Source organism: Bradyrhizobium hipponense (assembly GCF_008123965.1).
GTDB lineage: Bacteria > Pseudomonadota > Alphaproteobacteria > Rhizobiales > Xanthobacteraceae > Bradyrhizobium > Bradyrhizobium hipponense.
The window spans coordinates 55654-104737 of record NZ_VSTH01000142.1 but is presented as its reverse complement, the minus strand read 5'-3'; the positions used below and the strand labels follow the sequence as shown (position 1 = coordinate 104737).

Annotated in this window: 54 protein-coding genes, 1 tRNA gene and 2 pseudogenes (1 of these 57 cut by a window edge); 20 read left to right on the top strand and 37 right to left on the bottom strand. The window is 63.9% G+C overall.

The genetic code is table 11. The annotated features are described in order from the left end of the window. From FXV83_RS43605 to sdhC, 9 genes and pseudogenes are all read right to left on the bottom strand, one after another. Positions 1 to 237: pseudogene (locus tag FXV83_RS43605) on the bottom strand (OmpA family protein); the annotation flags it as partial. 145 nt (positions 238 to 382) lie between these two features. Continuing rightward, a pseudogene (locus FXV83_RS34310) lies at positions 383 to 663 on the bottom strand (hypothetical protein). An 85-nt stretch (positions 664 to 748) separates the two neighbouring features. Beyond that, positions 749 to 1135 (bottom strand): VOC family protein, encoded by a 387-nt coding sequence (locus FXV83_RS34305; protein ID WP_148743977.1) that lies wholly within the window; start codon positions 1133 to 1135, stop codon positions 749 to 751. A 21-nt stretch (positions 1136 to 1156) separates the two neighbouring features. Next, entirely contained in the window at positions 1157 to 1981 is an 825-nt protein-coding gene (locus FXV83_RS34300) for an FkbM family methyltransferase (protein WP_187436361.1), read from the bottom strand. Between the two features lie 62 nt (positions 1982 to 2043). Further along, positions 2044 to 4197 carry a hybrid sensor histidine kinase/response regulator gene (locus FXV83_RS34295; RefSeq protein WP_148743975.1) on the bottom strand — a complete coding sequence of 718 codons (2154 nt, stop codon included), beginning with the start codon at positions 4195 to 4197 and terminating at the stop codon, positions 2044 to 2046. 191 nt (positions 4198 to 4388) lie between these two features. Continuing rightward, positions 4389 to 5171, bottom strand: coding sequence for a succinate dehydrogenase iron-sulfur subunit (locus FXV83_RS34290; RefSeq protein WP_148743974.1), 783 nt, complete (start codon positions 5169 to 5171; stop codon positions 4389 to 4391). A gap of 42 nt (positions 5172 to 5213) precedes the next feature. Continuing rightward, positions 5214 to 7049, bottom strand: coding sequence for a succinate dehydrogenase flavoprotein subunit (gene sdhA / locus FXV83_RS34285; protein WP_148743973.1), 1836 nt, complete (start codon positions 7047 to 7049; stop codon positions 5214 to 5216). 2 nt (positions 7050 to 7051) lie between these two features. Further along, entirely contained in the window at positions 7052 to 7468 is a 417-nt protein-coding gene (sdhD, locus tag FXV83_RS34280; RefSeq protein ID WP_148743972.1) for a succinate dehydrogenase, hydrophobic membrane anchor protein, read from the bottom strand. Then, on the bottom strand, positions 7465 to 7863 hold the full coding sequence (gene sdhC, locus FXV83_RS34275) for a succinate dehydrogenase, cytochrome b556 subunit (protein WP_148743971.1): 399 nt from the start codon (positions 7861 to 7863) through the stop codon (positions 7465 to 7467). The genes sdhD and sdhC overlap by 4 nt, the downstream gene beginning before the upstream one ends. A 489-nt stretch (positions 7864 to 8352) precedes the next feature. On the opposite strand from sdhC, the gene FXV83_RS34270 reads away from it, so the two are divergent. Then, entirely contained in the window at positions 8353 to 9213 is an 861-nt protein-coding gene (locus FXV83_RS34270) for a sulfite exporter TauE/SafE family protein (RefSeq protein ID WP_148743970.1), read from the top strand. Here FXV83_RS34270 and FXV83_RS34265 read toward each other — a convergent pair. Together FXV83_RS34265 and FXV83_RS34260 are read right to left on the bottom strand one after the other, a co-directional pair. After that, the gene (locus FXV83_RS34265) at positions 9210 to 9719 is read right to left on the bottom strand and encodes a hypothetical protein (protein WP_148743969.1); all 510 of its coding nucleotides are present in this window, start codon (positions 9717 to 9719) and stop codon (positions 9210 to 9212) included. The two genes, FXV83_RS34270 and FXV83_RS34265, sit on opposite strands and share 4 nt — an antisense overlap. Positions 9720 to 9748: 29 nt before the next feature. Then, on the bottom strand, positions 9749 to 11278 hold the full coding sequence (locus FXV83_RS34260) for a malonate--CoA ligase (protein ID WP_148743968.1): 1530 nt from the start codon (positions 11276 to 11278) through the stop codon (positions 9749 to 9751). 88 nt (positions 11279 to 11366) lie between these two features. Here FXV83_RS34260 and FXV83_RS34255 point away from each other — a divergent pair, with 88 nt between their 5' ends. The 4 genes from FXV83_RS34255 (at position 11367) to FXV83_RS34240 (ending at position 14688) form a co-directional block, all read left to right on the top strand. After that, positions 11367 to 12128, top strand: a complete 762-nt coding sequence (locus tag FXV83_RS34255; RefSeq protein WP_148743967.1) for an SDR family oxidoreductase — start codon at positions 11367 to 11369, stop codon at positions 12126 to 12128. Positions 12129 to 12523: 395 nt separating this feature from the next. Next, the gene (locus tag FXV83_RS34250) at positions 12524 to 13078 is read left to right on the top strand and encodes a fasciclin domain-containing protein (protein ID WP_148743966.1); all 555 of its coding nucleotides are present in this window, start codon (positions 12524 to 12526) and stop codon (positions 13076 to 13078) included. 185 nt (positions 13079 to 13263) lie between these two features. Continuing rightward, positions 13264 to 13893 carry a cytochrome b/b6 domain-containing protein gene (locus tag FXV83_RS34245; protein ID WP_148743965.1) on the top strand — a complete coding sequence of 210 codons (630 nt, stop codon included), beginning with the start codon at positions 13264 to 13266 and terminating at the stop codon, positions 13891 to 13893. Between the two features lie 12 nt (positions 13894 to 13905). After that, positions 13906 to 14688: a molybdopterin-binding protein gene (locus FXV83_RS34240; RefSeq protein WP_148743964.1), complete on the top strand. Its 783-nt coding sequence runs from the start codon at positions 13906 to 13908 to the stop codon at positions 14686 to 14688. 94 nt (positions 14689 to 14782) lie between these two features. Here the strand turns inward: FXV83_RS34240 and FXV83_RS34235 are convergent, their stop codons facing one another. After that, positions 14783 to 16000 carry a YbfB/YjiJ family MFS transporter gene (locus FXV83_RS34235; RefSeq protein WP_148743963.1) on the bottom strand — a complete coding sequence of 406 codons (1218 nt, stop codon included), beginning with the start codon at positions 15998 to 16000 and terminating at the stop codon, positions 14783 to 14785. A 327-nt stretch (positions 16001 to 16327) separates the two neighbouring features. Between FXV83_RS34235 and leuB the strand changes: the two genes are divergently transcribed. Then, on the top strand, positions 16328 to 17440 hold the full coding sequence (gene leuB, locus FXV83_RS34230; protein ID WP_148743962.1) for a 3-isopropylmalate dehydrogenase: 1113 nt from the start codon (positions 16328 to 16330) through the stop codon (positions 17438 to 17440). A 175-nt stretch (positions 17441 to 17615) separates the two neighbouring features. Here the strand turns inward: leuB and FXV83_RS34225 are convergent, their stop codons facing one another. Together FXV83_RS34225 and FXV83_RS34220 are read right to left on the bottom strand one after the other, a co-directional pair. Further along, positions 17616 to 18011: a hypothetical protein gene (locus tag FXV83_RS34225; protein WP_148743961.1), complete on the bottom strand. Its 396-nt coding sequence runs from the start codon at positions 18009 to 18011 to the stop codon at positions 17616 to 17618. Positions 18012 to 18192: 181 nt separating this feature from the next. Further along, positions 18193 to 18993 carry a hypothetical protein gene (locus tag FXV83_RS34220; protein ID WP_148743960.1) on the bottom strand — a complete coding sequence of 267 codons (801 nt, stop codon included), beginning with the start codon at positions 18991 to 18993 and terminating at the stop codon, positions 18193 to 18195. A 116-nt stretch (positions 18994 to 19109) separates the two neighbouring features. Here FXV83_RS34220 and FXV83_RS34215 point away from each other — a divergent pair, with 116 nt between their 5' ends. Further along, complete coding sequence (locus FXV83_RS34215; RefSeq protein WP_148743959.1) at positions 19110 to 20144, top strand: aspartate-semialdehyde dehydrogenase; 1035 nt, start codon at positions 19110 to 19112, stop codon at positions 20142 to 20144. A 101-nt stretch (positions 20145 to 20245) separates the two neighbouring features. Here the strand turns inward: FXV83_RS34215 and FXV83_RS34210 are convergent, their stop codons facing one another. Continuing rightward, on the bottom strand, positions 20246 to 20890 hold the full coding sequence (locus tag FXV83_RS34210; RefSeq protein WP_148743958.1) for a carbonic anhydrase: 645 nt from the start codon (positions 20888 to 20890) through the stop codon (positions 20246 to 20248). 171 nt (positions 20891 to 21061) lie between these two features. Between FXV83_RS34210 and FXV83_RS34205 the strand changes: the two genes are divergently transcribed. Both FXV83_RS34205 and FXV83_RS34200 read left to right on the top strand, forming a co-directional pair. Then, positions 21062 to 21943 (top strand): HpcH/HpaI aldolase/citrate lyase family protein, encoded by an 882-nt coding sequence (locus FXV83_RS34205; protein WP_148743957.1) that lies wholly within the window; start codon positions 21062 to 21064, stop codon positions 21941 to 21943. 31 nt (positions 21944 to 21974) lie between these two features. Then, a complete protein-coding gene (locus tag FXV83_RS34200; protein ID WP_148743956.1) occupies positions 21975 to 22325 on the top strand; it encodes a VOC family protein in 351 nt (116 codons plus the stop codon). A gap of 50 nt (positions 22326 to 22375) precedes the next feature. Here FXV83_RS34200 and FXV83_RS34195 read toward each other — a convergent pair whose 3' ends face one another. The 4 genes from FXV83_RS34195 to FXV83_RS34180 form a co-directional block, all read right to left on the bottom strand. Continuing rightward, positions 22376 to 22795: a hypothetical protein gene (locus FXV83_RS34195; protein WP_148743982.1), complete on the bottom strand. Its 420-nt coding sequence runs from the start codon at positions 22793 to 22795 to the stop codon at positions 22376 to 22378. Between the two features lie 115 nt (positions 22796 to 22910). Next, the gene (locus FXV83_RS34190) at positions 22911 to 23696 is read right to left on the bottom strand and encodes a glycosyltransferase family 32 protein (RefSeq protein ID WP_148743955.1); all 786 of its coding nucleotides are present in this window, start codon (positions 23694 to 23696) and stop codon (positions 22911 to 22913) included. Positions 23697 to 23832: 136 nt separating this feature from the next. Further along, positions 23833 to 24438, bottom strand: a complete 606-nt coding sequence (leuD, locus tag FXV83_RS34185; protein WP_148743954.1) for a 3-isopropylmalate dehydratase small subunit — start codon at positions 24436 to 24438, stop codon at positions 23833 to 23835. A gap of 90 nt (positions 24439 to 24528) precedes the next feature. Then, positions 24529 to 24930, bottom strand: a complete 402-nt coding sequence (locus tag FXV83_RS34180; protein ID WP_148743953.1) for a metallopeptidase family protein — start codon at positions 24928 to 24930, stop codon at positions 24529 to 24531. 160 nt (positions 24931 to 25090) lie between these two features. Between FXV83_RS34180 and FXV83_RS34175 the strand changes: the two genes are divergently transcribed. Further along, a complete protein-coding gene (locus FXV83_RS34175; RefSeq protein WP_187436364.1) occupies positions 25091 to 25366 on the top strand; it encodes a hypothetical protein in 276 nt (91 codons plus the stop codon). A 176-nt stretch (positions 25367 to 25542) separates the two neighbouring features. Then, on the top strand, positions 25543 to 26091 hold the full coding sequence (locus FXV83_RS34170) for a hypothetical protein (protein WP_148743951.1): 549 nt from the start codon (positions 25543 to 25545) through the stop codon (positions 26089 to 26091). 159 nt (positions 26092 to 26250) lie between these two features. On the opposite strand, the gene FXV83_RS34165 is transcribed toward FXV83_RS34170, so the two are convergent. From FXV83_RS34165 to ffh, 7 genes are all read right to left on the bottom strand, one after another. Continuing rightward, a complete protein-coding gene (locus FXV83_RS34165) occupies positions 26251 to 26460 on the bottom strand; it encodes a hypothetical protein (protein WP_148743950.1) in 210 nt (69 codons plus the stop codon). A gap of 94 nt (positions 26461 to 26554) precedes the next feature. Continuing rightward, complete coding sequence (gene leuC / locus FXV83_RS34160) at positions 26555 to 27961, bottom strand: 3-isopropylmalate dehydratase large subunit (protein ID WP_148743949.1); 1407 nt, start codon at positions 27959 to 27961, stop codon at positions 26555 to 26557. Between the two features lie 321 nt (positions 27962 to 28282). Continuing rightward, positions 28283 to 28666, bottom strand: a complete 384-nt coding sequence (gene rplS / locus FXV83_RS34155; RefSeq protein ID WP_148743948.1) for a 50S ribosomal protein L19 — start codon at positions 28664 to 28666, stop codon at positions 28283 to 28285. A 108-nt stretch (positions 28667 to 28774) separates the two neighbouring features. Beyond that, positions 28775 to 29530 (bottom strand): tRNA (guanosine(37)-N1)-methyltransferase TrmD, encoded by a 756-nt coding sequence (gene trmD, locus FXV83_RS34150; protein WP_148743947.1) that lies wholly within the window; start codon positions 29528 to 29530, stop codon positions 28775 to 28777. Between the two features lie 126 nt (positions 29531 to 29656). Beyond that, on the bottom strand, positions 29657 to 30202 hold the full coding sequence (rimM, locus tag FXV83_RS34145; protein WP_148743946.1) for a ribosome maturation factor RimM: 546 nt from the start codon (positions 30200 to 30202) through the stop codon (positions 29657 to 29659). 9 nt (positions 30203 to 30211) lie between these two features. Beyond that, a complete protein-coding gene (gene rpsP, locus FXV83_RS34140) occupies positions 30212 to 30544 on the bottom strand; it encodes a 30S ribosomal protein S16 (RefSeq protein WP_143842481.1) in 333 nt (110 codons plus the stop codon). A 132-nt stretch (positions 30545 to 30676) separates the two neighbouring features. Further along, entirely contained in the window at positions 30677 to 32230 is a 1554-nt protein-coding gene (ffh, locus tag FXV83_RS34135) for a signal recognition particle protein (protein WP_148743945.1), read from the bottom strand. A gap of 435 nt (positions 32231 to 32665) precedes the next feature. Here ffh and FXV83_RS34130 point away from each other — a divergent pair, with 435 nt between their 5' ends. Continuing rightward, complete coding sequence (locus tag FXV83_RS34130) at positions 32666 to 33730, top strand: MBL fold metallo-hydrolase (RefSeq protein WP_187436359.1); 1065 nt, start codon at positions 32666 to 32668, stop codon at positions 33728 to 33730. A gap of 208 nt (positions 33731 to 33938) precedes the next feature. Here FXV83_RS34130 and FXV83_RS34125 read toward each other — a convergent pair whose 3' ends face one another. Continuing rightward, the gene (locus FXV83_RS34125) at positions 33939 to 34655 is read right to left on the bottom strand and encodes an SIMPL domain-containing protein (protein ID WP_187436358.1); all 717 of its coding nucleotides are present in this window, start codon (positions 34653 to 34655) and stop codon (positions 33939 to 33941) included. Positions 34656 to 34660: 5 nt separating this feature from the next. Beyond that, complete coding sequence (locus FXV83_RS34120) at positions 34661 to 35404, bottom strand: GyrI-like domain-containing protein (RefSeq protein WP_148743942.1); 744 nt, start codon at positions 35402 to 35404, stop codon at positions 34661 to 34663. A 221-nt stretch (positions 35405 to 35625) separates the two neighbouring features. On the opposite strand from FXV83_RS34120, the gene dapF reads away from it, so the two are divergent. Further along, positions 35626 to 36501, top strand: a complete 876-nt coding sequence (gene dapF, locus FXV83_RS34115) for a diaminopimelate epimerase (RefSeq protein ID WP_148743941.1) — start codon at positions 35626 to 35628, stop codon at positions 36499 to 36501. Further along, complete coding sequence (mtaB, locus tag FXV83_RS34110; protein WP_148743940.1) at positions 36501 to 37808, top strand: tRNA (N(6)-L-threonylcarbamoyladenosine(37)-C(2))-methylthiotransferase MtaB; 1308 nt, start codon at positions 36501 to 36503, stop codon at positions 37806 to 37808. Before dapF ends, mtaB begins: the two co-directional genes overlap by 1 nt. A 114-nt stretch (positions 37809 to 37922) precedes the next feature. On the opposite strand, the gene FXV83_RS34105 is transcribed toward mtaB, so the two are convergent. Then, positions 37923 to 39032: a DUF2336 domain-containing protein gene (locus FXV83_RS34105; protein ID WP_148743939.1), complete on the bottom strand. Its 1110-nt coding sequence runs from the start codon at positions 39030 to 39032 to the stop codon at positions 37923 to 37925. 104 nt (positions 39033 to 39136) lie between these two features. Further along, positions 39137 to 39838, bottom strand: coding sequence for an RluA family pseudouridine synthase (locus tag FXV83_RS34100; protein ID WP_187436363.1), 702 nt, complete (start codon positions 39836 to 39838; stop codon positions 39137 to 39139). Between the two features lie 60 nt (positions 39839 to 39898). Between FXV83_RS34100 and ftsY the strand changes: the two genes are divergently transcribed. The 3 genes from ftsY (at position 39899) to FXV83_RS34085 (ending at position 42904) form a co-directional block, all read left to right on the top strand. Next, positions 39899 to 40843 (top strand): signal recognition particle-docking protein FtsY, encoded by a 945-nt coding sequence (gene ftsY / locus FXV83_RS34095; protein WP_148743938.1) that lies wholly within the window; start codon positions 39899 to 39901, stop codon positions 40841 to 40843. Positions 40844 to 40970: 127 nt separating this feature from the next. Beyond that, complete coding sequence (locus tag FXV83_RS34090; RefSeq protein WP_148743937.1) at positions 40971 to 41573, top strand: septation protein A; 603 nt, start codon at positions 40971 to 40973, stop codon at positions 41571 to 41573. A gap of 83 nt (positions 41574 to 41656) precedes the next feature. Beyond that, positions 41657 to 42904, top strand: a complete 1248-nt coding sequence (locus FXV83_RS34085; protein WP_148743936.1) for a flavin monoamine oxidase family protein — start codon at positions 41657 to 41659, stop codon at positions 42902 to 42904. 126 nt (positions 42905 to 43030) lie between these two features. Here the strand turns inward: FXV83_RS34085 and FXV83_RS34080 are convergent, their stop codons facing one another. After that, positions 43031 to 43438, bottom strand: coding sequence for a thiol-disulfide oxidoreductase DCC family protein (locus tag FXV83_RS34080; protein WP_148743935.1), 408 nt, complete (start codon positions 43436 to 43438; stop codon positions 43031 to 43033). Positions 43439 to 43570: 132 nt separating this feature from the next. Beyond that, positions 43571 to 44461 (bottom strand): dienelactone hydrolase family protein, encoded by an 891-nt coding sequence (locus FXV83_RS34070; protein WP_148743980.1) that lies wholly within the window; start codon positions 44459 to 44461, stop codon positions 43571 to 43573. Positions 44462 to 44750: 289 nt separating this feature from the next. Here FXV83_RS34070 and FXV83_RS34065 point away from each other — a divergent pair, with 289 nt between their 5' ends. Both FXV83_RS34065 and ppa read left to right on the top strand, forming a co-directional pair. Then, positions 44751 to 45260 carry a GNAT family N-acetyltransferase gene (locus tag FXV83_RS34065; protein WP_148743934.1) on the top strand — a complete coding sequence of 170 codons (510 nt, stop codon included), beginning with the start codon at positions 44751 to 44753 and terminating at the stop codon, positions 45258 to 45260. A 178-nt stretch (positions 45261 to 45438) separates the two neighbouring features. Then, entirely contained in the window at positions 45439 to 45975 is a 537-nt protein-coding gene (gene ppa / locus FXV83_RS34060; RefSeq protein WP_148743933.1) for an inorganic diphosphatase, read from the top strand. Between the two features lie 188 nt (positions 45976 to 46163). On the opposite strand, the gene folD is transcribed toward ppa, so the two are convergent. Genes folD through FXV83_RS34045 form a run of 3 tightly spaced genes read right to left on the bottom strand, consistent with a single transcriptional unit; the run spans position 46164 to position 47708 of the window. Continuing rightward, positions 46164 to 47048, bottom strand: a complete 885-nt coding sequence (folD, locus tag FXV83_RS34055) for a bifunctional methylenetetrahydrofolate dehydrogenase/methenyltetrahydrofolate cyclohydrolase FolD (protein WP_148743932.1) — start codon at positions 47046 to 47048, stop codon at positions 46164 to 46166. Between the two features lie 9 nt (positions 47049 to 47057). After that, positions 47058 to 47402 (bottom strand): DUF167 domain-containing protein, encoded by a 345-nt coding sequence (locus FXV83_RS34050; RefSeq protein ID WP_148743931.1) that lies wholly within the window; start codon positions 47400 to 47402, stop codon positions 47058 to 47060. A 15-nt stretch (positions 47403 to 47417) separates the two neighbouring features. Next, positions 47418 to 47708 (bottom strand): YggT family protein, encoded by a 291-nt coding sequence (locus FXV83_RS34045; protein WP_007598721.1) that lies wholly within the window; start codon positions 47706 to 47708, stop codon positions 47418 to 47420. A gap of 190 nt (positions 47709 to 47898) precedes the next feature. Between FXV83_RS34045 and FXV83_RS34040 the strand changes: the two genes are divergently transcribed. Further along, a tRNA-Ala gene (locus tag FXV83_RS34040) sits at positions 47899 to 47974 on the top strand. Between the two features lie 147 nt (positions 47975 to 48121). Here the strand turns inward: FXV83_RS34040 and FXV83_RS34035 are convergent. After that, positions 48122 to 48925 carry a glutamine amidotransferase gene (locus FXV83_RS34035; RefSeq protein ID WP_148743930.1) on the bottom strand — a complete coding sequence of 268 codons (804 nt, stop codon included), beginning with the start codon at positions 48923 to 48925 and terminating at the stop codon, positions 48122 to 48124. Between the two features lie 142 nt (positions 48926 to 49067). Further along, positions 49068 to 49084: the 3' portion of an SDR family NAD(P)-dependent oxidoreductase gene (locus tag FXV83_RS34030; protein WP_148743929.1), read on the bottom strand. It continues 763 nt past the right edge of the window; 17 of the gene's 780 nt are visible here — the last part of the coding sequence; its start codon lies off the right edge, out of view; the stop codon is at positions 49068 to 49070.

Sequence of the window (49084 nt, the reverse complement as noted above, 5' to 3'; positions counted from 1 at the left end):
CGGGTGGGGCGGTGCAGCTGCGGGCGGGGGTGCGGCCGGGCGCGCAGGTGCCGCAGGCGGTGCGGCCGCTGGCGGTCCCTTCGGAGGCTGCTTCGGTTTTCCGTCAGGGCCCGTCTCTTGCGGCTGGGCCTGCGCAACCACGAGCGGCGGCGCGCCTTGCGCATGCGATGCGGAGCTTGCGAATTGCATCGCGGTGAGAGCCGTCGTGGCAAGCAGCACGAAACGAAGGTTGGTCATGATGGTGAACTTCCCCGGAAGGTTCTTTGACAAGGTCTGGTGATGAACGGATACGCGTTAGGCCGGATTGTGGCGGGTGAAGAAGACACGGCCCGATTTATTTCTGCACGCAAATCACGACACGACATCGATGTTCATTGCGCATTCAGACGCAGGTTGCAATCGCCTCACATCTGCCGGTCGGGAAGTGAGCTGCGGATGGATCCGCATCGGTTGCAGGGTTTGGTGTGTGTGTGGCCCGTTCGGTCCGCGCGACGGAATCTCCTCAGGCACGCGGCCGGGCAATTCGTCCGGACGTGCAGGCTCGCCGGGCTCACGCACCGGCGGCACAATGTCGGGCTGCGGATTGCCGGGCGGAATTCCCGGTGGCGGTTCGGTGGGCGTCCCCGGTGTCGCCGGTGGAATCTCGGGCGGTTCGATCGGCATCGGCATCATCGAGGTCAGTTGTGCGAACCACAACAACGATGATGCCGGGCAAATGTTCCGCGCGTCCCGGTTTGGTAAAACCGTCCTATTCGGGCGCGTGGCTGACCGCTTCAATGTTGTGGCCGTCGGGATCGAGCACGAAGGCACCATAATAGTTCGGATGATAGTGCGCGCGAATGCCCGGCGCGCCGTTGTCACGTCCGCCGGCCGCCATTGCCGCCTTGTAGAACGCGTCGACCGTAGCGCGGTCCTTTGCCAGGATCGCGACATGCACCGGCTTGTTCAGCCCGCCTTCGCCGCCGATCCAGAAATCCGGCTTGCCGTCGGCGCCAAAGCCTGCTGCCGGATCGTGGCCGATCTGCTCCTGCGTCACCTCCATGATCAGGCTGTAGCCGAGCGGCGCAAGCGCCTTCGTGTAGAACGCTCTGGCGCGCTCGTAGTCGGAGACCGGGAAGCCCATGTGATCGATCATCGCAACCTCCATCGTTCGCAGTCAGCGGAAAAGAAACGTATTGCTCCGTGTCTTGCGCGCGATCGCAAAACCGCGCGCGACCATGTCGGCGATACAATCCTCGCGCCATTCGTTTTGTGACAGATGCTCGATCACGACCGCACGAGGCCACAATGAGGGCGGTGCATCGCGGAAGAAGCCGATCAACACCCGGTCTTCAAAACCTTCGACGTCGATCTTGAGCGTATCGATTCGCGAAACGCCGGCTTCGTCGAGAATGCGCATCAGGCGCAACGACGGGACCCTGATGGCGCCAGCGCTCGCTGCGCCGGTCACGACGTGAGTGGCGCCGAGATTGCCGCCACCGGCTTCGATCATCAGCTCGCCGTCAGCATCGCCGGCTGCGGCCTGCACCAGGCGAACCTGCGGCGTGCGGGATGCCACTTGGTTGAAGGAGAGCCTTGCAAAGGTCACGGGATGCGGCTCGATCGCGACCACCTTGCCCTGCGGTCCGACATGGCCGGCCATCACCAGCGCGAAAGTACCGACATTGGCGCCGACGTCGATGAACACGCCGCCTGTCGGCGTATGCTGGCGCAGGAAATCGAGCTCGTCGAGATTGTAGTCGGGATTGAACAGCGCGCCGCGCTCGGTGGCGCTGCCCTGATGATAGAAGCGGAACGAGGCGCCTTGATACTGCACGTCGAGCGGACCGCCGCGCATCAAGTTGACCAGACGCGACAGCCATGGACGAAACGCGCCGCGCTTCAGCCCCGATTGTGCTGCGAGGCGGATGATCGCGGCCTGCGCCGCATTCGGAGCAAACGCGCCGAATGGCGCGGTCGAAGGAGCGGTGTCGGGCGTCAAGCAGGCGGTCCTCATTACAAACGGCGCATGCATAGCCGGTTTTGCAGGCTTGCACCACGGCACTATTCGGCGGCACCGTCTCGCACTCTGCGCAGCCGCGCAGCCCGGTGAAGCACGCGCGATAGTTCGTCGATCGCGTAGGGCTTTTGCACGACATCGAGACCGAGGCTGCCGTTCTGGGACAGCGCCTCGCTGTAACCCGTAGTCAGCACCATCGGCACGCCGATGCCGCGATCGCGGATCGCCTGCGCGAGATCAAGGCCGGTCATCCCCGGCATCACGATGTCCGAAAACACGACATCGAAACGATCAGTGTCCACGACCAGCTCCGCAAGCGCATCGGTGGCATTGTCGACCAGCGTGATGCTGTAACCGAGCTCGGTGAGGCCGTCGGCGGCGAAATTGCCGAGCTCGATATTGTCCTCGACCACCAGGACCGACATGCCGCTGCCCGCGACCGCCGGCGCCGTATTCGGCGCCAACCGCTGCGGCAGCAGGTCCGGCGCAGCGCGCGGCAGATAAAGCGAGAAGGTGCTGCCCTGCCCGACCTCGCTCTCGACCGTCACCTCGCCGCCGGATTGCCGGGCAAAGCCGAATACCTGCGACAGGCCGAGACCGGTGCCGTGGCCGACCTGCTTGGTGGTGAAGAATGGCTCGAAGACGCGCCCGATCCGGCCTGCGGGAATGCCGACGCCGGTATCGCTGACGGCGACGCTGACGAAACCAAGCTTGCTCAAGTTCTGGCTGCCGGTGAGCTGTGCCAGCGTGTCCGGAACGGCCGTCGCCGCCTGTACTGCGAAGGTGATCCTGCCCTTGCCCTGCATGGCATCGCGCGCATTGGTCGCCATGTTGATCAGCGCCGTCTCGAACTGGCCGGCATCGGCATTGACGAGGCAGGGCTCCGCCGGCAGCCGCATGACGATCTCGATCGCCGGTCCGAGCAGCGTCGCAAACATGTCGTGCAGCGATTGCAACCGTTCGCCGACGTCGAATGCCGCCGGCTTCAGGGTCTGGCGCCGTGCAAAAGCAAGGAGCTGCGAGGTCAGCTTGGCGGCACGGGCGACCGCATCCGCGATGGCGGTGATGTAGCGCTGCCGCCGCTCCTCGCTCAGCTGCGGCCGGTTCAAGAGGTCGACGGAGGCGCGGATCACGGTCAGAAGGTTGTTGAAGTCGTGCGCGACGCCGCCGGTGAGCTGTCCGAGCGCCTCGAGGCGCTGACTGTGCTTGAGCGCCTCCTCGGCCTCCCGCCGCCGTGCGGCTTCGGCCTGGAGATGCTGGGTGCGCCGGAACGCCAAGGCGAGCAGCAGAAACAGCAGCGCGGTCGCGGGTACGCCGAACACCAGATGCTGGCCCATGGTGACGAACCAGCGTGCGCGGATTGCCGAGGTCTCGAGCCCGGCACTGACATAGATTGGATATTCGGCGATGCGCCGGTAGCCGATGCGCCGCTCGATCCCGTCCGACGGCCAAGCGACGGTGATCAGGCCGTGCTCGGGATTGGCTGCGATGTTGCGGCCGACCGGTCCGCCGGGATCGAGCCGGAGGTTGCCGTCGAGCCGCGGGAAATGCGCCAGCACTTCGCCGTCGGCGCGTCCCATCGCGAAGAAGCTGCCGGCAGCGGAGCCGATCCTGGCGTAGAAGCTCTCGAAATATTCGGGCAGGACGGAGGCCTGGATCACGCCGATGAAGCTGCCGTCGTCGGAATCGCGGCGGCGGCTCATGCCGAAGAACCGCGCGCCTTGATAGGGCGGGCGGGGTGTCAGCAAGGCGCCGATGAATGTGCCGATGCTCTGGTCGATATGGGCGTAGAAGTAATCTCGGTCCGCAAAGCTCAGCTCGGGCGGCGGCGAGACGAGGCTGTTGACCAGCGACTTTCCGCCCGCGTCGAAAATCCAGGCCGATTTGAGCTGCGGCAGCGAATCGGTCAGCCGTTTCAGGCGACGGTGCAGCGACGGTTCGCGCGGGCGGATGATTTCGTCGGGAAGGCCGCGCACGACCTCGTTAAGCTCGGCGAGGCTGCGGTCGATGGTCTCAAACACCTTGAGCGCATGCTCGTGCGCGACATCAAGCGACCGCTCGATCTCGCGGTCGGCGATGTCGTTGGTCGATGTGTAGGAGATCGTGGAGGCGATCGCGAACAAGGCAATCGGCAGCGCCAGGGATGCCGCCATCATCCACTGTAAAAGCCTCAGCGAATTGCGTTGTGCGCCCTGCACGGTCGCTCCGGTCCCTGGACCTGAGCTTAACTGAATTTCCCGCCGGGAAGGAAGCCGCTTATGCGAATAACCTGTAGTTGCGGTATCTAATTTTTGCGCCCGCCACGGGGGCCACGAAAAATTCTAATCAAACTGGCGCCGGTCGTAGAAGGCCCGGCCGTCTCGGCCGGGGATCGGAGCATGAATCAGGTCTAGATCTGCCGCTCGACCATCTTGAGCTTGAGCTCGGCGATGGCTTCGGCCGGGTTGAGGCCCTTCGGGCAGGCCTTTGCGCAGTTCAGGATGGTGTGGCAGCGATAGAGCCGGAACGGATCCTCGAGATTGTCGAGCCGCTCGCCAGTCGCCTCGTCGCGCGAATCGGAGACCCAGCGGTTGGCCTGGAGCAGTGCGGCCGGGCCGAGGTAACGCTCGCTGTTCCACCAATAGCTCGGGCACGAGGTCGAGCAGCAGGCGCAGAGGATGCACTCGTAGAGACCGTCGAGCTTTTCGCGGTCCTCATGGCTCTGGCGCCATTCCTTCTGCGGCGTCGGCGAGGTCGTCTTCAGCCACGGCTCGATCGAGGCGTATTGCGCATAGAAATTGGTCAGATCGGGCACGAGATCCTTCACCACCGGCTGGTGCGGCAGCGGATTGATCTTCACTGCCCCGTCCTTGACGTCGTGCATCGAGCGAGTGCAGGCCAGCGTGTTCTGGCCGTCGATGTTCATCGCGCAGGAACCGCAGACGCCTTCGCGGCAGGAGCGACGGAAGGTCAGCGACGGATCGATGTTGTTCTTGATCCAGATCAGGCCGTCCAGCACCATCGGACCGCAATCGTTGGTATCGACATAATAGGTGTCGACGCTCGGATTCTTGCCGTCGTCCGGATTCCAGCGATAGACGCGGAATTCGCGCACCTCTGCCGCGCCCGCGGGCTTCGGCCAGATCTTGCCGCCGGTGATCTTGGAGTTCTTCGGAAGTGCGAATTCAACCATTTCGATAAGGCCTTCGCTGTTCGATCAATACACGCGCGCCGTTTAGTAAACGCGAGCTTTGGGCGGGATGTACTGCACGTCGTTGGTCATGGTGTAGTCGTGAACGGGGCGGTACTCGATCTTGACCTTGCCGGAATCATCCAGCCAGGCCAGCGTGTGCTTCATCCAGTTCTTGTCGTCGCGTTCGGAAAAATCCTCGCGCGCATGGGCGCCGCGGCTCTCGGTGCGGTTGGCCGCCGAGTTCATCGTCACCACCGCCTGCGAGATCAGATTGTCGAACTCCAGCGTCTCGACGAGGTCCGAATTCCACACCAGCGAACGGTCCGAGACGGCGATGTCGCTGATGCCGCTGTGGACCTTCTGGATCAGGTTCTGGCCTTCGTTCAAGATTTCGCCGGTGCGGAACACCGCGCAGTTGGTCTGCATCACGTGTTGCATGCCCTCGCGCAGCTTTGCGGTCGGCGTGCCGCCGGAGGCGTAGCGGTAATGGTCGAGGCGGCCGAGCGCGAGCTCGGCCGAGTTCGCCGGCAGCTCCGGCTGCTTGGCATTGGCGGTGAGCCTCTCAGCGCAGCGCAGCGCAGCCGCACGACCGAACACCACGAGGTCGATCAGCGAGTTGGAGCCGAGGCGGTTGGCGCCGTGCACGGAGACGCAGGCCGCTTCGCCCAGCGCCATCAGGCCGGGGACCACCGCATTGTCGTCGCCGTCCTTCTTGGTCAGCACCTCGCCATGATAGTTCGTGGGGATGCCGCCCATGTTGTAATGCACGGTCGGCACGATCGGGATCGGCTCGCGCGTCACGTCGACATTGGCGAAGATTTTTGCGGATTCGGAGATGCCTGGCAGCCGCTCCGCCAGCACCTTCGGATCGAGGTGGTCGAGATGCAGGAAGATGTGGTCCTTCTTCTTGCCGACGCCGCGGCCTTCGCGGATTTCGATGGTCATCGAGCGTGAAACCACGTCGCGCGAGGCAAGGTCCTTGGCCGACGGCGCGTAGCGCTCCATGAAGCGCTCGCCTTCGGAATTGACGAGATAGCCGCCCTCGCCGCGCGCGCCTTCAGTAACCAGGCAGCCCGCTCCGTAAATGCCGGTCGGGTGGAACTGCACGAATTCCATGTCCTGGAGCGGCAGGCCGGCGCGCAGCACCATGCCGCCGCCATCGCCGGTGCAGGTGTGCGCTGAGGTGCAGGAGGCATAGGCGCGGCCATAGCCGCCGGTCGCCAGAATCGTGGTCTGGGCGCGAAAGCGATGCAGCGTGCCGTCGTCGAGCTTGAGCGCGATGACGCCGCGGCAGGCGCCCTGGTCGTCCATGATCAGGTCGATGGCGAAGAATTCGATGAAGAACTCGGCCGCGTGACGCAGCGACTGACCGTACATCGTGTGCAGCATGGCGTGGCCGGTGCGGTCGGCGGCGGCGCAGGTGCGCTGCGCCTGGCCCTTGCCGTAATCCAAGGTCATGCCGCCGAACGGACGCTGGTAGATCTTGCCGTCCTCGGTGCGCGAGAACGGCACGCCCCAGTGCTCGAGCTCGTAGACCGCTTCGGGCGCGTTGCGCACCATGTATTCGATGGCGTCCTGATCTCCCAGCCAGTCCGACCCCTTCACGGTGTCGTACATGTGCCAGCGCCAGTCGTCCTTGTGCATGTTGCCGAGCGAGGCGGAGATGCCGCCTTGCGCTGCGACCGTGTGCGATCGGGTCGGAAACACCTTGGTGATGCAGGCGGTGCGCAGGCCCGCTTCGCTGCAGCCGACCACGGCGCGCAGACCCGCGCCACCGGCGCCGACCACGACGACGTCATAGGTGTGGTCTTCGATCGGGTAGGCTTTTCCGCTGGTGGCGGGAGCGCCGTCGCCCTTGCCATTCGTCGTGGCAGCCATGGTTACACTCCGGACGAAAGTTTCAGGATCGCGTAGGTCGAGGCGAGCGCCACGGCGGACGAGAAGAAGTTGTTGAGCATGATCGACACGAGCTTCAGCTTCTCGTTATGGATGTAGTCCTCGATCACCACCTGCATGCCGATCTTCATGTGCCAGGCGCTGGCCAAGATGAAGAGCAGCAGGATCACCGCGACGGGAATGGAGCTCAGAGTCTGCGCAGCGTAGACTTGGTTGCGGCCGAGCAGCATCATGATGATCACCAGCACCGGGATCATCAGCAGCGTCATGGCGACGCCGGTGATGCGCTGGCGCCAGAAATCGGACGTGCCGGAATGCGCGGCGCCGAGATTGCGGACGCGCCCGAGCGGCGTGCGCATCGAGGGACGCTTCGGAGAGCCATGGGATTCATCAAAACTCATCGGCCGCCTCCGTTCGCATAGGCGATGATCCAGATCAGCACCGTCAGCGCGATGCCGCCGATCAGGGCGCCCCAGCTCAGCGCTTCGCGCTCATTGGCCTTGAAGCCGTAGCCGAGATCCCACACGAAATGCCGGATGCCGCTGAGCATATGGTGCATCAAGGCCCAAGTGTAGCCGAACACGATCAGCCGGCCGATGATGCTGCCGGCGAAGGCCTGGACGTGGATATAGGCGGCCGGGCCGGAGGCCGCGGCAACCAGCCACCAGACCAGCAGCAGCGTTCCAACATAAAGGGCAATACCGGTGGCGCGATGGACGATAGAAAGAGCCATCGTCAGCGTCCAACGGTACACTTGCATGTGCGGAGAAAGCGGTCGTTCGATCCGTGCGGACATGGGCTTTGATGCTTTATTGCGGCCCAGCATGGGGCGCGTGGGGATCGCGAGAGATGGGCTCTATTTACGGAGTCGATTTCGCCTGCGCAATCACCAAATCGCCATAGATCGAACCGGGGTTCAGCGCTATGGCGTTGATCAAGCAGGCCCAATCGAGGGCTTGGTATACCAGTCCGACGTCTACCGGAAAGCCAAGATTATCGATTCATTCCTTCGTTGCTGTGGGCGATGGAGCATTGAATTCCCTATTGGAACGGCCCTAAACGGACCATGCCGTCCAAACCGCCCAACACATGGGTAGGCTCATCTTCTTCCCGGCCAGCGCCGACCCCGGCCTCCCCATTCTTGTGGCCGGTCCCGGATATGCGCACCCTGCATTCCACCCCAGCCGGAAGGCACCGGCTGTCGACCGCGGAAATCGGATCGCCTACAGCTCTCTACGAGCCGAGTATCGGAGAAGTTGCGGCCAGTCGCCGGGGCAGGTCTGGGGTGATCGCAGGGCTTGATATTCAGGAAGTCGTGGAGCTCGCGCTGCTGCTGATCGCGGTCGGCGCGCTCTCCGGATTTTTGGCCGGCGTGTTCGGCATTGGCGGCGGCGCAATCCTCGTGCCGGTATTCTACGAATGCTTCCGTATCGCCGGCGTGCCACTGGAGGTGCGCATGCCGCTTTGCGTCGGCACCTCGCTCGCGGTGATCATTCCGACCTCGATCCGCTCGTTCCAGGCGCACTACAAGCGCGGCGCTGTCGACATGGCGATCCTGCGGGTCTGGTGGCTGCCGATCGTGATCGGCGTCATCGCCGGCAGCGTGGTCGCGCGCTACGCGCCGGAGCGGCTGTTCAAGGTCGTCTTCATCTGCGTCGCCTGGTCGGCCGCGGTACGGCTGATTTTCGCACGCGAGAGCTGGAAGCTCGGAGATGATTTGCCGAAAGGTGCCTTGATGCGCGTCTACGGATTCGTTGTCGGCATTTTGTCGACGCTGATGGGCATTGGCGGCGGGCTGTTCTCAAATCTGCTGATGACGTTCTACAGCCGGCCGATCCATCAGGCGGTGGCGACCTCATCCGCGCTCGCGGTGCTGATCTCGATCCCCGGCGCGATCGGCTACGTCTACGCCGGCTGGCCTGCGGCGGCGAGCTATCCGGGCGTCATTGCCCTGCAAGTCCCGTTCGCGCTCGGCTACGTCTCGCTGATCGGCGCGGTCCTGGTAATGCCGATGAGCCTCGTCACCGCGCCGCTCGGCGTCAGGGCCGCACACGCGATGTCGAAGCGGACGCTGGAGGCCGCGTTTGGGTGTTATCTGTTTATCGTGGGTAGCCGGTTTGTGCTGAGCTTGGTGGGCGGGCACTAGTTAATCGGTCCGTCCTTTAAACGCACTTCGCTGTGTCGCCACATCCGAAGATCGCCTATGCCTTCGATACGGTCGGTGTCGGAAAGTATCTTCAATCGTGCCGCGATTACCTCGTCCGTTATGGGCAATCCAGCGTTTTTAGAATGCAGCTCCGCCAGAACCGCTATCGCCGCGGTCTTTTGCCGACGCACCGTCAGGAGCGAGAAAATGATTTCGTCCAGCTGCTGCTCGGTCACTGACGGTGGAAGCTGGACGTCATCCCACGTGAGCTCGCTACTGATCGTCGGCGGCTCCCAATCGGCCTCTGGCGGCTCAAGATCCGGGTGCTGTTCGTAAATCGGCACGAATAGCTTGTCTTCCAAAGCGCCGACGATGGCGTCAAGCCAGTCTCCAAGCTCGATCCGCTCGGCTTTGCCAAGCCCCGCGATGGCCATTCGGGCCTGGTCGAGTGCCGCGCAGGCATCAAGGAGATGATCGTTGATCCGAACAGCCTGATCGAGTTTCATGTGTCCCCACCCCCGGAGCAACCGCGCCCCTACTTCTTCGCGTAAATATCCTTGTACGTATCCCGCAGCACGTTCTTCTGCACCTTGCCCATGGTGTTGCGCGGCAGTTCGTCGACGACGAACACGCGCTTGGGCATCTTGAATTTTGCCAGGCGGCCGTCGAGCGCCTTCAGCACCGAGGCTTCGCTGACTTCCGCGCCCTTGTTGCAGACCAGCACCGCCGTGACGCCCTCGCCGAAATCGGCATGCGGCACGCCGATCACGGCGGACTCGATCACGCCCGGCATCGCATCGATCTCGCTCTCGATTTCCTTCGGATAGACGTTGAAGCCGCCGGAGATGACGAGATCCTTGCCTCGTCCCAAAATGTGGACGTATCCCTTGGCGTCGATTTTGCCGAGATCGCCGGTGATGAAGAAGCCGTCATCACGAAATTCGGCCTTGGTCTTTTCCGGCATGCGCCAGTAGCCCTTGAACACGTTGGGGCCCTTCACCTCGATCATGCCGACCTCATCGCGCGGAAGCTCCTTGCCCGTCTCGGGGTCGGTGACGCGCACGGCGACGCCGGGCAGCGGGAAGCCGACGGCACCGGGCACGCGCTCGCCGTCATAGGGATTCGACGTGTTCATGTTGGTCTCGGTCATGCCGTAGCGCTCGAGCACGGCATGACCGGTGCGCGCCGACCATTCGCGATGGGTCTCGGCCAGCAGCGGCGCCGAGCCCGAGATGAACAGCCGCATGTGCTTGGTCGTCTCGCGCGACAGCGCGGGATTTTGCAAGAGCCGCGTATAGAAGGTCGGCACGCCCATCAGCACCGTGGCGCGCGCCATCAGCTTGATGATCAGATCCGGATCGAGCTTCGGCAGGAAGATCATCGCGGCGCGGGCAAACAGCGTGACGTTGGTCGCCACGAACAGGCCGTGGGTGTGATAGATCGGCAGCGCGTGGATCAGCACGTCCTTGTCGGTGAAGCGCCAGAAGCCGACCAGCGAAAGCGAGTTCGACGCGAGATTGTCGTGGGTGAGCATTGCGCCCTTCGAGCGGCCGGTGGTGCCGGAGGTGTAGAGGATCGCGGCAAGATCGTCGCCAGCGCGCGGCAAGGTGGTGAATTCACTGCTGGCTCTGTCGGCGGCCTCGGTGAGCGAGCCGTTGCCCTCCGGCCCGAGCGTCTCGACTTTTGCTTTCACCTTGGCGGCGATCGGGGCAAGCCCTTCCGCCTTGGAGGGATCGCAGACCACCAGCGACGGCTCGGCATCGCCCATGAAGTAGTCGAGCTCGTTCAGCGTATAGGCCGTATTGAGCGGCAGATAGACCGCGCCGGCGCGCACGGTCGCCAGATACAGCACGATATTGGCGACCGACTTCTCCACCTGCACCGCGACGCGGTCACCCGGCTTCACGCCGCGCGCGATCAGCACGTTCGCCGTTTGCCCGGCCCGCGCGATCAAATCGCCATAGCTAATGCGGGCACCGTCATGCGTCTCGATCGCGAGGCGCGCAGGGTCGTCCAGGCCGTCGAACAGGCGGGAAAACAGGTTGGCGTTGGCAGCTTGGTTCATGCAAGATTTTCCTCGACCGCAAGGTTCGGTCAAAACCGAGGGCTGGATTAGCAAAAACCGCCCCGATGAAGCAACGGAGACAGTTTGCATGACCAAAAACGGGAAACGCGTGGCCTGGGTCACGGGCGGCGGCAGCGGGATCGGGGAAGCCGGCGCCGAGGCGCTCGCGGCCGACGGCTGGACGGTGGTGGTGTCCGGCCGGCGCAAGGATGCCCTGGATTTCGTGGTCGCCAAGATCATCAAGGTTGGCGGAGCGGCCGAGGCCATTGCTTTGGACGTGTCCGTTGCCGCCGAGGCCCAGAAGGTGGCCGATCAGATCGTCGCCAAGCACGGCCGGATCGATCTCCTGGTCAACAATGCCGGCATCAATGTCCCGAAGCGGAGCTGGAAGGACTTGGAACTGGAGGGCTGGGACAGACTGGTCCAGGTCAATCTCAACGGCGTGCTCTACTGCATGCGCGCGGTGCTGCCGACGATGCGCAAGCAGCAGGATGGCGCGATCATCAACGTCTCGTCCTGGGCCGGCCGCCACGTCTCGAAAATGCCGGGCCCGGCCTACACGACGACCAAACACGCAGTGCTGGCGCTGACCCATTCCTTCAACATGGACGAATGCGTCAACGGCTTGCGCGCCTGCTGCCTGATGCCGGGCGAGGTGGCGACGCCGATCCTCAAGCTCCGCCCGGTGGTGCCGAGCGAGGAGGAGCAGTCCAGGATGCTGCAATCCGAAGACCTCGGCCGCACCATCGCGTTCATCGCCAGCATGCCGGCGCGGGTCTGCATCAACGAGCTGTTGATCAGCCCGACGCATAATCGCGGGTTTATTCAAACGCCGTTGAGCAGGGATTGAGGGCATAGCGCACCCACAATTCTTATCTCGTCGTCCTGGACAAGCGCAGCAAAGCGGAGCGCCGATCCAGGACCCATAACCACAGGGAGTAGTTTGGCGACGACTCGGAGTGATCAGCGTCGCGCCGCAACTTCTCCGTGGGGTAATGGGCCCTGGCTTTCGCCTGGCTTTCGCCAGGACGACGGCGGAGAATGCGGCTCGCGCGACCCCACGAACATCGCCCCGCAAAGTTTCACGCATCACAAAGAAGTTTTGTCCGAAACCACTTCGCGAACCCTCCCGTAGTTCGGTCCAACGACGGCGCTGCCGCCTCACCTCAAGCGTCGCAGATGCCGTTGTTGCTCCAACTCGAACGCCGGCAATCGCCGGTCACAATCCAATCGGGAGACTCTTCCATGTCGAAGCGCATTACCTATCTCACTGCTGCAGCCTTCAGCGCGTTGGCCATCACCGCGACCGTCGTCGCGCCCGTTCGCGCCGAGGAAAAGACCGTCATGGTCGGCGGCGCCGCGATGTTCCCCTCGAAGAACATCGTCCAGAACGCCGTCAATTCGAAGGACCACACCACGCTGGTGGCGGCGGTGAAGGCAGCCGGCCTCGTGCCGACGCTGGAAGGCAAAGGCCCGTTCACGGTGTTCGCGCCGACCAACGCCGCCTTCGGCAAGCTGCCGGCCGGCACCGTCGACACCCTGGTCAAGCCCGAGAACAAGGCGACGCTGACCAAGATCCTGACCTACCACGTCGTGCCCGGCAAGCTCGAGGCCTCCGACCTCACCGAAGGCAAGAAGCTGAAGACCGCCGAAGGCGAGGAACTGACGATCAAGAAGATGGACGGCAAGACCTGGATCGTCGACGCCAAGGGCGGCACCTCGATGGTGACAATCAGCAACGTCAACCAGTCGAATGGCGTCATCCATGTGGTGGACACCGTGCTGATGCCGGCGACGTAACACCGCTCAGTCCTGGTTCATCCCTCGGGCAGGAGGCGACGAAACCGCGAGCCCGAGGGCACCCCGGCTCGCTTTTTTTGGAACTGCGATAACCTTCCGGCATCGATTCGATGCCGGAAGGGCGTAACGAAAGCGGAAGCATCGGCGTATATTTGGTGTCAGACCATCCCTAGGACGGAACCGTCATGTCGAGCCTCACAGTCACCGACGAACAGGTCAGGGCTACCCCGGCCAAAGTGATCCAGCCGGCCTGGGTTCGGATCATGCACTGGATCAACGCGCTCGCTATGATCCTGATGATCCTGTCGGGCTGGCAGATCTACAACGCTTCGCCGCTGTTCGATTTCCGCTTCCCCCGCGATATCACGCTCGGCGGCTGGCTGGCTGGCGGCCTGCTCTGGCATTTTGCGGCGATGTGGCTGTTGATGATCAATGGCCTCGCCTATCTCGTCACCGGTTTTGCCACCGGCCGCTTCCGGAAAAAACTGCTGCCGATCACGCCGTCGGGTGTGCTCCACGACGTCAGGGCGGCGCTGACCTTCAAGCTCGGCCATGACGACCTCACCGTCTACAATTACGTGCAGCGCCTGCTCTATGCCGGCATCATCGTGGTCGGCGTGCTGATCGTGCTGTCGGGCCTGGCGATGTGGAAGCCGGTGCAGCTCTATTATCTGGTGATGCTGTTCGGCGACTATCCGACCGCGCGCTACGTCCACTTCTTCTGCATGGCCGCGATCTGCGCCTTCCTCGTTGTCCACGTCGCGCTCGCGCTGCTGGTGCCGAAGAGCCTGCGCGCGATGATCATTGGTCGCTGAGAGGAGGACCAAATGGCAAAGCGCTCATTCCTGATCCCCGGCGTCGACAAGCGGCTGCTGATCAAGGACTCCATCAAGGCGATGCCGGATCTTGCCCGCCGCCGTTTCATCACGGGCGGTGCCAGCCTGGGCGCGCTGACGCTGCTCACCGGCTGTGACGTGATCGACAGCTCGTCCGCCGAGGAGATGCTGAAGTCGGTCTCGAAGTTCAACGACGCCGTGCAGGCGTTCATCTTCAATCCCCACGCGCTGGCGCCGACCTTCCCGGAGAGCGCGATCACAAAGCCATTTCCCTTCAACGCCTATTACGATCTCGACGACGCGCCCGAGGTCGACGGCAAAGACTGGAAGCTCGAGGTGCGCGGCCTCGTCGACAACAAGAAATCGTGGACGCTCGATGAGCTCTATCAATTGCCGCAGGTGACCCAGATCACCCGCCACATCTGCGTCGAGGGCTGGAGCGCGATCGGCAGCTGGACCGGCACGCCGCTCCGCGACTTCCTCAAGCTGATCGGTGCCGACACGCGCGCGAAATATGTCTGGTTCCAGTGCGCCGACAAGGACGGCTACAACTCGCCGCTCGACATGCGCAGCGCGTTGCACCCGCAGACGCAGATGACGTTCAAATACGCGAACGACATCCTGCCGCGCGCCTACGGCTTCCCGATGAAGATCCGCGTGCCGACCAAGCTTGGCTTCAAGAACCCGAAATACGTGGTCTCGATGGAAGTCACCAACGACTACAAGGGCGGTTATTGGGAAGATCAGGGATATAATTCGTTCAGCGGGAGCTGAAGGTCTGTAGGGTGGGCAAAGCGAAGCGTGCCCACCAATGCTGCATCCGCCGTGAAGATCATGGTGGGCACGGCGCTGTGCGCCTTTGCCCACCCTACGGCACCGAGCCCTTCGGCCGCACCCTCCGCTGGCACAACGCGGCCATCGCGCCGAGCGCCAGCAATGCCGCCGACACATTCAGCGCATAACTCAAGCTTCCCAGCACATCCGTGATGGCGCCGACCACGATCGGTCCGAGCGTCTGGCCGATGCCGAAGGAGATCGTCATCGCCGCGATCGCGCTTGGCCATACCTCGTGCGGATAGTTGAAGCGCACGAAAGCGGTGGTCGAGCCAACCACCGCAAAGAAGGCGACGCCGAACACAACCGCGGAGATCGACAGCCACGCCGTCGAATGTCCGAAGATCGGAAGCGACGCGCCGAGCGCGTTGGTGCCGAGGATGATGGCGGTCGCAAGTCCGCCGCGGTCGAGCGCGAGGACGCGGCGCCAGACCCAGGGCGTCACGAAAGCACTCATGCCGATCAGGCTCCAGAATGCGGCCTGCGCTGCGGCACCGCCGCCGCCGTCGCGCACATAGGCGATCATGAAGGTCATGTAGGCGATGTAGCCGGCGCCGAACAGAAAGTAGGCCGCGAGATAGACCAGCACGGGCAGGATTTCGAACGAGGCGTGACCTGCCTCGGTGAACCGCGCCTTGCTCTCGATGCGGACCAGAAACAGGGGGATCGTCATCGCTGCCGAAAGCAGGGCCATGGCCCACCACACGATCCACCACGAGCCCGGCCCGAAATGCGCGAGCGTGTAGGGCGCAATCAGGCCCGAGGCGAGAATGCCGATGCCGGGCCCGGCATAGAACAGGCTGAGCAGGAAATTGGCGCGCTCGGGACGCGACTGCGCGACGGTCGCAGCCAGCGCGCCGCCGGCGACAAAGCCGGCCGCGGCGCCGACGCCGAGCACCAGCCGCGCCAGGCTGAGCGCGAAAAAATTCCCGGTGAGCGCGCAGAGCGCGAGCGCGGCGACGCAGGCTACGGTTCCGCCGCGGATCGCGGCCGACCAGCCCACCAGCCGGATCAGCCGCGACGCCATCAGCGCACCCGCGAGGTAGCCGACGGCGTTGATGGTGTTCATGAAACCGGCCGCCGAGTAGGACCAGCCGAGGTCATCCCGCATGTCCGGCAGCACCAGCGCATAGGCAAAACGGCCGATGCCGAGCCCGACCGTCGCAGCCAGCGACAAGGTCAGGATGAGCCGCGCGGGATGCGCGTCGGGTGGCGGGCGGCGGTCTTGAGCAAGGTAGTCTTGGGTGTGCAAGGGGTACTCCGGCGGCGTGATTGTGGCAGGCCCTGCCCGCCTTGCACAGCGGCGAAGCGGCAATGGTGTCTTGCCAAGCGCGCAACGCCGCTCTAGCACTCCGGCCGGCCGTCATTCCGGGGCGCGCCCCCTAACTCGGGTTTACCCGAGTTAGGTACTTAAGTGAGCCAAGTCGGCAATCGCCGACTTGGATGGGCGAGAGCCCGGAATCCATTCCGCCACTTGTTGCATGGCCTGATGGATTCTCTGATGCGCAATTGCGCATCATAGCTCGCGCGCTTTGCTCGCGCCCCGGAATGACGAGAGAGGATTGAGAAGGATCTGACCATGGCGACCCACAAACTGCTGCTGCTTCCCGGCGACGGTATCGGCCCCGAGGTGATGGGCGAGGTGAAGCGGCTGATCGACTGGCTCAGTTCGGCCGGGATCGCCAAATTCGAGACCGATACCGGCCTGGTCGGCGGCTCCGCCTATGACGCGCACAAGGTGTCGATCTCCGAGGGCGACATGGTCAAGGCCAAGGACGCCGACGCGATCATTTTTGGCGCGGTCGGCGGCCCGAAATGGGATGCGGTACCTTATGACGTCCGTCCCGAAGCCGGCCTGTTGCGGCTGCGCAAGGACCTCGGCCTGTTCGCAAACTTGCGTCCCGCCGTGTGCTATCCGGCGCTCGCGGATGCCTCGAGCCTGAAGCGCGAGGCGATCGAGGGCCTCGACATCGTCATCGTGCGCGAGCTTACCGGCGGCGTCTATTTCGGCGAGCCCAAGACCATCACCGATCTCGGCAACGGCCAGAAGCGCGCTATCGATACCCAGGTCTACGACACCTATGAAATCGAGCGCATCGCCCGCGTCGCCTTCGACCTCGCCAAAAAGCGCCGGAACAAGGTGACGTCGATGGAGAAGCGCAACGTCATGAAATCGGGCGTGCTCTGGAACGAGGTCGTGACGCAAGTCCACAAGCGCGAATACGCGGACGTGACGCTCGAGCACCAGCTCGCCGATTCCGGCGGCATGATGCTGGTGAAGTGGCCGAAGCAGTTCGACGTCATCGTCACCGACAATCTGTTCGGCGACATGCTGTCCGACATCGCTGCGATGCTGACTGGCTCGCTCGGCATGCTGCCCTCGGCCTCGCTCGGCGAGGTCGACGTCAAGAGCAAGAAGCGCAAGGCGCTGTACGAGCCCGTGCACGGTTCGGCGCCGGATATCGCAGGCCAGGGCCTCGCCAATCCGATCGCGATGATCTCGTCGTTCGGCATGGCGCTGCGTTATTCGTTCGACATGGGCGCGCTCGCCGACAAGCTGGACGCTGCGATCGCAGCAGTACTCGCCAGCGGTCTGCGCACCGCCGACATCAAGTCGGAGGGAACGACCGCGGCCTCGACCACGCAGATGGGCGAAGCGATTCTGAAGGAATTGCAGAAGCTGCACGCGTAAGGCTTGCACAGCAATTGTAGGGTGGGCAAAGCGCAAGCGTGCCCACCTCTTCGATCGCGATAGCTGGGAGATGGTGGGCACGGCGCAAGAGCGCCTTTGCCCACCCTACAGATCCTCAAAACAAAATGGCCGGGCGCGAGCCCGGCCATTTTCGATTTGGTCAGTCGTGTCCGCTTCAGTACAGCGGGAAAGTCTGCGGGTAGCCGCCGACGTCAGACGGAGGGCTGAGCGGCTGGCGGTCGATCGGACGGTTGAGGTTTTCGCGGGCGAAGGACGGATAGCCCACGGCCGGCGGGAAGGCATAATCGGAGAACTTGCGGTCACCCGGATTGACCTCGGTGCCGCCGTCGAGCCAGGAGCGCTTGCTCACATAGAGACGGGTACGTCCCTGCTGATAGACCGCGTTGGGGCCGCTCGGTCCGTAATAGGGCCGGCCGCGATCGTCATAACGCTTGGTCTTGCTGTCGGCCGAGGCCGGCGTCGCGAAACTCATGGCAGAGGACATGGCAATGACGGCGCCCGCCGCAAGCCAGATCGCCAATTTGTTCGCGGCAGAAAATTTCGAGCTCATCACGTCCCCTTCAGGCGGCAAGCCGCCAATCGATTTCGCCCCATACTAGCCCGGCCGGGGCGGCCGCAACTAGGTCTATTGGGTCACACCAGCCCGGAATAATCGCGCGCCCAGGCAAAAGTTGCATGAAAACCAGCCACTTGAGCGGTTCACTTGGGTGGTCATTTGAGCTTGATGCCGGTCAGAGCGCCCCGCGCAATTGCGCGTTCGCAGCGCCCAGCAGCCAGTCCGACGAAGCTCCGGCGTCACACCCCCTGCGCTTGAGCTCGGCATGGGCGAACAATTCCGCCAATTTCGGCTCGTTGCCCGAGGTCAACAGCGTCAGCCGGTTCAGCGTGCAGGCGATCGCCGCGCGCCGGGCAGGCTCGGTCTCACCCTGGCAGGAGAAGCCGGAGATCTGGAGCGCGGGGTCCTCGTTGCGCTTGAGGTAGGCGAGGCAAGTCTGCGTCCCCTTCGCCGCGGCGCTGGGATGGAGCAGCGCAACTGGTCCGAATTTCGTATCGATCAGTCCGGCTTGCTCGAGTGGTGCCTCGCCAAGGCCTATCTGGACAAGGCCCATCTGCATGGCCAAATCGGCGGCGGCCGGACGCGTCAAGTCGAATTCGCCGCCCGGCCGGTAGATTTCGAGCTCGGCGAGCGGCCGGTCCCCTTCACCGGTCCAGCGCAGCACGTCCCTGCGCCCACCTTCAGGGTGCCTGAGGACGGTGTAAGATATTGTTTTGTCTGATGGATCGAGCCGGCTCATCGCGAACGCCGGATGCGAGCGGTCGGCGACGCTCCAGCCCGGCTTCAGCGCCGGCCCGTCATCTTGGAGGCTCGGCAACTGGCCGAGCGCCGCAAGCCCAAGGATGGCAAACAGCACCAGAACCCCCACATAGGCGAACAGGCGCGCCAGCGTGCCGACGACTTCGTCGGCGAAGTTGGCGAGCGCCAGATGGATCTGGGTGGGAGTTGCGGCCGTACTGGCCTCAGGCGACTGCATCCACTGCCTTCAGGCATGGTCCAACGTTGTCTTGAGGCCGGTTCTCGCATAGAAGCGCTGCTCTTCCTGTTTAAGCGTCAGCTTCAGGAAAGGGCTTTTTCGTCGGAGAGTGAACGATGGGTTACAAAGTCGCAGTCGTCGGCGCGACCGGCAATGTCGGGCGGGAAATGCTCAACATCCTCGATGAGCGCAAATTCCCCGCGGACGAGGTCGTGGCATTGGCCTCACGCCGCAGCGTCGGCGTCGAGGTCTCCTATGGCGACCGCACCCTGAAGGTCAAAGCGCTCGAGCATTACGACTTCTCCGACGTCGATATCTGCCTGATGTCGGCGGGCGGCTCGGTGTCGAAGGAATGGTCGCCGAAGATCGGCGCCGCCGGCACGGTCGTGATCGACAATTCCTCGGCCTGGCGCATGGACCCGGACGTTCCGCTGATCGTGCCGGAAGTGAACGCCGACGCCGCCAAGGACTTTGGCAAAAAGAACATCATCGCCAACCCGAACTGCTCGACCGCGCAGCTCGTGGTCGCGCTCAAGCCGCTGCACGACAAGGCCATCATCAAGCGCGTCGTGGTCTCGACCTACCAATCGGTGTCCGGCGCCGGCAAGGATGCGATGGACGAATTGTTCTCGCAGACCAAGGCCGTCTACACCAATCAGGAGCTGGTCAGTAAAAAATTCCCCAAGCGCATCGCCTTCAACGTCATTCCCCACATCGACGTCTTTATGGAGGACGGCTACACCAAGGAAGAGTGGAAGATGATGATGGAGACCAAGAAGATTCTTGATCCCAAGATCAAGCTCTCCGCGACCTGCGTGCGCGTGCCGGTGTTCGTCGGCCACTCCGAAGCCCTCAACATCGAGTTCGAGAATCCGATCACCGCCGACGAGGCGCGCGACATCCTGCGCAAGGCGCCCGGCTGCCTCGTCATCGACAAGCAGGAGCCCGGCGGCTACGCCACGCCGTATGAAGCGGCCGGCGAGGACGCAACTTATATCAGCCGCATCCGCGAAGATGCGACGGTCGAAAATGGTCTCGTGCTGTGGTGCGTGTCCGACAACCTTCGCAAGGGTGCCGCATTGAACGCGATCCAGATCGCGGAAGTCCTGATCAACCGCAAGCTGATCAGCGCGAAGAAGAAGGCGGCGTAGAAGCTTCGTAGGGTGGGCAAAGCGTAGCGTGCCCACCTTCTTCGTACCAATCGGGACGAATGGTGGGCACGGCGCGTTGCGCCTTTGCCCACCCTACGCAATCAAGCCACGTTTCGCACGCTCTTGAACTCCTTCGCAACCTGATCCAGCACGAACAGCGATCCCTCCGCGACGCCGAAATAGGCGCCGTGGAGCTGCATCTGGCCGGCATCGACCGCCTTGCGCACGAACGGGAAGGTCATCAGGTTTTCGAGGCTGCGAAACACCGCGGCCTTCTCGATGCGTTCGACGAACTGCGCCATGGTCTCGTGCTCGCGCTGCTCCACCACCTCACCCGGCTTGATGAACATCTGCATCCATTTGCCGATGAAGTCGCCGGGGGTGAGCGGCTCGATCTTGTCGACGAAGGCGCGGATGCCGCCGCATTGCGCATGCCCGAGCACCACGATGTGCTTTGTGCGGAGCACCTTGACCGCGTATTCCAGCGCCGCGGAGACGCCGTGTGCGTTGCCGTCGGGCTGATACACCGGCACCAGATTGGCGATGTTGCGGACGACGAAGAGCTCGCCCGGACCGACGTCGAAGATCACCTCGGGCGAGACGCGCGAGTCGCAGCAGCCGATCACCATCACTTCCGGCGATTGCCCCTTCACCGACAGGTCGCGGTACCGGGTCTGCTCGGTCGGCAGCCGCTGGGTGGCGAAGGCCTTGTAGCCTTCCAGCAAGCGCTGAGGGAATGCGGTCATGGCCTATGCCTAATCATATACCGCAAAGGCGAACAAGCCTTTCGAATGGGCAGGCCCGATGCTATCGGCTTTGGCCTATTTTGCTTGAGCATGATCTTTTCGGAAAACCGCCGCACACTTTTCCCGATCATGCACTAGAATTCGCCCGAGGAAACCGGAAGGAACGCTTGCATGACCCGCCCGCGCCGCAGCCATCTGTTCATGCCCGGCTCCAACCCCCGTGCGCTGGAAAAGGCGCGCAATTTGGCGGCCGACGGTCTGATCCTGGATCTGGAGGATTCCGTTGCTCCCGACGCCAAGGCCGTGGCGCGCGACGGAATCGCCGCTGCCATCGCCGCCAGGGGGTTCGGCAAGCGCGAGATTTTAATCCGGACCAACGGCCTGGATTCGCCCTGGTGGGCCGATGACGTTGCAATGGCCGCAAAGGCCTCGCCGGACGGCATCCTGGTTCCAAAAGTTTCCAGCGCCGAGGACCTCGACACGATCGGCCGCCGGCTCGCCGAGCTTGGCGCTGCGCCGACCGTGAAGGTCTGGGCCATGATCGAGACCGCGCGCGCGGTGTTGCATGCCGAGGAACTGTCCGCCGCTTCACGCGACCCGAAGACGCGCCTGTCCGGTTTCGTGTTCGGGCCGAACGACATTTCGCGCGAGACGCGGATCAGGATGCTGCCGGGCCGCGCGGCGATGATCCCGATGATCACGCATTGCATCCTGGCGACGCGCGCCCATGGCCTCGAGATCCTCGACGGGCCCTACAGCGACATCAACAACTCCGACGGCTTCGCCACCGAATGCGCGCAGGGCCGCGATCTCGGCTTCGACGGCAAGACGCTGATCCATCCGTCACAGATCGAGGCCTGCAACGCGATCTTCACGCCACCGGACGAGGAGGTCGCGCGCGCCCGAAAAATCATCGCGGCATTCGAATTGCCGGAAAACGTCTCGCGCGGCGCGATCCGGCTCGACGGCGCGATGGTGGAGCGTCTGCACGCCGACATGGCGCGCCGCACGATCGAGATCGCGGACGCGATCGCCGCGATGAGCAAGGGCTAGAGGTGCGTCGTCGGAAGCGGATGGCTGTCCCGTGAGAGTGAAACGCATCGTCACGAATATCGCGGCGACGGACGTCTCTCTGGCGCGCCGGTTCTACCAGGACGTCCTCGGCTTGGAGGTTGTCATGGACCAGGGATGGATCGCGACATTTGCAGCGCAATCGAAAATGGTGCCTCAACTGAGCGTCGCAAGTGAAGGCGGGTCAGGCACTCCCGTGCCGGATCTTTCGATTGAAGTCGATGACCTGGATGAAGCGTTGCGCAGAATGAAGCGAGCCGGCATCGCATTGGAGTATGGACCTGCCACGGAGCCGTGGGGAGTGCGAAGGTTTTACGTGCGCGATCCATTCGGGCGGCTGGTCAACATTCTAACTCACGAGTGATGTGGTTGTGACCGGCAGACACTTCGCGGCGGAAACTTGTTCACCAGACGTCAGCTCGGCGCAAGATCGGCGCGATCGAGCGACTCCAGGGTCGACGCATTGGCGCAATAGCCGTGGTAATTCTCCGCGGCAGAACCGTCGACGAGATCACGATCGCATTGAGCCTTGTGTCTGCACAGTGCGCAGACCCGCTCCATGTCGCGCAGCAGTAGCGGCTGCGCGCGGCCTAGCCCTTCCGCGCTGATGCCGAGCTGCTCCAGCATTTTCGGCAGCTCGTCGGCGGCGTGGCGGCCATGACGGACCAGTTCTTCCAAATCGTCCGGCGCAATCCTGAGATCACTCGCGATCCGGTCGAAATCGGCGCGGTCGAGCTGCAGCAGCTCATTCAGTTCGCGGCGATGTTTCAGCCAGCTGGCGAAGGATTCGATGAGGTCCCGAACCACGGGATAGGGTCTGTTCGCGGTGCTCATGCGAGGCTCCATTGGGCTCGTCCGGTTGCAGCCGAATAGAGCACAATGGTGCATATGTACGTTGCGCTGGATCAAATGCAGCACTCGTGGCCGGGACGGCTGCAGCGTAAGGGAGCTACGCGAATTTCTCCGCGGCCCACGCATACAGGCTGCCCGGGATCGGTGGCTGGCCGCCGCGGCCTTTTGGCGAGATGTGGAGACCGATGATCTCGGGATTGGTGAGAAGACCGAGATAGCTCGATGGCTCGAAGAAAAGCTTCGGCTCGGCATGCACGGCGTAGAATGATTGCTTCGGCAGAGCGTTCTGCAATTCGCCAGTGCGGCGGGCGAGCGCGGTGAGTGCCGCGGGCCCGAAGATCGCAACGCGAATGTCCGAGAGACGGTTGGAGCCGCCGCGCAGGCGCCGTATCGCAAAGGTGAGGCGATGGCGCAGCGACAGCCAGTTCGGCGTCAGCTCCTCCTGCTCGATCAGCTCTTCGAAGGCGGCAACAATGCCGTGCTCCGGCGGCAGATAGATCACGGAGTTGCCGAGCTGGCGCGGCCGCTCCCAGGCAAAATAAGGCTTTGCCGGATCGATCATCGCGGGCTTGAGCAGCAGCACGTCGGCATCGAGCCAGAGGCCAAGGCCCTTCGCCATCAGCTTCATGCGGAAGAAGTCGCTGAACTGAAGCGTGGTCCAGTCGCGCCAGCTTCCGTCCGGCTGCGGTGGCCGCAACCGTTCCGAGAAGGCACGCGGCAGGATCGCTTCGGCATCCGCGTTGCCGACGCCGGCGGGTAGGCCCGGAATGGTATCGAAGCTGTAGACCGTGACCTTGTGGCCGGCAGCTAACTGCGAACGCAGACAGGTCTGGCGCAGGGCGTCCATCGAGCCATGCCAGAAGGTGACGATGTCAGGCAGCATGCGCGGAAGCTTAGAGCATGATCCGGAAAAGTGTGCAGCGGTTTTCCGAAAAGACCATGCTCAAACACCAAGGGATAATCAGGGCAAAGAAAAAGCCCCAGCGCTGATGGCGCCGGGGCTCGGACAAAGGCCGGGATCAGGCCCAGGCGCGTTCGCTCTTGAGCTTCTCCTCGTAAATGTCGATCGAGGCCTTCTTCTCCATCGTCAGCCCGATATCGTCGAGACCGTTCATCAGGCAGTGCTTGCGGAACGGATCGATCTCGAACTTGACCTTGCCGCCGTCGGGACCGCGGATCTCCTGGTTCGGCAAGTCGATCGTCAGCGTCGCATTGGCGCCGCGCTCGGCGTCGTCGAACAGCTTGTCGAGGTCCTCTTGGGCCACACGGATCGGCAGAATGCCGTTCTTGAAGCAGTTGTTGTAGAAGATGTCGCCGAACGAGGTCGAGATCACGCAGCGAATGCCGAAATCGAGCAGCGCCCACGGCGCGTGCTCGCGGCTCGAGCCGCAGCCGAAATTGTCGCCGGCCACCAGCACCTTCGCATTGCGATAGGCCGGCTGGTTCAGCACGAAATCCGGATTCTCGCTGCCATCGTCCTTATAGCGCTGCTCGGAGAAGAGCCCCTTGCCAAGGCCGGTGCGCTTGATCGTCTTGAGGTACTGCTTCGGAATGATCATGTCGGTGTCGACATTGATGATCTTGAGCGGCGCCGCGACGCCTTCCAGCGTAGTGAACTTGTCCATGGTTGCGCTTCCCGGGGTGGTTCTGGGGAACCGCGTATGTATCGCGATCGGGCCGGAAATCCTAGGCCGAATTCGGCAGATCTCGTCTGCTTAGCCCGGCTCTTGCGCCTCGATCGCTTCCATATCGTCGTCCGAGAGGCCGAAATGGTGGCCGATCTCGTGGATCAGGACGTGGCGGACGATATGGCCGAGGCTTTCATCATGCTCGGCCCAGTAGTCGAGGATCGGCCGCCGGTAGAGCCAGACCATGTTGGGCAGCCGTGCCACGTCGCCAAGACTCTGCTGCGGCAGGCCGACGCCCTGGAACAAGCCGAGCAGGTCGAACTCGCTTTCGCATTCCATCTCGTCGAGCACCTCCTCGGTCGGGAAGTCGTCGACGCGAATGATCACACCCTCGCAGAGGTCGCGAAATTTCGCTGGCAGGCGCTCGAACACGTCATGTGCCATCGCTTCCATCTCAGCCAGCGAGGGCGCTTTCAATTCCGTCCACATGCCCTCTCTTAGCCCGGGTTTCCCGGCGATGCATCTGGCTTTATAAGCGCGGCGAGGTTGACGGGCGCCGCCAAAACGGGGAGCGTACGGCGGCTCGATGGGGACGTTTCAGGTGGGTGGTGCGATGCGGGCGGGAACAGCGGTACTGGTTCTACTTTGCATGGGGTTGTTTTCGCCATTTTGCGGGAGCGCCGAAGCCCAGACGGCCGGCCCCGAAATCCGATTGGCCCAGGCCTCGCCTGACGCCCCGGCACCGCGGAAGCGGTCCCCGGCGCGCTTGCGCGTCACCCCTTATTACAGCCCGGACGGCGTCTACCCGCGCTACAATCCGGGTCCCGACGCGGTCCGCGAATGCAACGCGACCTACGTACAGGAATTCCGGCCCAGCGGCACCGTGATCGTGCCGCATATGAGCTGCTACTGGCGCCGGGGCTGACACCACTTTTTAATGCGCTACCCATCTTGCGCTGGCCGCAGCGCGGTGCGCGGAACGTCCTTCATTCATGGGGCATTCACGTCGCTGCCCTTAGCTTGATCTCGGAGCGAGCGCAGGGATGGTTCGCGCCGCGAACGAGCGTCGCAACTCCGCTGTCCAGATTCAGGGAGGAGTCCATGCTGAGGATCTTCGGCCTCGGGACAAGCCCGATGCGCTTGCTCGGTCTTGCGGCCACTGCCACGCTGATGCTGTCGGCCGGGACTGCGCAGCGCGCTGAAGCGATGACCCCAATCAATCCGACGGTGTTGCCGGCGGCAAAGGCTGTCGCCGACGACGTGACCACGCAGGTTCGCTACGGCGGCGGTGGCGGACACGGTGGAGGCTTCCATGGCGGCGGAGGTTTCCACGGTGGCGGTACGCATTTTGGCGGCTTCCGCGGCGGCGGTTTCCATGGCGGCGGCTTTCACGGCGGCGGCTTCCGCGCCGCGCCGGTCTTTCACGGCGGTGGCTATCGCTACGGCGGATTTCACCGCTATGGCGGCCATCATCGCTACGGAGTCTATCGCCCCCATTACGGCTATCGCCACTTCCACCGGCGCTACTATTACGGCGGCTACTATCCCTATTACAGCCATCCGCGCCGCTGCCGGGTCGTCTGGACCTATTACGGCCCGCGCCGCATCTGCCGCTGGCATCGCTGGCACTATCCATACCGGTATTGGTAATGTGAGCCGCAGCTAGCTCCGCACTCGTCATGGCCGGGCATAGCCGTCCAAAGGACGGCGTCGCTTCCGCTCGCCTATGTCCCGGCCATCCACGTTTCTTGGAGCTACGAAGTGAACTCGTGGATGCCCGGGACAAGCCCGGGCATGACGGAGAAATCGCTAAAGCCAATCCTTCAGCTTCCACGACGCCGGCTTCCACCGCATCAAGGTATCGAGCTTCCACTGCTTGAGCATCGCCGGCGGCCAGCGACTGAGCCGCGAGGTCTCCTCTACCTCGGGCCTGGCGACGGCCCGCAGCGGCGCAGACCGACGCCGGTGCTGGCGGGTCGCCTCGCCGATCAGATCGACATATTCAGGCTTGTTGGCCATGGCGGGCGTCCTCGCGAAATGCTCGCGAGGACGCAATGTCGGCGATGCCGATTAACGGTCGTTTGCCGCTTTAGCTCAAATTGCAGGAAGCAGCCTACCGCCACTCCCGCACATCGACGAAATGCCCCGCAATCGCGGCCGCTGCCGCCATCGCCGGCGACACCAGATGGGTGCGGCCCTTGAAGCCCTGGCGGCCCTCGAAGTTGCGGTTCGAGGTCGAGGCGCAGCGCTCTTCCGGCTTCAGCTTGTCCGGGTTCATGGCGAGGCACATCGAGCAGCCCGGCTCGCGCCATTCGAAGCCGGCCTTGATGAAGATCTTGTCCAGACCTTCCGCCTCGGCCTGCTCCTTCACGATGCCGGAGCCCGGCACGACCATGGCGTTGACGTTCGCCGAGACCTGCTTGCCTTCCGCGATCTTGGCGGCGGCGCGCAGATCCTCGATGCGGCCGTTGGTGCAGGAGCCGATGAAGATGCGGTCGAGCTTGATGTCGGTGATCTTCGTGCCCGCGGTCAGGCCCATATATTTCAGCGCGCGGTGCTTCGACAGACGCTTGGCCTCGTCCGCGATCTTGTCGGGATCGGGCACGATGCCGGTCACCGAAATCACGTCCTCAGGGCTGGTGCCCCAGGTCACGATCGGCGGCAGCTTTGCCGCATCGAGGTGCAGCTCGTGGTCGAAATGCGCACCCTCGTCGGAACGCAAACCCTCCCAATAGCGCATCGCCGCATCCCAGGCCGCGCCCTTCGGTGCCTTGGGACGATCGCGCAAGAAGTCGTAGGCCTTCTGGTCCGGCGCGACCAGGCCGGCGCGCGCGCCGCCCTCGATCGACATGTTGCAGACCGTCATGCGGCCTTCCATCGACAGCGCGCGGATCGCGTCGCCGGCGTATTCCAGCACGTAGCCGGTGCCGCCTGCAGTGCCGATCTCGCCGATGATGGCCAGGATGATGTCCTTGCCCGTCACGCCGTCCGGCAGTTTGCCGTCGACGGTGACGCGCATGTTCTTGGCCTTCTTCTGGATCAGTGTCTGCGTCGCCAGCACGTGCTCGACTTCCGACGTGCCAATGCCATGCGCCAGCGCGCCGAATGCGCCATGCGTCGAGGTGTGGCTGTCGCCGCAGACGATGGTGGTGCCGGGCAATGTAAAGCCCTGCTCGGGGCCGATGACGTGGACGATGCCCTGGCGCTTGTCGAACTCGTTGTAATATTCGATGCCGAATTCCTTGGCGTTATCCGCCAGCGCCTTGATCTGCTCGATGCTTTCAGGGTCGGGATTCGGCTTGGTGCGGTCGGTGGTCGGCACGTTGTGGTCGACGACAGCGAGCGTCTTCTCCGGCGCGTGGACCTTGCGCCCTGTGGCGCGCAGGCCCTCGAACGCCTGCGGCGAGGTCACCTCGTGCACTAGATGGCGGTCGATATAGAGCAGGCAGGTGCCGTCATCGGCTTCGTGCACCAGATGGTCGTTCCAGATCTTGTCGTACAACGTGGTCGGCTTGGACATGAGCGTCAGCTCCGGAATGTGTAGCGGATATGCGCGATCAGGCGCGGGGCAACAAAGTCGTCTTCAGCGCAGCGTTTAAGCTGCGGGACTAAGCTCTGACGTTGCCGAGGTCGCGAAGCGTCCGAAAAACCGGCCAGGCAGCCGCGAGCGATCGTCGATGACGATTCGCGTGATGGATGCGAAGCTGGTCAGATCTGGAAACATTCCAAGAATATATAGCAGGCCGAACTGGAATCGCGAGGGCTTTGACGCGCACGGCTGACGCAACAAAAAAGCGCGGGGCCCGGCCCCGCGCTTTTCGAAACTTGCCTGTCTCCGAGACTACTCGTTGACGGCGGCGGGGCGGTCCTGCTTCTTCTCGACGATACGGGCCGACTTGCCGCGGAGATTGCGGAGGTAATAGAGCTTGGCGCGACGCACCTTGCCGCGGCGCACCACCTTGATCGAGTCGATCATCGGCGACATCACCGGGAACACGCGCTCGACACCCTCGCCGTACGAAATCTTGCGGACGGTGAAGCTCTCGTTCAGGCCACCGCCGGAACGGCCGATGCAGACGCCTTCATAGGCCTGCACACGGGTGCGGTCGCCTTCGACGACCTTCACGTTGACGATCACGGTATCGCCGGGGCCGAATTCCGGAATGACCTTGCCGGCGGAAAGCTTGTCGAATTGCTCTTGTTCGAGCTGCTTGATCAGGTTCATGGGTAATCTCCATCCGCGCGCCCAGCCTTGGAAACGGGGGCTGCGCAAAATTCGTCTATCCAGCCATTGCGGATTTGGCCGCTGCTATAAGGCAAGCTGGAGCGTTTGTCACCCGTCTGTCGTGCTTTTTGGCGTTTTTTGGCCGGAGGTTTGATTCGGGGCCTTTGTCCGCAAATCCGGCCGCCGAGCCGCCGTTAGAGCCTCGGATTCCGCCCGCCGCCAGGCCGCGACCTTGGCGTGGTCGCCCGAAGTGAGAATTTGGGGGATCGGGACACCCTCGAACAGCTGCGGCCGGGTGTATTGGGGGTATTCGAGCAGGCCTTCGGAGAAGCTTTCCTCGGTTCCCGAGGCCTCCTTGCCCATGACTCCCGGTAATAGCCGGACGCAGGCGTCAATCAGCGCCATGGCCGCGATCTCCCCCCCGGACAGCACGTAATCGCCGATCGAGACCTCCTCCAGGCCCCGCTGGTCGATGACCCGCTGGTCGACCCCCTCGAACCGTCCGCAGACGATCAGGGGACCGGGAGCCTGGGCAAGCTCCACGACCCGGGCCTGGGTCAATGGCCGACCGCGCGGACTCATGAGCAGGCGGGGGCGGCGTTTTGACAGATCCTGGCCGATCTCGGCGGCATCGATCGCGGCGGCCAGAACATCCGCCCGCAGCACCATGCCCGGACCGCCGCCGGCCGGGGTGTCGTCGACGCTGCGGTGGCGGTCGGTGGCCGAGGCCCGGATGTCCCGCGCCTCCAGCTCCCAGAGCCCGGATGCCAGCCCCCGGCCGGCGAGGCTCACGCCGAGCGGTCCCGGAAACATCTCCGGGAACAGCGTCAGCACCGTCGCGCGCCAGGGTGAGGGGTTGGTCATGGAATCTCAATTGTTGTCGTCCCGGACAAGCGCAGCGAAGCGGAGCGCATATCCGGGACCCATAACCACCGCACTTCGTTTTGCGACGGTTGGAGCGATCAGCTTAGCCAAAATTCTGGCCTGTGGTTATGGGTCCCGGCTTTCGCCGGGACGACCCGGAGAGGCGTCCTCGCCCTCGATCTCCTGCGGCAGACTGATCACCACGCGTCCGCCGGCAATATCGACCTCCGGCACCACAGCGTTGGTGAACGGCAACAGCATCGTCGTGCCGTTGGGCGGCGAGATCTCGATGATGTCGCCGGCACCGAAATTATGGATCGCGAGCACGCGTCCGAGCGCTTCGCCCGCCGTGGTGACAGCGGCGAGCCCGATCAGATCGGCGTGGTAATATTCGTCCGCATCGGTCGCGGGCAGCTTTTCGCGCGCGACGTAGAGCTCGATGCCGTTGAGACGTTCGGCCTCATCGCGGGTCGCGATGCCCTTGAACGTCGCGACGAGGTGATCCTTGGCTTCGCGCGCCGTTGCTACCTCGAACTGGCGCTTGCCGTCCTTGGACAGAAGCGGACCGTAGCGCCGTACGGCCAAGGGATCCTCGGTGAAGGTCCACAATTTGACCGCGCCGCGCACGCCATGCGCGGCGCCGATCCGCGCGACGCAGATCAGCGCCGACATGGGCTGGCCTTAGCCCTTCGCAGCGGCTTCGGCCTGCGCCTTGCGCTCCTTGCGCGGCACGGCCTTCTCCGGGTTGCTGCGCGCTTCGCGCTTCTTGACGCCGGCAGCGTCGAGGAAGCGCGACACGCGGTCCGAGGGCTGCGCGCCCTTGGCGAGCCAAGCCTTCACCTTGTCCATGTCGAGCTTCAGGCGGGTCTCGTTGTCCTTCGGCAGCAGCGGGTTGAAATAGCCGAGACGCTCGATGAAGCGGCCATCGCGGGGGAAGCGCGAGTCGGCGACAACAACGTGATAGACGGGACGCTTCTTGGTGCCTGCGCGCGCGAGGCGGATAACGACTGACATGTTGGTCTCCTGAGTAGCTGTTAAATCAAAGGTCGGCTTGGTTCGTCATTGCGAGCGCAGCGAAGCAATCCAGAAATCTTTCCGCAGAAACGGTCTGGATTGCTTCGCTGCGCTCGCAATGACGGGGCGAGATCACTTCTTCTTCCCCAGTCCGGGGAAGCCGCCGAGCCCGGGCAGGGTCGGCTTGTTGCTGAGGCCCGTGAGCCCCGGCACATTCGGAAGACCCTGGCGCAGGCCAGGCGGCAGATCCTTCGGCAGGCTGGGCAGACCCTGCCCGCCACCGCTCTGCATCTTCTCCTGCAACGCCTTCATCTCTTCCGGCGAAGGCGGCTTCATGCCACCGCCAAAGCCCATGGCTTGCGCGATGCCGGCGAGCGGGCCGCGCTTGCCCGAGCCCATGGCCTTCATCACGTCGGCCATGTTCCGGTGCATCTTGAGCAGCTTGTTGACCTGCTCGACACTCTGGCCGCTTCCGGCGGCGATGCGCTTCTTGCGGCTGGCCTTGAGCAAATCGGGATGACGGCGCTCGTCACGCGTCATGGAATCGATCACGGCGACCTGGCGCTTCAAGATCTTGTCGTCGATGCCGGCGGCCGCGATCTGGTTCTTCATCTTGGCGATGCCGGGCATCATTCCCATCAAGCCGCTGATGCCGCCCATATTGGCCATCTGCAACAGCTGCTCGCGCATGTCGTTGAGGTCGAACTGGCCCTTGCGCATCCGCTCAGCGGTGCGCGCGGCCTTTTCGGCGTCGATGTTGGCGGCGGCACGCTCGACCAGCGACACCACGTCGCCCATGCCGAGGATGCGCCCCGCAATACGGTCGGGGTGGAAATCTTCCAGCGCGTCGGTCTTTTCACCGGTGCCGATCAGCTTGATCGGCTTGCCGGTGACGGCACGCATCGACAGCGCGGCGCCGCCTCGGCCATCGCCGTCCACGCGGGTCAGCACTATGCCGGTGAGGCCGACGCGCTCGTCGAAGGCGCGGGCGAGGTTGACGGCGTCCTGGCCGGTGAGGCTATCCGCGACCAGCAGCACTTCATGCGGATTGGCCGCGGCTTTGATGCTTGCTGCTTCCGCCATCATCTCTTCGTCGAGCGTGGTGCGGCCGGCGGTGTCGAGCAGTACGATGTCGTAGCCGCCAAGCTTGCCGGCCTCGAGCGCGCGCTTGGCGATCTGGGGCGGCTGCTGGCCGGCGACGATCGGCAGGGTCGGAATATCGAGATCGCGGCCGAGCACGGCCAGCTGCTCCATCGCCGCCGGGCGGTAGATATCGAGCGAAGCCATCAGCACCTTGCGCTTGTCGCGCTGGACCAGGCGGCGGGCGAGCTTTGCGGTGGTCGTCGTCTTACCCGAGCCTTGCAAACCGACCATCATGATCGGCACCGGCGGCACGGAATTGACGTCGATGGTCTGGCTTTCGGCGCCGAGCGTGTTGATCAGCTCGTCATGGACGATCTTGACCACCATCTGGCCGGGCGTCACCGACTTCACGACGGTGGCGCCGATCGCCTGCTCGCGGACCCGCTCGGTGAAGCTGCGCACGACCTCGAGCGCGACGTCGGCTTCCAGCAGCGCGCGGCGCACCTCGCGCATCGCGGCATCGACGTCCTTTTCGGTCAGCGCACCGCGCCCCGTCAGACGATCGAGAATGCCGCCAAGCCGTTCCGACAGATTGTCGAACAATGCCGTTGTCCTTTTTAACCTCTCCCCGCCTGCGGGGAGAGGTCGCCGCGCCTTTGCGCGGCGGGTGAGGGGGGTACGGGACCATCTACGCGCATCATACGCGGAGAGAGCCCCTCACCCCGACCCTCTCCCCGCAAGAGCGGGGCGAGGGAGAAGATAATCCAAACACCTTCACGCCCGAGGGCGCACAGCGCTGTCGGGCGTTGGCCTCTGGCCTCGCAGGGCCAGTGGGCGGGTCGAAAAGAAGGCCTTTCCGAGAAAGTGCGCGGGTTAAACGCCGCTGGCGCCCAAAAGTCAAGGAAAGTTAGGGTGCCGAGGCGTCTCTGGGAAGGCAAGGCTTTGAAAATGTGCTGCTTTTGGTCGCGGGTTCCATTCGCTACGGTGTCGCCCATATTTGGCGAGATGCCTTACCTCGCGTATCGTCCCTGACCAGCCGTGCCGACCACCCGCCGTCGCATCTTTGGACTGCTTGCCGGAGGCGCCGCGCCGGTCGGTGTTCCGTGGCTCTGGATGTCCCGCATGAAAACCTACGACGGACCCGCCTCCGACCATTTCAACGGTCTGCACTTTTTTGATCCGGACGGCGCGCCGCCAAGATCGCTTGGCGAGGTCCTGCGCTGGCAATTCGGCCGCAGGCGGCAACGCGCGACATGGCCTGTGTGGGCGCCAAGCCCCCATGCCGACACGCCGCCGGCCCGCGTCGACGGCGGCAAGGTACGGCTCTCCTTCGTCGGTCATGCAAGCTGGCTGATCCAGACCGGCGGCCTCAATATCCTGGTCGATCCCGTCTGGTCGATGCGGGTCTCGCCGGTCGCGTGGGCCGGACCGAAACGGCACAACGACCCCGGCATCGCGTTCGAGAAATTGCCGAAGATCGACTTCGTGCTGGTCTCGCACGGACACTACGATCATCTCGATGTCGCGACACTGTCGCGGCTCGCCAAGAATTTTGCGCCGCGCGTGGTCACGCCGCTCGGCAACGACGTCACGATGCGCAGCGCCGATGCCACCATCAAGGTGGAAGCGTTCGACTGGCACGATCGCGTCGAGCTCGGTGGCGGAATTGCCGTGACGCTGGTGCCGACCAGGCATTGGACGGCGCGCGGCATGTTCGATCGCAACAAGGCGTTATGGGCGAGTTTTGTGCTGGAGACGCCGGCCGGAAAAATCTATGTCGTCTGCGATTCCGGCTATGGCGAGGGCAGGCATTTCCGCCGCGTCGCCGCGGCGCATGGGCCGCTCCGTCTGGCGATCCTGCCCATCGGCGCCTACGAGCCGCGCTGGTTCATGCGCGACCAGCACATGAATCCGGAAGATGCAGTGAAAGCGCTGTTGGATTGCGGCGCGCAGGCCGCGCTTGGGCATCATCACGGAACGTTTCAGCTGACGGATGAAGCGATCGATGCGCCGGCCAAGGCGCTGGTCGAAGCGCTCGATGCGGCGAAGATTCCGCAAGAGCGGTTCGTGGCGATGAAGCCGGGGCAGGTGGTGGAGATTTAGTCCAGCTCTCCTCACACATAGTCGTCCCGGACAAGCGCGCCTCAAGCGCGTGCAGATCCGGGACCCATAGCCGCAGGATCCAGTTTGGCGAAGACTCGGAGTTACCACCTTCGCGTCACAACCACTTCCTGTGGTTATGGATCCCGGCCTTGGCCGGGACGACACTATTGTTGTTGCTGCAGCGCGCCTCTTGCGGCGCTCTACTTACTTACTGCCCCTGCTTGATCGCCCAGCTCACATTCACCGTCACCGACAGCGTCTCCTCGCCGGGCGCAACCGCGGCCTGCGTCGCGGCCATCGGCGCGGTGGCCATTCGCCCCTTGAGCAGCGGCACCGGTCCGCCGCCCTCGGAAAGGCTGAGCGGTGCGCCGAGTGTGACGCCGGTGGCCTTGGCGTAGATCTCGGCCTTGCGGCGGGCATCGGCAACTGCCTGTTCGCGGGCACCGTCGAGCAACTTTGACGCCTGGGTCACCTCGAAGGAGATGTTGCCGATATCGTTGGCGCCGGCGCCGACCAGCGTGTCGATGATGCCGGCCACCTTGGTCACGTCGCGTATTTTCACGGTGACGCGGTTGCTGGCGCGGAAGCCGACCACCGGCGAGGCGCCGCCACTGCGGTTCGGCGCGTATTGCGGCTGCAATGACAGACGCGAGGTCTGGTAGTCCTTCTCGGCGACCCCGGCCCCCTTCAGCGCCAGCAGCACCTTGCCCATCGCAGCGTTGTTGGCGTCGGAGGCTTCCTTCGCCGACTTGGCGTCATTGGCGACGCCGGCATCGATATGCGCGAGGTCGGGCGCGGCGGACACCGTCGCTTCGCCACTCACGGAGATGACAGCCGGAAAATCGTCGGCGAGCGCGGACGTCGCAAAAAGCGTGGCGGCGAAAACGGCGGCAAGGGAAGCAAAAAGGGCAACGGGCTTCTTCATCGGTCTCACTTCAGCGGCACGAAAACATTGATCACGAGCTTGTCCTCGGCCGTCTTGAGAGGATCGGTCAGGTACTCCTCGATGAACGTGTCCTTGGCTTCGAGCTTCTTGTCGTCGAGGTGATTGGTGATCGCCTCATAGGTGTTGTCCATGTTGTCGTAGGAGCCACGATGGACGAATTTCAGCGCCTTGCCCTCCGGCGATTTGCCGACGCTCATGTCCTTGGGCAGGTTTTTCGGATCCTGCTCGACCGGGATTTCGGCGAGAAAGGTGAAGCCGGTATCGTCCGTCGAGGTGTAGACGATCATCGAATTGCCGGCGTGCTTGATGCCCTGCTTGTCCAGGAGCGCATTCAGCGCCTTGAAAGCGTCGATCAGCGTGTCGAAGGCGGAATCCCAATTGGCAGTGCCCTTGACCATCACGACCTTCTTCGGCTCGAGCACGGTCTCCTGCCCAAAGGGATCGGCGGTCTGCACCGGGGCCGGAGTGGCGGCCGCAGCGGGCGGCGGGGCTGGGCTGGGCGAGGGTGAGGCGCTGGCGGCAGGCGACGGCGTTGCCACAGGCGCAGGCGAAGCGCTCGCGGCCGGGGCACTTGCGGCCGGGGATGGCGATGCCGCCGGGGCCGGCGAGGGACTGGCCGAGGCCGCCGGCGCCGGGCTCGGGCTCTGTGCCAACGTGGCGGACGGACCAAACGACATGGCTGCTGCCGGGATCAGCGCGGCAAAAGCGAGACGGCAAAAGCGATTCATATTATTCTCCCCAAAACCTGACGCACCAAGGCCTTAACCCACCAAGATCTTAACCCGCCAAGGCCTTAACTGGCTGCGCGTCCCGGCATGCGCGAGCCGCGTCGTTCTAACACGCGAGCGCCGAATTCGTCCCATGACAGATGCGTCATGGGCGTGCGCGGCAAAGCACTGGCCAAGCCGCCCAGGATCGCCATATAAGGCGGGCGAATTCAGGATTTTTCATGAGCGCGCTGGCCAACCACGCATTTGCCAAGATGAACGGCATCGGCAACGAGATCGTCGTTGTCGACATGCGCGATTCCGCCGCGCCGGTCACGCCCGACGACGCCCGCGCTGTCGCATCGGCTCATGGCGGCGTGGCTTACGACCAGCTCATGGTGCTCCAGAAGCCGCGGCTCGACGGCACCGAAGCCTTCATCCGCATCTACAACAATGACGGCTCGGAGGCCGGCGCCTGCGGCAACGGCATGCGCTGCGTGGTGCGGCGCATCTTCGAGAAGACCGGGCAGACCACGATAACGTTCGAGACGCCGGCGGGGCTGCTCAATTGCTGGCAGGGCCCGGCGCCGGATCTCTACACCGTGGACATGGGCGCGCCCAGGTTCGGCTGGCAGGACATTCCGCTGGCGGAAGAGTTTCGCGATACCCGCTACATCGAATTGCAGATCGGGCCGATCGACAATCCGATCCTGCATTCGCCATCAGTGGTGAGCATGGGCAATCCGCACGCGATCTTCTGGGTCGACGACGTCGATGCCTATGACCTCGAGCGCTTCGGCCCGCTGCTGGAGAATCACCCGATCTTCCCGGAGCGCGCCAACATCACGCTCGCGCGCATCGTCGATCGCGACCACATCACGATCCGCACCTGGGAGCGCGGCGCGGGCCTGACCAAGGCGTGCGGCTCGGCGGCCTGCGCGACTGCGGTGGCCGCGGCGCGGCTGAAGCGCACCGAACGCAATGTCGAGATCACGCTGCCCGGCGGCAAGCTTGGCATCGAATGGCGCGAGCGCGACGACCACGTGCTGATGACGGGCACGGCGACCTTCGAATATGAGGGCGCCTTCGATCCGGCGCTGTTCGCGCCGGTCGCGTGATGGGCGTCGAGGTTGTCACCTTCGGCTGCCGCCTCAATGCGTTCGAGGCCGAGGTGATCCGCCGCGAGGCGGAGGGCGCAGGGCTGTCCGATACCATCGTCATCAACAGCTGCGCCGTCACCAACGAAGCGGTGGCGCAGGCGCGCCAGTCGATCCGCAAATTGAAGCGCGAGCGGCCCGGCGCGCGCATCGTCGTCACCGGCTGCGCCGCGCAGACGCAAAGCCAGATGTTCGCCGGCATGACCGAGGTCGATCGCGTCGTCGGCAATGACGACAAGATGCGCGCATCGGCCTGGCGCGAGGCGCGCGATGCATTCGACATCGGCGCGGGCGAAAAGATCGCGGTCAGCGACATCATGGCCGTGAAGCAGATGGCGCCGCATCTCATCGACGGCTTTGCCGCCGGTCTGCCGCGCGTGTTCGTGCAGGTGCAGAACGGCTGCGACCATCGCTGCACCTTCTGCATCATCCCTTATGGCCGCGGCAATTCACGCTCGGTGCCGATGGGGGCTGTGGTCGATCAGGTGCGGGCGCTTGCCGAGCGCGGCCATGCCGAGATCGTGCTCACCGGCGTCGATCTCACGAGCTACGGCACTGATCTTCCGGGCGCGCCCAGGCTCGGTATGCTGACCAAGCAGATCCTGCAGCATGTGCCGGAGCTGAAACGCCTGCGCATTTCCTCGATCGATTCGATCGAGGCGGATAATCATCTGCTCGACGCCATCGCGGACGATTCCCGGCTGATGCCGCACCTGCATCTGTCGCTGCAATCCGGCGACGACATGATCCTGAAGCGCATGAAGCGGCGGCATTCGCGCAGCGATGCGATCGCGTTCTGCGACCAGGTGCGCCGCCTGCGCCCTGACGTCGCGTTCGGCGCCGACATCATCGCCGGATTCCCGACCGAGACGGAGGAGATGTTTTCCCGCTCGCTCGACCTCGTCGAAGAATGCGGCCTCACCTTCCTGCACGTCTTCCCCTATTCGCCGCGCCCCGGCACCCCGGCCGCGCGCATGCCGCAGGTCGCGGGCCCCGAGATCAAGCACCGCGCGAGGCGGTTGCGGGCGGCGGGCGAAGAAGCCTTGCGGCAGAGGCTGCAAGCCGAAATCGGCGCGAGGCGCGATGTGCTGATTGAGAGCGAGAGCCAGGGGCGGACGGAGCACTATCTGCCGGTCGCGATTGCGGACCAACGGGTGGGGAGCGTCGTGTCGCTGAAGATCGCGGGCAGTGATGGTGTGCGGCTGACGGTGCAGCCGCTGCCCTTCCTTCTCCCCTTGTGGGAGAAGGTGGCGCGAAGCGCCGGATGAGGGGTTGCCTCCATGAGTACTGAAGCAAATGTTCACACGCGGAGAGAGACCCCTCACCCGTCTCGCCGCTACGCGGCGAGCCACCCTCTCCCACAAGGGGAGAGGGGAAGAATCCTACGACGCCCGAACCTGCCAGAATCTCAGCGTGCGCCGTGCGTTCTCCGGCGTCATGCGGACAAAATTGCCTTGCGCCTTGGCCAGATCGGCCGGCTTCATCGCTCCGGTGGCAAACCGGCTTTCGAGCACGGCGGTCGTCGTCTCCCAGCTGAGCTGTGCCGCGCGGCAAGGCACCAGCAGGCCGTCCTCGCGCAGGCTCTGCATCAGCGGACGAATGACCTCGACGGTCGATCCGGACAGCGCGGCCAAGGCAGCGACGGTTTCCTCATAACGCCGCTGCGTGGCGAAACCGAACAGCGTCGCTTCGCTGAGCTGGCCGGCTCCCTTGAGATTTGCGATGGCGCGCTTGGCGCCTTCGAAATCGCGGACACCGGACATCTCGCGCTCGACACCGACGGTGACGGCCGCGATGGCGCTTTGGATTTCCTCGAACAGATGCGGCGGCGCGCGTGACAAGAGCCGCGTGCGAACGGCATCCGTCGCCGAGCGCAGCAGCTGGCGGCGCAGTTCCGACGGCAGATCGACGCGCACGCCGACGCTCACGGCCAATTCAGGATCGGACTCGGCCTGTCCGACGATAACGGCAAATCCTGCTCCCGAGACGCGCGCACCGGGATTGGCGGCAATCCGCCGGCTGACGCTCGGATAGCGGCGCGCCAGCAGCGCGTCGGTGACGATCTCCTTCAGCCACCAGCGGCCGGCGACCGCGAGCAGATGCGGCTCGCCCTTGGACCTTGCGATCTGCACCAGTTCGCCATCGTCAAGGCGCGCCGATTCCTGCAGCACGGGACCGGCGATGCGGATCTCGTCATTGTTGGCGAGACGGCGCATCACGGACGGCGGCGCCTGGGCGATCGGCGCGAGCTGCGCGCTGATCTCGGCCAGCGCAATGCGCGCGCCCATGTCGGCGATCGCGCGCAGCTCGATGGTGCCGATCAGGCGATCGAGCACGTCATCAAATAGCAGGATCTGCTCGTCGTCGAAGCTTCCGGCGGATGACAGGAACAGGTCGGTGACGCGCCGGGCCGTTTCGAGACCCTTTTCCGCCGAGCCGAGCCTGATCGCAGACTCGACCTCGTCGATGATTGATAACTCGGCCTTGGCCATGACGCGCGGCTCGTCCTGAGCGGATTGACGGAAGCTTGTTCTAAGCAACCGTTATCATTAGAGGCGAGCACTGAAGGTTTCGTAAACCACGCGCCGGATCGGTCCTATTCGCCATTCCAGCCGCAGGCCCGGAGCCGTTCGTGCATGTGAGCCGGCGCGGGCGCCACCACCCTGATCGGCTCCTTGTTCCTGGAGATCGGCACCACGATCTCGCGGGAATGCAAATGCAGGCGCGGCTCGCCGAAGCGCGGGCCGCTGCCATAAATGTTATCACCGAAGATCGGCCACCCCGTTGCGGCCGAATGCACCCGCAATTGATGCGTCCGCCCCGTGACGGGTTCCATGGCGAGCCAGGTCAGGCCTGCCCCGCGGCCCATGACTTTCCAGTTGGTGATCGCCTTCTGACCCTCCGGATCGGGCTTCTGCCACCAGCCACGCTCGGCATTGAGCCGACCGAGCGGCATGTCGATAGTGCCTTCATCTTCGGCAGGACCGCCCTCGACCAGGGTCCAGTAGGTCTTGCCGATCTTGCCGTGCTTGAACAGCAGGCCGAGCGAGGCGGTGGCCTTGCGATGGCGGCCGAGCACGAGGCAGCCGGAGGTGTCCTTATCCAGCCGGTGAGCCAGCACCGGCGGCCGCGGCAGGCCGAAACGCAGGGCGTCGAAGGATGCTTCCAGATTGGCGCCCCCCTTGGGGCCGCGATGCACCGGCAGGCCCGCCGGCTTGTCGATGACCAGCATCAGCCCGTCGCGGTGAAGCACGCGCGCCAGAATTTCATCGGCCGTCAATTCGGGAACATCGAGCAACTGCAAGCGCTTTCGTTCAGACTTTCGTTTATGGGCCGGAACGGCTAACACACCGCCACCATGAACGATACCACCTCCGAGACCCCCAAGCTGAGCTGGTGGCGCCGCCTGTCCAACGGGCTGAAGCGCACGTCGTCCTCGCTCGGAACCGCGGTCGCCGACCTCGTCACCAAGCGCAAGCTCGATCGCGCCATGCTCGACGACATCGAGGACGTGTTGCTGCGCGCCGACCTCGGTACCGAGGTCGCGGTGCGGATCGCGGATGCGGTCGGCACCGGCCGCTATGACAAGGCGATCTCGGCGGACGAGGTCAAGGACGTCGTCGCGACCGAGGTCGAGAAGGTATTGTCGCCGGTTGCAAAACCGCTCGAGATCGATGCGGCGAAAAAGCCTTTCGTCATCCTCGTGGTCGGCGTCAACGGTTCTGGCAAGACCACCACCATCGGCAAGCTCTCGGCGAAGTTTGCAGCCGAAGGCCGCAAAATGATGCTGGCGGCCGGCGACACGTTTCGTGCGGCCGCCATCGAGCAGCTCAAGGTGTGGGGCGAGCGCACCAAGACACCTGTCATCGCCGGTGCGCAGGGCTCGGACTCGGCAAGCCTTGCCTTCAATGCGCTGACGGCGGCGAAGGAGCAGAACATCGACGTGCTCCTGATCGACACGGCGGGACGACTGCAGAACAAGTCCGAGTTGATGAACGAGCTCGAAAAGGTCGTGCGCGTCATCCGGAAGGTGGACGCGTCGGCGCCGCATGCGGTGTTGCTGGTGCTGGATGCCACCGTCGGACAGAATGCGCTGTCGCAGGTCGAGGCTTTCCATCGCACCGCCGGCGTCACTGGCCTGGTGATGACGAAGCTCGACGGCACCGCGCGCGGCGGCATCCTGGTGGCGCTCGCGGAAAAATTCAAACTGCCGGTGCACTTCATCGGCGTCGGCGAAGGCGTCGACGATCTCGCGCCGTTCACCGCGCGGGATTTCGCCCGCGCCATCGCCGGAATCGAATAGCCTCGTCCTTCGAGACGCGCGCCGCAAGCGCGCTCCTCAGGATGAGGCCGTGCCACATGTGAGGTCCTCATCCTGAGGAGACCGCGAAGCGGGCGTCTCGAAGGATGGGATGGAGAGATGGAAGAGAATGGACAAGACCCTGCCACATCCACTGTTCAAGCTTGCGACCGAGCTCGGTCCGCTGCTCGTCTTCTTCTTCGTGAATGCGAAGTTCAATCTTTTCGCAGCGACCGGCGCCTTCATGGTCGCGATCGTCGCTGCGATGATCGCCTCCTATGTGGTGACGCGCCACGTGCCGATCATGGCGATCGTGACCGGCGTGATCGTGCTGGTGTTCGGCACGCTGACCCTGGTGCTGCACGACGAGACCTTCATCAAGGTCAAGCCGACCATTATCTACGCCCTGTTTGCGGCGATCCTCGGCGGCGGGCTGCTGTTCGGCCGCTCCTTCATTGCCGTGATGTTCGATCAGATGTTCAACCTGACGCCACAGGGCTGGCGCATCCTCACGCTACGCTGGGCGTTGTTCTTCGCGGGTCTGGCGATTTTGAACGAGATCGTCTGGCGCACCCAGAGCACTGACTTCTGGGTGAACTTCAAGGTGTTCGGCGTGACGCCGCTGACGATGGTCTTTGCCATCGCACAGATGCCGCTGACCAAGCGCTACCACCTCGCACCGGTGTCGCTGGAGGCAAGCGAGGCCGAGGCGGGGGATGTGAGGAAGGGGTAACGTCCGCCCCCCCCATCCCGCCATTTTCCCGGGCATACCGGATCACCCGCCCTAATCTTCGGCGAACGTGCTAGAGCCCGTCCATGAGCTCCCTTCCCTCCTCCGTCGACGTCGCGATCATCGGCGCCGGTGCTGCGGGCCTCGGCGCTGCGCACGCGTTACGCGGCTCGGGCCTCTCGGTGATCGTGCTGGAGGCGCGCAATCGCATCGGCGGCCGGGCCTGGACGGTGCAGGCCTCGCCCGAAGTCACCTTCGACGTCGGTTGCGGCTGGTTGCACTCGGCGGACAAGAACTCCTTCGTCCCGATCGCCCGGCAACTCGGTTTCGAGATCAACACGGACTTACCGCCCTGGAGCGATCGCGCCTTTGGCGACGCCTTTCCGGAAGTCGCGCGCAGGGATTTTGTGCGCGCGATCGACGAATTCTACGAACGTGCGTCTGAGGCTGCGGAAAAAGATGAAGATGCGCCTGCGGCCAGATATCTCGAACCTGGCAACCGCTGGAATCCGATGATCGACGCGGTCTCGACCTATGTGAACGGATGCGAGCTCGATCAGGTCTCGATTCTCGACATGGAGGCCTATGAGGATACTTACTTCAATTGGCGCGTGCGGGCCGGATATGGGACTCTGATCGCAGCCTATGGCGCGCCCTGCCCGATCGCACTGAACTGCAACGTTGCGGTGGTCGACCATTCCGGCCAGCGCATCCGGCTCGAAACCTCGCTCGGCACCCTTGATGCCGCGAAGGTGATTGTCACCGCGCCTAGCAGCTTGATCGCCGACGAAGCGATCCGTTTTTCGCCGGCGCTCCCCGCCAAGGTCGATGCGGCAGCCGGCCTGCCGCTCGGCGTCGACGACAAGGTGACGCTGGCACTCGAGGATGCGGACGCCTTTCCGAAGGAGGGCAATTTGCGCGGCGCCACTATGCGCACCGCGATGGGCACCTACCACATCCGCCCGTTCGGCCAGCCGTGCATCGAAGGGTTTTTCGGCGGCAGCTTTGCGCGTGAGCTGGAGGACGCAGGGGACGGCGCCATCGCCGCGCAAAGCATCGACGAGATCGCCGGTTTTCTTGGCAACGACATCCGCCGCAAGCTGAAGCCGTTGTACGAGTCGCGCTGGGCGCACGATCCGTTCGCTCGCGGCGCCTATTCGCATGCGCTGCCTGGCCATGCAGGGGATCGTGCCCTGCTGGCCGCGCCAGTCGATGGCCGGCTGTTCTTCGCAGGGGAGGCCACGTCGCCGAATTTTTTCACGACGGCGCATGGTGCGCGGGACAGCGGCGAGCGGGCAGCGAAGGAAGTGCTAGCGGCTCTGAGCAGGATTTAACCGCAAACTGTCATTGCGAGCGCAGCGAAGCAATCCAGGCTGTCACCGCGGAAAGATCCTGAATTGCTCCGCGGAGCCTGTCATCGGGCCGCGCTTTGCGCGGACCCGTTGGCTCGCAATGACGAATCATTCTATCACCCGCGCCCGCAAATCTGCGTCCGGCACGAAGCACGCATCGTATTTCCCAAAGATGCGGTAGCGGTTGCGCGCAACGAGATTGTAGACCGCATTCCGCAGCGGTTTCGGCACGGCGAACAACATGCGCACCCAGCCCCATCCCGGCAGTTGCGACAGCACAGTCAGCGCAGCGTCTGATTTCAAGAACACCTCTCCGCCATGGATCACCGCATTGGTGTCGGGATCACCTGGATCGATGCCGAACGTGCGGGCGAGCCGGGTTCCATACTCAGACTGGATCGGCGTGAAACGAAACCGCCTTGCCGTATCGCGCTGCGCGACGAAACGGACCCAGCGCGAACAGAAGATGCAGACGCCATCGAACAGGATCACGTCATCGTCGGGCCATTTTTGCATCAGCGATTGTCCAGGGGTGAGCAGCGCTTGCGCATCGCGGCTACGATGCGCCCATCATGAAGAACGCGGTCCCGGTACCGAGGATGACGATGGCGCCGAGCACATGCAGATATTTGACAAGGAAATACAGCGTCATGGCTTGCCGCCTGCCCGCGGCTTCAACGCACGGTCGAGCTCACCGCCGGCGGCTTGGACGCCGGCTTCGGTTTCGATCATCCAATGGCCCTCGCTGCCGATAGCGGGCAACACACGGAAATCGACCTTGTTGCCACCGCCACGAAACGCGTCTGCCAACGCCCGCGAGAACGCCGGCGCAAAGTAGCTGTCATTGGTTGCAACGAGCCATGTCACGGGAATGCGCGCGGCCTTGCCGAACTCGGCTGCGGCCGCAAGAAGCGTGTGCGGCACGCAGATCCGGTTCGGTTCATCGTTGGCGTGGCCGCCGCGCCCCGGCGCAAATGCGATGATCGCGGAGACGATCTTCGGATCGCCATTGGCGAGCGCCAGCGCGCCCCAGCCGCCGGCGGAATGGCCGAGCACGACCGCCGCATCCTTGCGGACGAAATCCTGCTTTCGCAGATATTCCAGCGCGCGTGAAATTTCCTCGGCAGTTGCGCGGCCGGAGCGCGCATAGTCCGCCTCGTCACAGCCTCCCTGATCCTCGAGATAGCGACCGCCGGTTGCGCCGTGACCGAGCCGTTCCGGCACCAGCACGGCGAAGCCGCGCGCGATGAGATACACGACGAGCGCGCGGTATTCCGGTGGCGGCATTTGCGCGCGACGCAGTACGTTCTGCGTGGTGGCGTGCGCGATGACCGCGAGCCGAAACGGACCCGTGCCGGGGGGACGAAACAGCAGGGCATGCGCAGCGATGTCGGTATCGGGCGACGGCACGCGCCATTGCTGACGGCGAAACGGCTCGCCCTCCTCTCCTGACGAGCCCAAGGTGACCTGAGCGCACAGAGGTGGCGCAGTCAGCAGGGCCAGCAAAGGCAGAAGCGCGAGGATGTTGGAGAGACGCATGAACGGCCGAAGGCGAACACGGGCAGCGAGGGCAGACCAGTAGGCAGACCAGTAGGCAGACCAGTAGGAACGAATCATTCTGGGCGGACTTTTTGCGGTGCCATTGCCGTCCATTCGTTGCGGCAAGGTAGTTTTGCACCAACGCGTGGCAAGCCGTTGCCGTTCGAGGCAGCTTCTTGTCCTCTTTCGGTACAACATGGTTAAAATACTGATGCAGAAAGTCCACAGGTTAACCGATAATTAACGATAGGTCTTGCCGCCGGCGCGGCGACTTGGTTTGATTGCGTCCATGAGCACAACCCTGATCGAGGTCCGGCCGGCCAAAGCTGCAGACGCAACTGCGGTGGCCTCGACCCATGACGAAGCCTGGCGATCGGCCTATCAGGGCATCATTCCCGGTGGCGAGCTGGAAAAGCTGATCAACCGCCGCGGCCCGCAATGGTGGGACAGCGCGATCCGCAAGGGCAGCCGCGTCAGCGTGCTGGTGTTCGGCGACAAAATCGCGGGCTACGCCAATTACGGTCGCAACCGCGCCCGCAGCCTGCATTTCGACGGCGAGATCTACGAGCTTTACCTGCGCCCAGAGTTCCAGGGGCTCGGCTTCGGCCGTCGCCTCTTCACCGCCGCCCGCCGCGACCTCATGCAAAGCAATCTGAAGAGCATGGTGGTGTGGGCGCTGTCCGATAACGATCCGGCGACGGAGTTTTACCGGGCGCTGGGCGGCCGCATGGTGGCGCGCTCCTCGGAGCGATTCGGGCCGAAGTCGCTCGACAAGGTTGCCTTCGCTTGGACCAATTGACCTGCTGAAAGCTTAACCGGCAGCGTTCCCCTTTCCGTCGATACCGTTGCCTTTTGAGCCGGTGATCGCTGGATTCATTATTTCACAAAAACACGATGGATAGGCGGGCCAAGCCCGCGTATGAGGGGGCCAAATCGCTGCCGGGCGCGATTTCACCTCGGCAACAACGGAGCCTTGAATGCGTATCGATGCGATCTCGATCGGGACCAACCCGCCACACGACGTCAATGTCATCATCGAAGTGCCGGTGGGTGGCGAACCGATCAAATACGAAATGGACAAGGAAGCTGGCACGCTGGTGGTCGACCGCTTCCTCTACACGCCGATGCGCTATCCCGGTAACTACGGCTTCATTCCGCACACGCTGTCCGACGATGGCGACCCCTGCGACGTGCTGATCATCAACACCCGCGCCATCATCCCCGGCGCGGTCATGAGCGTGCGTCCGGTCGGCGTGCTGATGATGGAAGACGAAGCCGGCGGCGACGAGAAGATCTTGGCCGTGCCGTCGTCGAAGCTGACGCAGCGCTACGACAAGGTGAAGACCTATAGCGACCTGCCGGACATCACGCTGCAGCAGATCCAGCACTTCTTCGAGCACTATAAGGATCTCGAGAAGGGCAAGTGGGTGAAGATCTTGCGCTGGGGCGGCCCCGAGGAAGCGCAAAAGCTGATCCTCGACGGTATCGAGCGCGCGAAAAAGAAGAAGGCGTGAGGCTTCGGTATCCCGGACAAAGGTAGGCTCCCTCGCCCTGTTCTTACGGGGCCGCGACGAGCTTCGCTCGCGCAGAGAGGGTCGGGGTGAGGGGCTGCTTCCGCAAAAGCTGTGGCAGTAGGACTCGCGGAGACCCCCCTCACCCGACGCATCGCGTCGACCTCTCCCCGCAAGCGGGGCGAGGTGAACTACACCGCCGGCTTCTGCAGGCCGGCGATCGCGCAGGCGGCGCGAAGCGTGTTCACCAGCAGGCAGGCAACCGTCATCTGGCCAACGCCGCCCGGCACCGGTGTGATCGCGCCGGCAACACTGAGCGCTTCCTGATAGGCGACGTCGCCGACCAGTCGCGTCTTGCCGTCTTCCTTGGGAATGCGATTGATGCCGACGTCGATCACGGTGGCGCCAGGCTTCAGCCAGTCGCCGCGCACCATCTCGGGCTTGCCGACGGCGGCATAGACGAGGTCAGCGCGCTTCACGAGCCCGGGCAGATCGCGCGAGCGCGAATGCGCGATCGTCACCGTGGCGTTCTCGTTCAGCAGCAATTGCACCAGCGGGCGGCCGACCAGATTGGATCGGCCGATGACGATGGCGTTCATGCCTGCGAGCGAAGCATGCACGCTCTTGGTCAGGATGATGCAGCCGAGCGGCGTGCAGGGCGACAGCGCTTCGAAACCGCCGGCAAGGCGGCCGGCATTGTTCGGATGCAGGCCGTCGACGTCCTTGGCCGGGTCGATGGCATTGATGACGGCCTCGGTGTTGAGGCTCTTCGGCAGCGGCAGTTGCACCAGAATGCCGTGCACGGCGGGATCGCGGTTGAGCTTTGCGACCAGCGTCAGCAGTTCGGCCTGCGAGACATCGGCCGGCAGCTTGTGCTCGAACGAGGCCATGCCGGCCGCCTGGGTCTGGGTTTGTTTTGAGCGAACATACACCTCGCTGGCGGGATCGTTGCCGACCAGGACCACAGCGAGGCCCGGTATCAGATTATGCTCGCGCTTGATGCGGGCGACTTCGTCGGCGACGCGAGCACGCAGTTCCGCGGCAATCACTTTCCCGTCGATGATCTTGGCTGTCATGTCCATTCCTTAGGTCTTAGGTCTGGCCGAGACGAGCTGGCGCAGGGCTTCGCCGAGCCGCGCCGGATCGCCGTCGACCGCGATCTGCTTCAGCCGCGAGGTCGCCCCGGACAGCAGCTTCACGCTGGCCTTGGGTACGCGGAGCGATTTCGCCAGCAGCACCAGGACCGCCCGATTGGCCTCGCCGCCATCGGCGATGGCGCGCACCCTCACCTTGAGCACGCTGCGGCCATCGGCCAACTGTTCGATCCCGTCGATATCGTCGCGGCCGCCGCGCGGCGTCACCCGCAGCGCGATGCTGATGCCCGCGGCCGAGTAACGCCAGGGTTCCTTACAAGCTTCTTTGGCAACCAAGGTGCCCCAGCCCGCCTAGATCACGTTCGGATAGATGTAGTACAGGATCACGCGCTCGATGAACATGATGAGCAGGATCAGGATGATCGGCGAGATATCGAGACCGCCGAGACTTGGCAGGAAATTGCGAATCGGCGCCAGCACCGGCTCGGTGATGCGATACAGGAACTCCGCAACCGCCGACACGAACTGGTTGCGGGTGTTGACGACGTTGAAAGCGATCAACCAGGACAGGATCGCGGACGCGATCAGCAGCCAGACGTAGAGGTCGAGCACGATGATGACGATGTCGAGAACGGCACGCATGGCTTTTGAAAACTCTGGCTGAGGGCGGGATTGACGGCTTTTGCTAGATATCGGTTCCCCCCGGCCCAAACAAGGGAGGTTCGGGCGTGGGGATGGCTAAAACCGGATTACGCCCGTCCTTGACTTGACCTTAGCGGGGACTTAAATGGCGCCCGGTTGTCGGCCGCATTAACCAGGGCGGCCAACAAACGGGGCCATAGCTCAGCTGGGAGAGCGCGTCGTTCGCAATGACGAGGTCGGCGGTTCGATCCCGCCTGGCTCCACCACGCTTCGCCCTTCGGGCTACGCGTGGCGCAGCCGCGCAGGAGTCTGAAGGGCGAAGCGTGGTGCCCGGCGAAGCCAAAGGCGAAGCCGGGCTGTTAAAGAGATTCCCACCTCCCATAAGCCATGGCGGCCGGCGCGCGAAGGCGCGATCACTCGGCGGCCTGCGCCAGCACCGACCGGCGCGCCAGCCAGCCGTCGATGAAATGATCAAGCCATGCGCGTTCCGCGACGTCGTAGACGGCACGGTCCGTAAAATGATGATGCCGCGCCCGCGCACCGGGCGCGCTCAGGCCGTCATAGCCGCGCGTGGTCCAGCAATGCATCATCGCGTAGGTCACGTCGGGATGAAACTGCACACCGAAGGCATTGCCGGTGCGGAATGCCTGCACCGGAAAATCATCGCTTTCGGCAAGCAGTTCGGCGCCGGCCGGCAGCTCAAATCCTTCGCGATGCCAATGATAGACTCGTGCCGGCCAGTCAGGGCAGAGCGCGTGTCCCGCCGCGGTCGGACGGATCGGGTAATAGCCAATCTGGGTCAGCGCATCCACATGTGGTGCGACGCGGGCCCCTAACTGCATTGCGAGCATCTGCGCACCGAGGCAGATGCCGAGGAACGGCCGCTGCTCGCGCAGCGGAATTTCGATCCAGTCGATCTCGCGTCGGATGTAGTCGTCGGAATCGTTGGCGCTCATCGGACCGCCGAAGACCACGGCGCCGGCATGCTGCTCGAGCGTCTCGGGCAGGCGATCGCCGAAGCGGGGACGGCGGATGTCGAGGCGATGGCCGAGCGCGCGGAGCGCATTGCCGACGCGGCCGGGCGTCGAGGATTCCTGATGCAGAATGACGAGAACCGGCAGCCGGGTTTCAGGACGACCGGCGGAAGCGCCGAGGTCCCTTCGGTTGGGGAAGGGCACCAATTCTGCGCCACCAAACCTGTTCGTCCGGAACGACATTGCCTTTCCAAGTGCTATCGGTTCCCAAGTGCTATCGGTTCAGACCGCCAGCATAACTAAGCGATCGTTAATTTCGTGTGAGTTCGCGCACGCACCGAAATGAAAGCAAGCTCCGGGCCAATACGGGAGCTGACGGCTTCCGCTAGCGCCTTTGCCTCT

Coding starts and splice junctions, on each gene's coding strand:
- FXV83_RS34195 (WP_148743982.1), bottom strand. CDS start 22,795: ATGAGCACCGCGAACAGACCCTATCCCGTGGTTCGGGACCTCATCGAA.
- FXV83_RS34125 (WP_187436358.1), bottom strand. CDS start 34,655: ATGAAGAAGCCCGTTGCCCTTTTTGCTTCCCTTGCCGCCGTTTTCGCC.
- rpsP (WP_143842481.1), bottom strand. CDS start 30,544: ATGTCAGTCGTTATCCGCCTCGCGCGCGCAGGCACCAAGAAGCGTCCC.
- sdhD (WP_148743972.1), bottom strand. CDS start 7,468: ATGAGTTTTGATGAATCCCATGGCTCTCCGAAGCGTCCCTCGATGCGC.
- folD (WP_148743932.1), bottom strand. CDS start 47,048: ATGACAGCCAAGATCATCGACGGGAAAGTGATTGCCGCGGAACTGCGT.
- mtaB (WP_148743940.1), top strand. CDS start 36,501: ATGGGCGTCGAGGTTGTCACCTTCGGCTGCCGCCTCAATGCGTTCGAG.
- FXV83_RS34260 (WP_148743968.1), bottom strand. CDS start 11,278: ATGAACCAAGCTGCCAACGCCAACCTGTTTTCCCGCCTGTTCGACGGC.
- FXV83_RS34220 (WP_148743960.1), bottom strand. CDS start 18,993: ATGCAGTCGCCTGAGGCCAGTACGGCCGCAACTCCCACCCAGATCCAT.
- FXV83_RS34240 (WP_148743964.1), top strand. CDS start 13,906: ATGGCAAAGCGCTCATTCCTGATCCCCGGCGTCGACAAGCGGCTGCTG.
- sdhA (WP_148743973.1), bottom strand. CDS start 7,049: ATGGCTGCCACGACGAATGGCAAGGGCGACGGCGCTCCCGCCACCAGC.
- leuD (WP_148743954.1), bottom strand. CDS start 24,438: ATGGACAAGTTCACTACGCTGGAAGGCGTCGCGGCGCCGCTCAAGATC.
- FXV83_RS34190 (WP_148743955.1), bottom strand. CDS start 23,696: ATGCTGCCTGACATCGTCACCTTCTGGCATGGCTCGATGGACGCCCTG.
- FXV83_RS34180 (WP_148743953.1), bottom strand. CDS start 24,930: ATGTGGACGGAATTGAAAGCGCCCTCGCTGGCTGAGATGGAAGCGATG.
- rimM (WP_148743946.1), bottom strand. CDS start 30,202: ATGTCGGCGCTGATCTGCGTCGCGCGGATCGGCGCCGCGCATGGCGTG.
- dapF (WP_148743941.1), top strand. CDS start 35,626: ATGAGCGCGCTGGCCAACCACGCATTTGCCAAGATGAACGGCATCGGC.
- FXV83_RS34070 (WP_148743980.1), bottom strand. CDS start 44,461: ATGCGTCTCTCCAACATCCTCGCGCTTCTGCCTTTGCTGGCCCTGCTG.
- FXV83_RS34080 (WP_148743935.1), bottom strand. CDS start 43,438: ATGCAAAAATGGCCCGACGATGACGTGATCCTGTTCGATGGCGTCTGC.
- FXV83_RS34170 (WP_148743951.1), top strand. CDS start 25,543: ATGCTGAGGATCTTCGGCCTCGGGACAAGCCCGATGCGCTTGCTCGGT.
- FXV83_RS34175 (WP_187436364.1), top strand. CDS start 25,091: ATGGGGTTGTTTTCGCCATTTTGCGGGAGCGCCGAAGCCCAGACGGCC.
- ppa (WP_148743933.1), top strand. CDS start 45,439: ATGCGTATCGATGCGATCTCGATCGGGACCAACCCGCCACACGACGTC.
- FXV83_RS34290 (WP_148743974.1), bottom strand. CDS start 5,171: ATGGTTGAATTCGCACTTCCGAAGAACTCCAAGATCACCGGCGGCAAG.
- FXV83_RS34245 (WP_148743965.1), top strand. CDS start 13,264: ATGTCGAGCCTCACAGTCACCGACGAACAGGTCAGGGCTACCCCGGCC.
- FXV83_RS34255 (WP_148743967.1), top strand. CDS start 11,367: ATGACCAAAAACGGGAAACGCGTGGCCTGGGTCACGGGCGGCGGCAGC.
- FXV83_RS34165 (WP_148743950.1), bottom strand. CDS start 26,460: ATGGCCAACAAGCCTGAATATGTCGATCTGATCGGCGAGGCGACCCGC.
- FXV83_RS34035 (WP_148743930.1), bottom strand. CDS start 48,925: ATGTCGTTCCGGACGAACAGGTTTGGTGGCGCAGAATTGGTGCCCTTC.
- FXV83_RS34090 (WP_148743937.1), top strand. CDS start 40,971: ATGGACAAGACCCTGCCACATCCACTGTTCAAGCTTGCGACCGAGCTC.
- FXV83_RS34305 (WP_148743977.1), bottom strand. CDS start 1,135: ATGATCGATCACATGGGCTTCCCGGTCTCCGACTACGAGCGCGCCAGA.
- rplS (WP_148743948.1), bottom strand. CDS start 28,666: ATGAACCTGATCAAGCAGCTCGAACAAGAGCAATTCGACAAGCTTTCC.
- FXV83_RS34265 (WP_148743969.1), bottom strand. CDS start 9,719: ATGAAACTCGATCAGGCTGTTCGGATCAACGATCATCTCCTTGATGCC.
- FXV83_RS34120 (WP_148743942.1), bottom strand. CDS start 35,404: ATGAATCGCTTTTGCCGTCTCGCTTTTGCCGCGCTGATCCCGGCAGCA.
- leuC (WP_148743949.1), bottom strand. CDS start 27,961: ATGTCCAAGCCGACCACGTTGTACGACAAGATCTGGAACGACCATCTG.
- sdhC (WP_148743971.1), bottom strand. CDS start 7,863: ATGTCCGCACGGATCGAACGACCGCTTTCTCCGCACATGCAAGTGTAC.
- trmD (WP_148743947.1), bottom strand. CDS start 29,530: ATGACCAACCCCTCACCCTGGCGCGCGACGGTGCTGACGCTGTTCCCG.
- ftsY (WP_148743938.1), top strand. CDS start 39,899: ATGAACGATACCACCTCCGAGACCCCCAAGCTGAGCTGGTGGCGCCGC.
- FXV83_RS34105 (WP_148743939.1), bottom strand. CDS start 39,032: ATGGCCAAGGCCGAGTTATCAATCATCGACGAGGTCGAGTCTGCGATC.
- FXV83_RS34210 (WP_148743958.1), bottom strand. CDS start 20,890: ATGACCGCATTCCCTCAGCGCTTGCTGGAAGGCTACAAGGCCTTCGCC.
- FXV83_RS34205 (WP_148743957.1), top strand. CDS start 21,062: ATGACCCGCCCGCGCCGCAGCCATCTGTTCATGCCCGGCTCCAACCCC.
- FXV83_RS34045 (WP_007598721.1), bottom strand. CDS start 47,708: ATGCGTGCCGTTCTCGACATCGTCATCATCGTGCTCGACCTCTACGTC.
- FXV83_RS34250 (WP_148743966.1), top strand. CDS start 12,524: ATGTCGAAGCGCATTACCTATCTCACTGCTGCAGCCTTCAGCGCGTTG.
- FXV83_RS34065 (WP_148743934.1), top strand. CDS start 44,751: ATGAGCACAACCCTGATCGAGGTCCGGCCGGCCAAAGCTGCAGACGCA.
- leuB (WP_148743962.1), top strand. CDS start 16,328: ATGGCGACCCACAAACTGCTGCTGCTTCCCGGCGACGGTATCGGCCCC.
- FXV83_RS34225 (WP_148743961.1), bottom strand. CDS start 18,011: ATGAGCTCGAAATTTTCTGCCGCGAACAAATTGGCGATCTGGCTTGCG.
- FXV83_RS34215 (WP_148743959.1), top strand. CDS start 19,110: ATGGGTTACAAAGTCGCAGTCGTCGGCGCGACCGGCAATGTCGGGCGG.
- FXV83_RS34085 (WP_148743936.1), top strand. CDS start 41,657: ATGAGCTCCCTTCCCTCCTCCGTCGACGTCGCGATCATCGGCGCCGGT.